Source organism: Pseudomonas sp. NDM (assembly GCF_003105095.1).
GTDB lineage: Bacteria > Pseudomonadota > Gammaproteobacteria > Pseudomonadales > Pseudomonadaceae > Aquipseudomonas > Aquipseudomonas moraviensis_A.
The window spans coordinates 1-49,576 of sequence record NZ_QETJ01000026.1 but is presented as its reverse complement, the minus strand read 5'-3'; the positions used below and the strand labels follow the sequence as shown (position 1 = coordinate 49,576).

Sequence of the window (49,576 nt, the reverse complement as noted above, 5' to 3'; positions counted from 1 at the left end):
CGCGATAGCGGTGTGTCAGTCGATGAATATGAACTTGATAGACCGCTATCGCGAGCAGGCTCACTCCTACAGGTTTCTCTTCGTTCAACCGGGCCTTTTTTTATGCGCATCAAAGTCCACTGCCAGAACCGCATCGGCATCCTGCGCGACATTCTCAATCTGCTGGTGGCGTACGGGATCAATGTTGCCCGCGGTGAGGTGGGTGGTGAGCATGGCAATGCGATCTATCTGCACTGTCCGAACCTGATCAACATCCAGTTCCAGGCGCTGCGGCCGAAGTTCGAGGCGATTGGTGGAGTGTTCGGGGTCAAGCGTGTCGGCCTGATGCCCAGCGAACGCCGGCATATGGAATTGAATGCGTTGCTCGGCGCGCTGGAGTTTCCGGTGTTGTCGATCGACATGGGCGGCTCGATCGTTGCGGCCAACCGCGCGGCAGCGCAATTGCTCGGGGTGCGCGTCGATGAAGTGCCGGGGATTCCGCTGTCGCGTTATGCCGAGGATTTCGACCTGCCGGAACTGGTGCGCGCCAACAAGTCGCGGATCAACGGCATGCGGGTCAAGGTCAAGGGCGACATCTTTCTCGCCGACATCGCGCCGCTGCAATCGGAGCACGACGACAGCGAGGCCATGGCCGGCGCGGTGCTGACCCTGCACCGCGCCGATCGCGTCGGCGAGCGTATCTACAATGTACGCAAACAGGAACTGCGGGGCTTCGACAGTATCTTCCAGAGCTCGAAAGTCATGGCCGCCGTGGTCCGCGAAGCGCGACGCATGGCGCCGCTGGATGCGCCGCTATTAATAGAAGGCGAAACCGGCACCGGCAAGGAACTGCTCGCGCGCGCCTGCCACCTCGCGAGTCCGCGTGGGCAGTCGCCTTTGATGGCGCTCAACTGCGCCGGGTTACCGGAGTCGATGGCCGAGACCGAACTGTTCGGCTACGGCCCAGGCGCCTTCGAAGGTGCGCGGGCCGAAGGCAAGCTCGGCCTGCTGGAGTTGACCGCTGGCGGCACGCTGTTTCTCGATGGCGTTGGCGAGATGAGCCCGCGTTTGCAGGTCAAGCTGTTGCGCTTTCTCCAGGACGGTTGCTTCCGCCGTGTCGGCAGCGATGAAGAGGTCTATCTCGACGTGCGGGTAATCTGCGCGACGCAGGTGGATTTGTCCGAACTGTGCGCGCGCGGCGAGTTTCGCCAGGATCTCTACCACCGCTTGAATGTGCTGTCGCTGCACATCCCGCCGCTGCGCGAGTGCCTCGACGGTTTGACACCGCTGGTCGAGCACTTCCTCGATCAGGCCAGTCGGCAGATCGGCTGCCCGCTGCCGAAACTCGCCCCGGCGGCGATGGAACGGCTCAGCCATTACCACTGGCCGGGCAACGTGCGGCAACTGGAGAACGTGCTGTTCCAGGCGGTTTCGTTGTGCGACGGCGGTAAGGTCAAGGCCGAACATATCCGCCTGCCGGATTACGGCGTGCGTCAGCCGCTTGGCGATTTTTCCCTCGACGGAAATCTCGACGAGATCGTCGGGCGCTTCGAGAGAGCGGTACTGGAGCGGTTGTATTCCGAGCACCCGAGCAGTCGACAACTGGGCAAGCGGCTGGGTGTTTCGCACACCACGATTGCCAACAAGCTGCGTGAATATGAGGTGGGCAAAGACGCGGCCGAATAACCTTGTGGCGAGGGAGCTTGCTCCCGCTGGGTTGCGCAGCAGCCCCAAATCCATTCAGCCGGGTGAGTCAGGCACACCGCACTCACCGGGTTTACGACTGCTTCGCAGCCGAGCGGGAGCAAGCTCACTCGCCACAGGGACTGATTTCACTCGTAATCAGGGATTGCCGCGAAGCGGCATGACACCGCCGGTTTTTCGTCTTCTGCACATTTCAAATTCCCCCTCCATCCCCCTCAAGTCCCTTGTTTACCGGGCCTTCGTCCGCCAATAAAAAGTTGGTCTGCAAATTGCTTATGGCTGAGCAGTACAGCGGTGGGCGGCAAACGTCCGGCATGCAGAGGAAACACAGTGGACAAGTACCTTTATGTGGCAATGACCGGCGCCAGCCAGAACGCACTGGCGCAGCGGGCGCATGCCAACAACCTGGCGAACATCTCCACCAACGGCTTTCAGCGCGACCTTGAGCAGGCGCGGTCGATGCCGGTGTTTGGTGACAGCTTTCCGGCGCGCGCGTTTGCCATGAGCGAGCGTCCCGCCACCGATTTCACCCCGGGCTCGCTGGTGCAGACCGGTCGTGAACTCGACGTCGCGGTATCCGGCAACGGTTTCATCGCCGTGCAGAACCCCGGTGGCGGTGAAAGCTACGTGCGCACCGGCAGCCTGAACATCGACGCCCTCGGCGTGCTGCGCGCCGGCAACGGCATGCCGGTAATCGGTAACGGCGGCCCGATCGCTGTGCCGCCCGAGCAGCAGGTCGAAGTCGGTGAAGACGGCACCATCAGCATCCGCGCCATGGGTGAAGGCCCGCGCGTGATGGCCGAAGTCGACCGCATCAAGCTGGTCAACCCGGACATCAAGAACATGAACAAAGGTCTCGACGGTTCGATTTACACCAAGGACGGCCAGCCGGCGCAAGCCGACGCCAACGTCAAACTGGTCTCGGGTTTCCTCGAGTCGAGCAACGTCAATGCCGTGGAGGAAATGACCTCGGTGCTGGCCCTGGCCAAGCAGTTCGAGTTGCACGTCAAGATGATGAACACCGCCAAAGACGACGACCAGGCCATGGCTCGGGTCTTGCAGATCAGCTAATTATCAGAACGTCGCGCCGTAAAACAGGCGCACGAGGAGAATCGAATGCTTCCGGCTCTATGGGTTGCCAAAACCGGTCTGTCCGCCCAGGACACCAACCTGACCACCATTTCCAACAACCTGGCGAACGTTTCGACCACGGGTTTCAAACGTGACCGTGCCGAGTTCCAGGACCTGCTGTACCAGATCAAGCGTCAGCCAGGTGCTCAGTCGACCCAGGACAGCGAACTGCCGTCGGGTCTGCAAGTGGGTACCGGTGTGCGCATTGTCGGCACCCAGAAGAACTTCACCGCCGGCAGCCTGCAAACCACCGAGCAGCCGCTGGACATGGCCATCGACGGTCGCGGTTTCTTCCAGATCCTGCAGCCGGATGGCACCACGTCCTACACCCGTGACGGTACGTTCCACCTCGACTCCAATGGCCAGATCGTCAACGCCAGCGGTTTCGCTCTGGAGCCGGCGATCATCATCCCGAACGATGCGCAGACCTTCACCGTCGGCCGTGACGGCACCGTGTCGATCACCATCGCCGGCAACCCGGCTTCGCAAGTGATCGGCAACCTGCAGACCGCCGACTTCATCAACCCGGCCGGCCTGCAAGCCGTGGGCAACAACCTGTTCCTCGAAACCGCTGCTTCCGGCGCACCGCAAATCGGCACTCCGGGCCTGAACGGTTTCGGTACCACGCTGCAGAACACCCTGGAAACCTCGAACGTCAGCACCGTTGAAGAGATGGTCAACATGATCACCACTCAGCGCGCCTACGAGATGAACTCCAAGGTGATCTCCACCGCCGACCAGATGCTCTCGTTCGTAACGCAGAATCTGTAATCCAGTCTATGGGGCGGCCTGAGGTCGCCAGCAACACCGTGAGGTAGGGTCATGAAGCGCTTTGTATCTGTTCTGGCATTGGGTGGGGTCGTCTCGCTCGCGGGCTGCGTCGCTCCGGCGCCCAAGCCCAATGACCCTTACTACGCCCCGGTGTTGCCGCGCACACCGTTGCCGGCGGCCGCCAATAACGGCTCGATCTATCAGGCCGGCTTCGAGCAGAACCTGTACAGCGACCGCAAGGCGTTCCGGGTCGGTGACATCATCACCATCACCCTCAACGAGCGTACCCAGGCGAGCAAGAACGCCAACTCGCAGATGGACAAGAACAGCGACAACAAGATCGGTCTGACCTCGTTGTTCGGCTCCAGCCTGACGACCAACAACCCGATCGGTGGCAACGACCTGAGCCTCAACGCCGGCTACAGCGCTGACCGTTCGACCAAGGGCGACGCCAAGTCCGGGCAGAGCAACAGCCTGACCGGCTCGATCACCGTGACCGTGGCCGACGTGCTGCCCAACGGCATCATCGCCGTGCGTGGCGAGAAGTGGCTGACGCTCAACACCGGTGACGAACTGGTGCGCATCGCCGGCATGGTCCGCGCCGATGACATCGCGACCGACAACACCGTGTCGTCGACCCGCGTCGCCGATGCACGCATCACCTACTCGGGTACCGGCGCGTTTGCCGATACGAGTCAGCCAGGCTGGTTCGACCGTTTCTTCCTCAGCCCGCTGTTCCCTTTCTAGGTGGCTACGTTGAATCTGAAAAGCCTTATGGTGGCCGCATTATTGATGTCTGCGGCTTTCACCGCACACGCCGAGCGGCTGAAAGACATCGCCAGCATTTCCGGCGTGCGCTCCAACCAGTTGATCGGTTACGGCCTGGTGGTCGGGCTTAACGGCACCGGTGACCAGACGACGCAGACTCCGTTCACCCTGCAGACCTTCAACAACATGCTCTCGCAGTTCGGCATCAAGGTACCGCCGGGATCGGGCAACGTGCAGTTGAAGAACGTCGCGGCGGTGTCGGTGAGTGCCGATCTGCCGGCGTTTGCCAAACCGGGTCAGCAGGTCGATATCACCGTGTCCTCGATCGGTAACTCCAAGAGCCTGCGTGGCGGCACCTTGTTGCTGACCCCGCTCAAGGGTATCGACGGCAACGTCTATGCGATTGCTCAGGGCAACCTCGTGGTCGGCGGTTTCGATGCCGAAGGTCGCGACGGTTCGAAGATCACCGTCAACGTTCCGTCGGCCGGTCGCATCCCTGGCGGTGCGTCGGTGGAACGTGCGGTGCCGAGCGGTTTCAACCAGGGCAACAGCCTGACGCTGAACCTCAACCGCTCCGACTTCACCACCGCCAAGCGCATCGTCGACAAGGTCAACGACATGCTCGGCCCTGGCGTCGCCCAAGCCATCGACGGCGGTTCGGTGCGCGTGACTGCGCCGCTGGATCCGAGCCAGCGTGTCGACTACCTGTCGATCCTGGAAAACCTCGAAATCGATCCGGGTCAGGCGGTGGCGAAAGTCATCATCAACTCGCGCACCGGCACCATCGTCATCGGCCAGAACGTGAAAGTGTCGCCAGCCGCCGTGACCCACGGCAGCCTGACGGTGACCATCACCGAAGACCCGATCGTCAGCCAGCCGGGCCCGCTGTCCAACGGCCAGACCGCCGTCGTGCCGCGCTCGCGGGTGAATGCTGAACAGGAAGCCAAACCGATGTTCAAGTTCGGCCCGGGCACCACCCTCGACGAGATCGTCCGTGCGGTGAACCAGGTCGGCGCGGCGCCGGGTGACTTGATGGCGATTCTTGAAGCTCTGAAACAGGCCGGCGCATTGCAAGCCGACCTGATCGTGATCTGAGGCCGACCACCATGGATATGCGCAAAAGCGGTCTGGTCAGCAGCAGCGATTCGGGTTCCTACTCGGACCTCAATCGTCTGAACCAGCTCAAGGTCGGCGACAAGAACAGCGACGAAAACATGCGCAAGGTGGCGCAGGAGTTCGAGTCGCTGTTCCTTGGCGAAATGCTCAAGTCGATGCGTTCGGCCACCGAAGCGCTCGGCCAGGACAACCCGCTCAACACGCCAGCGGCCAAGCAGTACCAGGAAATGTACGACCAGCAACTGGCGGTTTCCATGTCCCGCGAGGGCGGTGGTATCGGCCTGGCTGACGTGCTGATCCGGCAGATGTCGAAGAACAAACCGATGGCGCCGGGCGAGGCTGCGGCTGCGTCCGCCGCCAAGCAACAGGAAGCGCTGGCCAAGGCCGCCGCCGTGCCGACACCGATTGCCGCCGGCACCGTCGCCACCGGTCCACTGTCCCGCGTCAACGGCGAGCGTCCGTTGTGGGCATCGCGCTCGGTGCATGCGCCGAATACCGATATTTCCCATCGCAACGACATGGCGCTGATCAATCAGCGGCGTCTGGCGCTGCCGCCGAAACTGGCCGATCGCTTGCTCGCGGGCCTGGTACCGTCGGCGCCGAGCGCTGCCACTGCGACCACCACGACGGCCGCGACCAACGCCTTGCCGCAACGTGCTGCGACCACCGCCATCAGCGGTTCCGGCGCGTTGTACAACGGCGACTGGCTGGCCCGTGCCGAAGAACAGAAAGCCGCCGGCGGGCAGATGCAGGTCTACGGCCGCGCCATGGCGCAGATTCCGCTGGCACCGGCGAAGAAGGCCTTCAGTTCGGCCGACGAATTCGTCAACACCATGCTGCCGATGGCCAAGGAAGCCGCCGACCGCATCGGCGTCGATCCGCGTTATCTGGTGGCGCAAGCGGCACTGGAAACCGGCTGGGGCAAATCGGTCATGCGCGCCCAGGACGGCAGCAGCAGCCACAACCTGTTCGGCATCAAGGCGAGCAGCAACTGGAAGGGCGATTCGGCCCGCGCGATCACCAGCGAGTTCCGCAATGGCGCGATGGTCAAGGAGACCGCGGAGTTCCGTTCCTATGCCTCGTACAAGGACAGCTTCCACGATCTGGTGACGTTGCTGCAGAGCAACAATCGCTATCAAGAAGTGCTGAAGTCTGCCGATAACCCAGAACAGTTTGTACGCGAGTTGCAGAAGGCCGGTTACGCCACCGACCCGAACTACGCGACGAAGATTTCGCAAATTGCCAAGCAGATGAACAGTTTTGAAAACTACGCTGCGGCGGGTGTCTCCACCACGCCTTTATAAGGCACCAGGTAATAAGGTCTGAACCATGAGTTTGCTCAATATCGGGATGTCGGGACTGTCGGCCAGCCAGTCCTCTCTGGCTACGACAGGCAACAACATTGCCAACGTCGACACCGCCGGTTATTCACGTCAGCAAACCGTGCAGGGCACCAAGTCCTCGCAGCAGTACGGCAGCGTTTTCATCGGCACGGGCACGACCCTGGCCGACGTGCGTCGGGTGTACAACTCGTACCTGGAGTCGCAGCTGCACACCGCGACTTCCCTGGACAGCGAATCGGCCGCGTTCCTCAAGCAGGCGACGCCGCTGGATTCCATTCTGTCGGACACCAACACCGGCCTGACCGGTGTGCTGCAGAAATTCTTCACCTCGATGCAGGGCGTATCGACGTCGGCCACCGATGACACTTCGCGTCAGTCGGTGTTGACCGGTGCGCAGGCGCTGACCAGCCGCTTCAATACCCTGGCCAAACAGCTCAACGATCAGAACACCACGATCAACGGCAGCCTCGGCGACATGACCGCCCAGGTGAACAAACTCGCCACGGCGATCGCCAATCTCAACCAGAAGATCGGCGAAATCTCCACCAGTGGCGGGGCGCCGAACGACCTGCTCGACAGCCGTAACGAAGCGGTGCGTCAGCTGTCCGAGCTGACCGGTGCCCAGGTCGTCGAGCGCGGCACCAGCTTCGACATTTATGTCGGCAGCGGTCAGCCACTGGTCATCGGCAACACCACCAACAGCCTGAGCATGGTCGCGAGCAAGACCGACCCGTCGCGCATGGCGATCCAGATGGATCGCGGTTCGAGCACCATCGACATCACCTCGGTGATCAGCGGTGGCGAAATCGGTGGCTTGCTGACCTATCGCAAGGAAGTCCTCGACCCGTCGCTCAACGAGCTCGGTCGCGTGGCCCTGGTGATTGCCGATCAGATCAACAGCCAGCAAGCCCAGGGCATCGACAAGAACGGTGACTTCGGCGCGGCGATTTTCAACAACATCAACAGTGCCGCACTGATCAGTCAGCGCAGCATTGCGAAGGATGGCAACAGCGCCGGTTCGGGCAACCTCGATGTGACCATCAAGGACACCGGCAAGCTGACCACCAGCGATTATCAGGTGACCTTCACCAGCGCCACCGATTACACCGTCAAGCGTTCCGACGGCACCGATCTGGGCGCATTCAGCACCACGACCAATCCGCCGCCAGTGATCGACGGTTTTACCCTGGCCTTGAATGGCGGCGCGCTGAGCGCGGGTGACTCGTTCAAGATCACGCCGACCCGCAACGCGGCGGCGAGCATTCAGACCGTGCTCAGCGATCCGAAGAAAATCGCTGCGGCAGGTCCCTTGACCGGCGTCGCCAGCGCCAACGGCCTGGGCAATTACACCCAGCCGACGCTCAGCGACAAGATCGACATCTACAACCCGACCGCCCAGGCTGACATGCAGGCGGCGTTGAAGAACTCGACACCGGTCAAACTGGTGTTCGGCGCAGCCAGCGGTGGCAGCCAATCGTACAATTTGGTCGACGCCAAGGGCGCGACCATCGGCACCGGCACCATCGTGCCTGGCCAGTCGAACACGCTGAACCTGAAAGTCGGCATCGTCGATGCCAGCGGCAACCCGGTGATGGACACTACCGTCACGCCGAACGTACAGAAGACCTTCACCGTGCAGACCACCGTGGGCGGCACGCCGAAATCCGGCGAGACCTTCACCATGAACCTGACCGGCGCGGCGTCTTCGGACAACCGCAACGCCCAGGCACTGGTCGCGTTGCAAACCAAACAGACCGTGGACACCGGTTCGGCGAGCAAGGGCATCAGCCTGACCGACGCCTACAACACCCTGGTGACCAACGTCGGTACCAAGACCGCCCAAGGCAAATCCGACAGCGCCGCGACCACGGCGATTCTGGAGAACGCCAAGGGTGCCCGCGATTCGCTGTCCGGGGTCAACCTGGATGAAGAAACCGGCAACCTGGTCAAGTACCAGCAGTACTACACAGCGTCTTCGCAGATCATCAAAGCTGCGCAGGAAACTTTCGCCACGCTGATCAACAGCCTTTAAGGAGTCGTAATTCATGCGCATTTCCACCGCCCAGTATTACGGAACGCAAGCTTCGGATTATCAGCGTAACTTCAACAAGGCCGTCGCCACCGCGAGCGAGGCTAGCAGCCTGCAGCGCATCAACACCGCCGCCGATGACCCGATCGGCGCCGGACGTCTGCTGCAGCTGGGTCAGCAGGCAGCGATGCTGGATCAGTACAAGACCAACGTCGATACCACCAAAAGCGCGTTGAATGTGCAGGAGTCCACGCTGGACTCGATCACCACGGCGTTGGCCCGTGCCAAGGAACTCGCGCTGGCCGCGAACAACGGCACGATCACCGACAAGGATCGCCAGGCTTACGCCTCGGAGATGGGCGAGATCCAGCAACAAGTGCTGGGCCTGATGAACGCCAAGGACGCCAATGGTAATTACCTGTTCTCCGGTTCGAAAACCGATACCGCGCCTTACTCGAAGAATTCTGACGGCACATTCACCTACAACGGCGACCAGACCACCATCAATCTGGGCATCGGCGACGGCATGACCGTGGGCACCAATACCACCGGTTGGGACGCGTTCCAGCAGACCATCAACACCGGCCGCACCAACACCAAAATGACTGCGCCAGCCGTCGATGACGGCCGTGTCGTGCTGTCCAACGGCACCGTCGGCACTGTTGCCACCTACGATGCCAAGTTCACTGCCGGGCAGCCGTACACCGTCGATTTCGTCAGCAGCACCCAGCTGAAGATCACCGATGCCTTGGGCAACGACGTGACCGCCGAGGCCAGCCAGAATGGCCTGATCAGCAACAGCAGCGGCGCCAACCAGACTGTCAGCTTCCGTGGCGTAGACCTCAAGCTGAACGTCAACCTGAAGGCCGGCGATACCAATCCGGACGCGGTTATCGCAGGGCACAGCTTCCAGCTGTCGGCCTCGCCGGACTCGTTCACCACCACGCGCAATCCGGGTAACCCGTCGACCAGCGTGATCACTGGTTCGACCATCACCGATCAGGCGGCCTATAACGCAGCGTTCCCGCAGGGCGGCGCGGTGCTCAAGTTCACCAGTGCCACCGATTTCGATCTGTATGCCGCGCCGGTGACGGCCGACAGCAAGCCGGTTTCCTCGGGCACGGTAGTGGGCGGTAACGCGACGGCTGCCGGTGTGACTTTCGCCCTGGGCAACACGCCGGCAACGGGTGATCAGTTCTCGATCCAGCCAAACAATCACCAGACCCAGAACGTGCTCGACACCCTGGGCCAGATGATCTCCGCGCTGAACACGCCGGTCGATGGCGATCCGGTTGCCAAGCAGAAGTTGCAGGGCGCGATGGAGGCAGGCCTCGGCAACATCGACGCCGCCGCCAATCAGATCGGCACCGCAGTCACCACCATTGGTGCGCGCGGCCAGGCGCTGGACATGCAGGCCATCACCAACGACAGCCTGACCACGGCGAACAGCACGACCCAGGGTTCGATTCGTGATTCCGATCCGGCTGAAGTCATGACCCGTCTGACGCTGCAACAGACCATGCTGCAAGCCGCGCAACTGGCGTTCAGCAAGATCAGTCAGTTGGGTTTGTTCAATAAGATCTGATGGTTGGCGGGCGCGTGAGCGCCCGCTAACGTTGTCCCTCTGTTAATGATTTTTTGCGGTATCAAGGGCTCGTTTTTCCGAGCGGGCTCGTACCGCCTGTGAGCCCGCCGTGAATTCACTTCCTCTCGTCAGCATCGCTATTCCTGCCTTCAATCCGCGCTTCTTCGAGCGGACGCTGAGCAGCGCCGTCAGTCAGACTTACGGCCATCTGGATATCGTCGTGTGCGATGACAGCTGTGGCGACCAGATCGAGTCCATCGTCAACGCGGTCGTGGAGCAGACGGGCGTGATGGTGCGTTATGTGCGCAATCCTCAGACGCTCGGGCTGGTAGGCAATCTGAAGGTCTGCCTCGAGCAGGCGCGTGGCGAGTTCATCAAGTTTCTGTGTGACGATGACTTGCTTTATTCGGCCTGTATCGAACAGCAAGCCCATGAGCTGCAACGCGAAGAAGTCAGTCTGGTAATCGCGCAGCGGCTGTTGTGGGACGCCAACGACATCATTCTGCCGGGGCGTCTGGAAAACAGTTCGTTGTCGCCGGTCAGTGGGTTGCTCAAGGGGGACGATCTCCTGAGCATCTTCGAAAAATTTCCGGTCAACGTCCTCGGCGGCTTCAGCAGCGCGTTGTTCCGCCGTTCCGACGTTGCCGAGCTGTTGCCGGCCCTGACGGAAGAGGGCGCGTGCTTCGTCGCCACTCTGGATTTTGCCTTGTATGTCTGCCTGCTGCGGCGCGGCAACATGGTCACCTCCAACAATGTACTGAGCGCCGAGCGACTTTATCCTGAGCGTCTGAGTGCGCAGCAGGCGATGAAGGACGCGGCGGAAACCGAGCGCGAGTGGATTTCGCAAATGCTCAAGGTCCGCAGCGGTGAGTCGGCACCCGCACCAGGCTGGGTTCGCTTTGTGCGACTGACCAGGGCGGACGAGTCACCGCGCATTTGGGAAGAGTTGCCGCTGAGCCGTACCCTTGGCACCAAGCAGAGCCGTCAGGAGTTGGGCGTGGGTGTCGACAGCTTCAGTTTCGGCGAGCTCTATGCGCAGTGGCTGGCGTGTCGGGTGCTCACCGAGGCGCAGCGCAAATGGCTGCCAGAAACCCTCGCCGGCTGGCCGCATCAACCCCGAATCGTACCGATCATTATCGACGTGCAGGGCAGTCGCGATGCTCTGGAGCGCACCTTGGCCGCGCTCGCCGCCCAGGACTATCCGCCGGAACTGGTGCTGGTGTTGTCCGCGGCCTGTAGCGAAGCGCAGTTGCAGGAAAGGGTGTTCCATATGCCGTTGCAGGATGACGGTCTGGAACAGATCAACACGCTGCTGCCGCAACTCGAAGGCGCCGACTGGTTCTATCTGCTGCAACCGGGTGATTGCCCGGTGGCGCCGGCGTTGCTGGTGATGGCCGACCGCATTGCGCATTCGCGGTCGCTGACCTGCCTGTACAGCGACGAAGGCAGTCTGCGCGACGGCGAATCGGCGGAGCCGGCGTTCAAGCCGGATTTCAACCTCGACCTGATGCGCAGCTATCCGTACGTCGGCCGTGCACTGGCATTCCAGCGTGAACGCTTTCTGGCGCTCGGCGGTTTTGCTCCGGCGTTCGCCGAACTGGCACCCCACGATGTGCTCTGGCGGATGGTCGAAAGCGATGGCCTGCAAGTCGTCGGGCATATCGCCGAGGTGTTGCTGGAATCGAAATTCGACCTGTCGCAATGGCTCACTGAGCCGGGCGTCGTCGAACAGAGTCCGCGCATTCTCGAGGCGCATCTGCAGCGTCTGGGAATTGCTCACGACATCCGCCGCGGCAGCCGGGAACTGCTCAACCGTGTCGACTACCATCACCCACGGCGCCCCTTGGTTTCGGTGATCATCGTCACCCAGGATCAGACCGCAGCCTTGCAGCGTTGCGTCGAGACGTTGCTGGAAAAGACCGCTTACAGCGAGTACGAATTACTGCTGGTCGACAACGGCAGCGAAAGCGCCGAAGCGTTGGCCTGGCTGGATGGCATGGCGCAATTGGGTGGTGAGCGCATTCGCGTGCTGAGGTATCGGCAAAAGGGCAATGCTGCTGCCGTGCACAATTTTGCCGTGCAACTGGCGCGCGGTGAGTACGTGCTGATGCTCAATGCCTTCGCTGTGATCACCCAGGCTGACTGGCTCGATGAATTGCTCAATCATGGGCAACGACCGGAAGTCGGTGTGGTCGGTGCCAAGCTGTTCAACCCGGACGGCGGTATATTGCACGCCGGCCTGATTCTCGGATTGAACGGGCCGGTCGGGCTGCCGTTCTATGGCCAGCCGATGCAGTCGGAAGGTTACATGTACCGCTTACAGGCAGTGCATGACCTGAGTGCCGTGGGCGGTGATTGCCTGATGATTCGAAAGTCGGTGTTCGACGCCGCTGGTGGCCTGGATGAGCAGGATCTCAAACAAACGCTGAATGTCGCAGACTTGTGTCTGCGCGTCGGCCGCGACGGTTATCTGGTGGTGATGAATCCGCACGCCGTGCTGGCCGTTGGCGCACGGCCAAGTGCGGCGACCACCCCGCAAGAGGAAGCGCAGCACGCCGAGGAAAAAGACACGTTTTATCAGCGCTGGTTGCCACTGGTTGCCCGTGACCCGGCTTACAATGTCAACCTAACGTTGCAGGGTGTGGGCGCCACCAATTTCAGTCTGGAACCGGGTCTGCGCACCGGCTGGAACGCTTTCTCCACGGCCCTGCTGCCTAACGTGCTCGCGGTGCCGATCAACGCTTCTGCCATCGGCCACTACCGGATCAGCCAGCCGATGATCGAGCTGGAAGCAGCCAATCGGGTAGAAGGGCGCATCTGCTATGGCTTGCCGTCGATCATCGATATCGAACGGCAGTCACCCGATGTGATCGTTCTGCAGGGGCGTTACTCGGAGCACACCATCGATGAAATCCCGCCGCTGAAAAAGTTTTTCAACGCGCGACGGATCTTCGAACTCGACGATTATGTCATCGACGTTCCCCATCGCAACGCACACATCCGCAATATGCCGGGCAAGGTGGACATGGAGCGCATGGTGCGCCGGGCGATCGGCCTGTGTGATCGCGTGGTGGTCTCGACTGCGCCGCTGGCCAACGCATTGGCGGACATGCACCAGGACATTCGTGTGGTGCCGAACATGCTGGCCAAGGATTTGTGGGGGCACCTGCGCAGCCAGCGTCGCACCTCGAAAAAACCGCGCGTCGGCTGGGGCGGCGGCACCAGTCACCATGGTGACCTGGCGGTGATCGCCGACGTAGTGCGGGAATTGGCCAACGAGGTGGACTGGGTGTTCTTCGGTATGTGCCCGGATGATTTGCTGCCGTACATGCATGAGTTTCATGGCGTTATTGCGCTGGATGTCTATCCGGCAAAACTGGCCAGTCTGAATCTGGACCTGGCGTTGGCGCCGTTGGAGTTCCACATCTTCAACGACTGCAAAAGCAACCTGAGGCTGCTCGAGTACGGCGCCTGCGGGTTTCCGGTGGTCTGTACCGATACCGAGGCTTATCGCGGCTACCTGCCGTGTACGCGGGTCAAGACAAACACGACCGATGAATGGCTACAGGCTATCCGCATGCATTTGGCTGACCCGGATGCCAGTTATCGCATGGGCGATGAATTGCGTGAGGTGGTGCTGCGCGACTATGTCTTGCGGGGGGATAACTTGCGGCATTGGGAATATGGGTGGTTGGCGGATTGATTGGAATGCAGTCGTGACCATGCGAACAGGCGCCTTTGACAAAAGCCGCCTGTTTTTTCTAGCTTGTTATTTACGCTTCTCTCGAAAGAATTTCTGTTCACGGCTAAAGCTTTAATCATTTGCTGTCGGTATTTACCTAATCGTCTGTCTTCAACGTTCGCTGCAATGACCTGTGATCACCACACGAACCTGTACCGATTCACAACAAGGCAAGGAAGAAAAATTGGCGGTCATAAACGGAACAAACGGCGCGGATACGCTGGTGGGTACTGCCATGTCATTGCAAAGGACGAGGGTGGGCGATGACCTGATCCTTAATGACTCCGGCAGAACCGATCAGGGAGTCAAGCTGCAGGACTGGTTCGCAGGCCAAAACACTATCGAGTAATTCGAGGCGGCCAACGGCGATGTTCTGCCAATCAATGATGGGTTCAGTATGTTTGGCTAGTTTTCCGACTCGTCTGAGTAATTGAATGAAAGGGATGAATCCGCCAAAGGATTCATCCCTTTTTTTGCTCTACGGCCCATCCAATACGGAAGCCATCGAGCTGGCGCGTTTCCTGCAGGCTCCCCTCAAATCGCCATAAAACGAGCGCTCGCGGTCATTCCTCCTGCGCCCGGATCGGCAGAAGGTTTAGCGAGAAGGCCCGCAACGCTCAACAAAGCAGTGCGCAGCGCGGTGAACGTACGAGAGGGGAGACGATGAAGGCAGTTATTTTGGCGGGTGGCCTCGGCACGCGCATCAGTGAAGAGTCGCACCTCAAGCCCAAGCCGATGATCGAGATCGGCGGCAAGCCAATTCTCTGGCACATCATGAAGCAGTATTCCGCCCACGGGATCCACGACTTCGTCATCTGCCTGGGCTACAAGGGCTACGCAATCAAGGACTTCTTCGCCAATTATTTTCTGCACACCTCCGATGTCACTTTCAACATGCGTGAAAACCGCATGGACGTGCACCAGAACTACAGCGAGCCGTGGAGCGTGACCCTCATCGACACCGGCGAGGAGACCATGACCGGTGGACGCCTGTTGCGTGCCGGCCGTTACCTCAAGGATGAAGAGGCGTTCTGCTTCACCTACGGCGATGGCGTTTCCGATTTGAACATCCGTGAATTGGTCGATTACCACAAGGGCCATGGTCGTTTGGCTACCGTCACCGCCGTGCAGCCACCGGGGCGCTACGGTGCGCTTGAGCGTCAAGGCGATCAGGTCCTCGGCTTCACTGAAAAACCCCGTGGCGACGGCGGCTGGATCAATGGCGGCTTCTTCGTCCTGTCGCCGAAAGTCTTGCCCTACATCGCTGGCGATGAGACCACCTGGGAAGCCGAGCCATTGGCGCGTCTGGCCCGCGAGGAGCAATTGAAAGCGTTTGAACACGACGGCTTCTGGCAACCGATGGACACCCTGCGCGACAAGAACCATCTCGAAGCGCTGTGGCAAAGCGGGGAGGCCCCATGGAAGCAATGGGCCTGAATGCGGATTTCTGGCGTGGCAAACGCGTGCTGGTCACCGGACACACCGGTTTCAAGGGCAGTTGGCTGACCCTGTGGCTGCAAAGCCTCGGCGCGCAGGTCAGCGGTTTTTCGCTAGACCCATCGACCGAACCGAGCCTGTTCGAACTGGCGCGCGTACACGAAGGCATCAACGACCAGCGCGGCGATTTGCGTGACCTCGGTGCCTTGCTTGAGATCATCGCCGAGACCGAGCCGGAGATCGTTCTGCATCTGGCGGCGCAGCCCTTGGTGCGCGAGGGCTATCGCGATCCGCTCGGCACCTATTCCAGCAACGTCATGGGCACGCTGAATCTGCTCGAAGCGATCCGTCAGGTCGGCGGCGTGCGGGCATGCGTGCTGGTGACCACCGACAAGGTCTACGCCAACAAGGAATGGCTGTGGCCGTACCGCGAAGACGAAGCCCTCGGTGGCCACGATCCTTACAGCAGCAGCAAGGCCTGCTGCGAATTGCTCGCGCAGTCCTATGCCGCGTCGTTTTTCCCGGCGGACAAACATGCCGAACACGGTCTGGCCCTGGCTACCGCACGCGCCGGCAATGTGCTGGGCGGTGGTGATTTTGCACCGGAGCGACTGATCCCCGACGTACTGAAAGCCTGGACCGCCGACGAGCCGGTGACCCTGCGCTACCCGCAAGCCGTGCGCCCGTGGCAGCACGCGCTGGAGCCGCTGGCCGGATATCTGCAACTGGCTGCCGCGCTGTACGAATACGGCCCGGAATACGCCGGTGCGTGGAACTTCGGCCCCGGTGAGGCAGACATGTGCAGCGTCGGTGAAGTGGTTGAACTACTCGCCAATCGCTGGCCGCTGGCCCGTGGCTTGCGCATCGAACCGAGTGAACTGCACGAAGCCGGTCTGCTGCGTCTGGACAGCAGTCGCGCGCGGCAGGTGCTCGGCTGGCAGCCGCGCTGGTCGTTGCAGGCTTGCCTGGCGCAGACCCTCGATTGGCACTTGGCGTGGCAGAACGGCGATGACATGCGCGCCGTAACTCTGGGCCAATTGAATTTGTACCGAGGCGCGCTGTGAGCGAGTTTTCCCTGAAAGCGTTGCCGCTGGCCGGTCTGTTCTGCGTTCAGCACAAGCGCTTCGAAGATCAGCGCGGGCACTTTGCCCGGTTGTTCTGCGAGGGCAGCTTGAGTGCGTTTGGCAGCGCTTTCCACATCCGCCAGATCAACCATTCCTGCACTCGCGAGAAGGGCAGTGTGCGTGGCCTGCATTATCAGAATGCCGACGCCCCGGAAGCCAAACTGATCACGTGCCTGCGCGGTGAAGTCTGGGATGTCGCGGTGGATCTGCGTCCTGACTCGGAAACCTTTTTGCACTGGCACGCCGAGCACTTGAAGGCGGGCGATGGCCGCAGCCTGTTGATTCCGGCCGGTTTCGCTCATGGCTTTCAGACGCTCACCGACGACGCCGAATTGCTCTATCTGCACAGCGCCGATTACGCGCCGGAACACGAGGGCGGCTTGTCGGTAAACGATCCTCGACTGGCGATTGCCTGGCCGTTGCCTGTCAATAATTTGTCAGCGCGTGATTCCAGCCATCCCGCGCTCGATCAACACTTTGCTGGAGTGCGTCTATGAACTGCCGTGGGTGCGCCGCACCGCTGAGCCTGCCGCTGATCGACCTCGGAACTTCGCCGCCGTCCAACGCCTACGTGCATGCCGATCGCCTGGAGCAGGCCGAGCAATGGGTGCCGTTGAAGGTTGCCGTGTGCGAGCAATGCTGGCTGGTGCAGACCGAGGACTACACCAGTGCCGACAGCCTTTTCGACGCCGAATATGCCTATTTCAGCTCGTTCTCCAGCACTTGGCTGAATCACGCCGAGCGCTATGTCGCCGAGATGAGCGAGCGCTTCGGTCTCAGCGCCGACAGTCGCGTGGTCGAAGTCGCCGCCAACGATGGTTATCTGCTGCAATACGTCGCCGCGCGCGGCATCCCGTGCCTGGGTGTCGAGCCGACCCGCAGCACCGCGCAAGCGGCACGGGAAAAAGGCCTGGAAATTCGCGAGCTGTTCTTCGGCCGCGACACCGCCACGCAATTGCGCAGCGAAGGCTGGAGCGCTGACCTGATGGCGGCCAACAACGTGCTCGCCCATGTGCCGGACATCAACGATTTCCTCGCCGGCTTCGCGACGTTGCTCAAGCCGACCGGCGTCGCCACCTTCGAGTTTCCGCAACTGCTGACGCTGATGGCTGGCGCGCAGTTCGACACGTTGTATCACGAACACTATTCCTACCTGTCGCTGACCGCCGTGCAGACCTTGTGCGAGCGCAATGGCCTGGAAGTGTTCGACGTCAGCCAGTTGAGCACCCACGGCGGATCGCTTCGCGTATTCGTGCAACGCAAGGACGGCCAGCGTCGTGCTGTTCTTCCGGCAGTGCAGCAACAACTGCAGGCCGAACTTGCTGCCGGGGTGAAAACCGCCGAGTACTACGCGACCCTCGCGCCGGCTGCCGAACGCATCAAACATGACCTGCTGCGCTTCCTGTTGCAGGCCAAAGCCGACGGCAAACGTGTGGTCGGATACGGCGCGGCGGCCAAGGGCAATACCTTGCTCAATTACGCCGGCGTCAAAGCGGATCTGCTGGCCTGGGTGGCCGATGCCAATCCGCACAAGCAGGGCAAATTCTTGCCGGGCAGCCGCATTCCGATCGTGGCGCCGGCGCAGATCGAAATCGACAAACCGGACTACGTGCTGGTGCTGCCGTGGAACCTGCTGCAAGAAGTCAGTCAGCAACTGGCGCAGGTGCGTCAGTGGGACGGGCGCTTCGTCATCGCCGTGCCTGAGTTGAAAGTGCTGTGAAGGTTCTGGTTACCGGCGCTACCGGTTTTGTCGGTCGGCATCTGGTTGCTGCATTGCTTGAACGCGGCTGCGAAATTCGTGCGGTGGCGCGCAACGCAGAAACGGCGCGAAGCATGCCGTGGACCGATGACGTGGAGTTCGTCAGCGCGGATATTCACGCTGCTGATCTGAATGTCGTCGCGCTGACCGAAGGCATCGACGCACTCGTGCATCTGGCCTGGCCGGGGCTGCCGAACTATCGGGCGCTGTTTCATTTCGAGCACAACCTGATGGCCGATTACCGCTTTATCAAAAGTGCGGTCGAGGCGGGCGTGCAGCAGGTTCTGGTGACCGGTACCTGTTTCGAATACGGCATGCAAAGCGGCCCGCTCAGCGAGTCAACCGAGCCACGGCCGAGCAATCCTTACGGTCTGGCCAAGCACACGCTGCACCTGTTTTTGCAAAACCTGCAGCAGGAGCGGCCGTTCACTTTGCAGTGGGCGCGGTTGTTCTATCTGCATGGCGAAGGGCAGAACCCCAACAGCCTGTTGGCCGCGCTTGACCGGGCGATCGATAGCGGTGAGCCGACCTTCAACATGTCGGCCGGTGAGCAGTTGCGCGATTTTCTCGCAATTGAAACCGCTGCGAGTCATCTCGCCGCGATCCTCCATCAGCGCGACTTCGCTGGCGTAGTCAACTGCGCCAGCGGTCAACCGGTGTCGGTGCGTGCGTTGGTCGAACAGCGCTTGCGTGAGCGTGGCGCAGCGCTGGATTTGAACCTCGGCCATTACCCCTATCCGACCCATGAGCCCATGGCGTTCTGGGCTGTGGTGGAGCGGTTACAACAATTACTCGAGGCGCAGCGCAGCAACTGATGCGCCTGCCGCGAAGGCCTTTTGGCCATGTGCAAACCCAATGAATTTTCAGTGAGACCGGACAATGAGCGATAACCTGATCAAGACCTTCGAAGCAGAGTGCCAGGCTGAAGTGGTTGCCCAAGGCCAGAACCAGGAACTCAAGGCGTTGGCCCAGCAGTTTTATAACGAGTCGGCCAAGCACAAGTACACCTATCACTTCTCGTGGATGGGCCGACCGATCATTCAGTTGCCGCAAGACATGATGGCGATGCAGGAACTGATCTGGCGGATCAAACCGGACTTGGTCATCGAGTGCGGTATCGCCCACGGCGGTTCGATCATTTACTACGCTTCGTTGCTGGAGCTGCGGGGCCATGGCGAAGTGCTCGGCATTGATCGCGATATCCGCGCGCACAACCGTGAGGCCATCGAAAGCCATCCGATGATCAAGCGCATCAGCATGATCGAAGGTTCCAGCCTCGACCCGGCGGTGGTCGAGCAGGTTCGTCAGGCGGCTGCTGGCAAGAAAGTCATCGTGGTGCTCGACTCCAACCATACCCACGAACACGTCCTTGAAGAGTTGCGTCTCTACGCACCGTTGGTGTCGGTGGACAGCTATTGCGTGGTCATGGACACCGTCGTCGAGGACATGCCGGCCGATGCTTTCCCGGATCGTCCGTGGGGCCCTGGTGACAACCCGAAGACTGCGGTGTGGGCTTATCTCAAGGAAAACGCTGATTTCGAGATCGATCAGCAGATGCAGGACAAGTTGCTGATCACCGTTGCTTCGGACGGTTATCTGCGTCGGGTTCGTTGACAGTTTTTTCATTACAGCGTTTTCGCACGGTTTGATCGCGGCAGGAGAAGTTATGCAAGGCAAGTACGGTTCTGAAAACACGCTGCCATTGAGCGAGTTGCTGACAGTGGTACTGATCACCCACAACCGCCCGGCTTTTTTGCGCCGAGCGCTGCAGTACTACAGCAGCCTGCCTTGCAAGGTGCTGGTGCTGGACTCTTCCCCCGAGCGCCCGGAAGGTGATTTTTCGGCGGTCGATTATCAGCACTTGCCGCAATTTGCCTACTGGGGCATGCAGGCCAAACTGACTTACGGCGTTGCGCAGTTGACCACGCCGTACATGGTGTTTGCCGCCGACGACGACTTCATCCTGCATGAGTCGCTGGCCGAATCGGTCAGGTTCCTCGAAGCGAACCGTGACTACGGCCTGTGCCACGGTTACTGCCTGATGTACCTGGCGCTGGCGGGCAGCGTCAGCTACTACCGTCGCGACAAGAAGATCTGTGAAGACTACGCGTCCGAGCGCGCCGAGGATCGCGTCCTCGATTTCATGCATCAGTACGTACCGCCCTTTTACGGCGTGTGCCGTACTTCGATCATTCAGGACTGGTACGCCGCTTTGCCGGCGGGCACCAGTTTCCAGTGGCAGGAAATCGGCCATACCTATTATCTGCTGGCGAACGCCAAGGCGCGGATCCTGCCGATCCCGTACGTCGTACGCGAAATCAACGTCGGCTTCTCCGATCACAACACCGATGTCTACCACTCGCTGTCTTATACCGACGCCAAGTCGGTGGCCGAGCGGGAGGCCTTCGCCGAATTCCTCGCGTCCTTGCCGACCGCTATTACCGGCCTTGATCAGGCGCAGCGCAAGGCATTTGTCCTGAAAAGCTTCGAAGCCATGACCGACAGTCTGGTCTCCGGGCGGGCATTGACCAACGAGCTGATTTTCGAGTCGACCTGGAATCAGGTCACCAAAGAGCCAGAGCGAAAATTCGGCCCACGGCAATACGTCGAGATGCCGTTTTACAACCAGCACTTCTTCGACTTGCTCACCCAGTTCGAATTCCTCCTGCATGCGATGCCCGCCGGGCGTATTCAGCTTGAGAAGCTTGAAGGCGTCTGGGCCCGGCAGGAGTATCTGTTGCAGGCGCGAAATAACGACACTCCGGAAAGCGTCATCGACCGGCTGTGGCAAGCCCATGACAGCAACGCGTTCAACCGTCGCGTGGTCAAGCGTCTGGCCGAGCAACTGCAGTCGGCTGGCGAGGAAGCTCCAGCGCAGGAAATGCTTGAGTGGGGCGCGCGTCTTCAAGCCGTGTCGAACCTTGATCACTACCCGGTCTTTGGCAAGATGCGCTCGGGGCGTTTGCTCGATTGGCTGGCGGCGCGCAAGCCTGACGCCGAACAATCTGCTTCAATCGCTGCCCGTCTGGCCGCCAGCAACGGCGGACCGCAGTTCGGTATTTTCCTGCTTGACCTGGATGACAGCGTCGAGAAGCTGCAAATTACCCTCGACAGCCTCGTCGAAGGTGTCAGCAAAGCGTTCAAGATCGTGGTCTTCACCACTGGCGAACCGCAGACCGCGACCACCGCGCAAAACACCTTGCACTTTGTTCGGGTTACCCCGGGCAATCTCGTCGACAAGCTCAACCAGAGCGCTGCGCAGTCGCCTTGCGACTGGTTGCTGCTGGCGAACGTGGGCGACGAATTCCCACCGGCCGGCCTGGCGCGCGCCGGTCTGGAACTGATGGCGGCCAGCGGTGTGCGTGCAGTCGCCACCGATGAAATCCAGCGCAAGGAAAACGGAGCACTGGTCGACGTATTCCGCCCCGGTTTCAATCTTGATCTGCTGCACAGCGTGCCGTCGCTGATGGCGCGGCACTGGCTGATCCGCCGCGAAGTCCTGCTTGAAGCCGGCGGTTATCAGGCCGACTTCAGCAAGGCGCTGGAATTCGATCTGTTGCTGCGCATCATCGAACAGGGCGGCCTCGACGGCCTGGCGCATCTTGATGAGCCGCTGCTGATCACCGAGCAGGCGCCTCTGGAAGAAAACGCCCATGAGCGTCTGGCGCTGCTGCGTCACTTGGGCAATCGCGGTTACAAGGCCAAGGTCACCTCGGCGCTGCCGGGTACCTGGCAGATCGATTATCGCCATACCGAACAACCGCTGGTGTCGATCATTGTGCCGGTCATTGATGATCTGCCGGCACTGCGTCGCTGCCTCGAAGGCGTGCTGCTGCGCACCCGTTACAGCCGCTACGAAGTGCTGCTGGCCGCCAACGGCAATCAGTCGGCCGAGGTCAACGATTGGCTGGGCACGCTGCGCCACGCCAAGGTCAACGTACTGCGTGCCGATCAGCCGCTCGGCGAAATCGCGTTGTATAACGCCGCCAGCGAGCAGGCGCAGGGTGAATACCTGGTGCTGCTGGCCGCCGACAGCGAAGTGGTCAACCCGAACTGGATCGATTCGCTGCTCAACCATGCCCAGCGTCCGGAAGTCGGCGTCGTCGGCGCCAAACTCGTCGATCGTGATGGCAAGGTTGCCCAGGCCGGTCTGATTCTCGGCCTCAACGATGGCGTGGGTTCGCCCTTCATCGGCGAGAAACACAAGGCCGAGGGTTACATGCAGCGTCTGGCTGTCGAGCAGAATTACTCGGCGGTGTCCAAGGTGTGCCTGATGATTGGCAAGGACATGTTCAATGCCCTTGGCGGCCTGGACGAGGTGACCTTCGCTGCGGGCTATGCCGATGTCGATCTGTGCCTCAAGGCCGGTCAGGCCGGTTACCTCACCGTGTGGACGCCACTGGTGCAGGTGCTGCACACCGGCGAGCTGCCACAGGCGCCAGCGGCATTGGCGGCATTGCGTGAAAAATGGCCCGACGCCTTTGTCCAGGATCCGGCGTACAACGCCAACCTGGCCCTGAGTGGCAAAGGTTTCACTCTTGGCGAAAACGCCTCGATCAATTGGGCGCAGTTGCTCGCCTGAGCAGGCCGGACAGGAATCACCACATGTTCAACGGACAATCGATTTTCATCTCCGGCGGCACTGGCTCGTTCGGCCGTAACTTCATTCGCCGCTTGCTCGAGCAATACCAGCCCAAGCGCGTCGTGGTGTTCTCTCGCGACGAGCTGAAGCAGTACGAGATGCAGCAGACGTTCAACGCGCCATGCATGCGTTATTTCATCGGTGACGTGCGTGACGCCGAGCGCTTGCGTCAGGCCATGCGCGGCATCGATTACGTCGTCCATGCCGCTGCGTTGAAGCAGGTGCCGGCGGCGGAATACAACCCGACCGAATGCATCCGCACCAACGTCAATGGCGCGGAGAACATCATCGCCGCCGCCATCGACAATGGCGTGAAGAAGGTCGTCGCGCTGTCCACCGACAAGGCGGCCAGCCCGATCAATCTGTACGGTGCGACCAAGTTGCTCTCGGACAAATTGTTTGTCGCCGCCAACAACATTGCCGGCGAGCAGCAGACCCGTTTCGCTGTGGTGCGCTACGGCAACGTCGCTGGCTCGCGCGGTTCGGTGGTGCCGTTTTTCAGCAAGCTGATCGCTGACGGCGCGCAGGAGCTGCCGATCACCGACGAGCGCATGACGCGGTTCTGGATCACCCTCGATCACGGCGTGCAGTTCGTCCTCGACAGCTTCGCGCGCATGCACGGCGGTGAAGTGTTCGTACCGAAGATTCCGTCGATCCGCATCGTCGATCTGGCGCGGGGCATGGCCGAGCATTTGCCGCACAAGAACGTCGGCATCCGTCCCGGCGAGAAGCTGCATGAGCTGATGGTGCCGCTGGACGATGCGCGGATGACCCTTGAGTTTGACGACCACTACACGATTCAGCCGTCGATTCGTTTTACCAGCGTCGATGTCGATTTCGCCGTCGATAAACTTGGCGAACGTGGCCGTGCCGTGGGCGAGGATTTCGAGTATCGCTCGGATACCAACCCGCATTTTCTTTCGGTCGGGCAGATCGCCGATCTGCACGCGAAGCTGTCGGTATGATCCCTTACGGTCGGCAGAGCCTCGATCAGGCAGACATCGATGCGGTGGTCGAGGTGTTGCAATCGGACTGGCTGACTCAGGGGCCGACCATCGAACGCTTCGAGCAGGCCATGGCCGAGCGCTGTCAGGCGGATTTTGCCGTGGCGGTGTGCAATGCCACGGCGGCGCTGCACATTGCCTGTCTGGCGGCGGGTCTGGGGCCGGGCGATCGCTTGTGGACTTCGCCTAATACCTTTCTCGCCTCGGCGAATTGCGGGCGCTACTGCGGCGCCGAGGTGGATTTCGTCGACATCGATCCGCTGACCTGGAACCTCGATGCGTTCGCGCTTGAAGCAAAGCTCGAACAGGCCGAGCGCGACGGCACGCTGCCGAGAGTCCTCGTCGCCGTTGCCTTCTCCGGGCAGAGCTGTGACCTGCGCAAGATTGCCGATCTGGCGGTGCGCTACAACTTCACCGTGATCGAAGACGCCTCCCACGCAGTGGGCGCGAGCTACGCCGGGCGTCCGGTCGGTTGTGGTGAATTCGCGGCGATGACGGTGTTCAGTTTTCATCCGGTGAAAATCATCACCAGCGCCGAGGGCGGCATGGTCCTGACCAATCGCCCGGCGCTGGCCGAACGTCTGCGACGCCTGCGCAGCCATGGTATGACCCGGGATGCAGAACAGATGACCGAGCCCAGTCACGGGCCGTGGTATTACCAGCAGGTCGAGCTGGGTTTCAACTATCGGATTACCGATCTGCAAGCGGCGCTGGGTCTGTCACAACTGCGCAAGCTCCACGAATTTGTCGCACGGCGCCGCGAACTCGCAGCGCGTTACGATCAGTTGCTCGCCTACCTGCCGCTGACCTTGCCGAGTGCGCAGCCGGAGGCCGAATCGGCGTGGCACTTGTACGTGGTGCGTTTGCAGGCCGAGCGCTGCAACCTCAGTCATCGCCAGGTGTTCGAAGGTTTGCGCGCCGCCGGCATCGGCGTAAATCTGCACTATATTCCGGTGCATCTGCAGCCGTACTATCGCGAGCTGGGTTTTGCCGAGGGCGATTTCCCCGAGGCCGAGCGCTATTACGCCGAGGCGATCAGCTTGCCGCTGTTCCCTTTGCTCAGCGAAGAACAACAGGATCAGGTGGTCGAGCAACTGCGCCGGCTGCTGCTTGAGGAGTAAGGCACCGTGAGCTGCGTCGCGATCATCCCCGCCCGTGGTGGCAGCAAGCGCATCCCGCGCAAGAATCTCAAACCGTTCGACGGCGTACCGATGATCGTCCGCTCGATTCGCACGGCGCTGGAATCAGCGCTGTTCGACGCCGTGGTGGTCAGTACCGACGATGTGGAAATTGCCGACGTCGCACGGGCGCACGGCGCCGAAGTGCCGTTCATGCGACCGGCCGATCTGGCGGATGATTTCACCGGTACCGCTGCGGTGATCGTGCATGCCCTGCAGCAGCTGCCGGCATTCGATTACGCCTGTTGCCTGTATGCGACGGCACCGCTGTTGCAAGTGCGCTACCTGCGTCAGGGCCTCGAATTGCTCAAGCAGCATCCGCACAAGTCGTTCGCTTTCTCGGTGTGCGGCTTCGGGTTTCCCGTGCAGCGTGCGCTGACCCTCAACGAGGAGGGCGCCCTGATGTCGCTTTATCCGGAGTTTCGCACCACCCGTTCGCAGGATCTGCCCGAAGCGTTTCAGGATGCCGGGCAGTTTTACTGGGGGCGCAGCGAAGCGTGGTTGCGCGGCGAGACGCTGTTCTCGCCAGCCAGCCTGCCGGTTATCCTGCCGCGCCATCTGGTTCAGGACATCGACACCCCCGAAGACTGGCAACGCGCCGAATACCTGTACGCCGCGCTCAAGGCCGGCGGAGAACTGCCATGAGAGTGCTGATCCGTGCCGACGCTTCGCCGGCCATCGGCAGCGGCCATATCGCCCGCTGCCTGACGCTGGCGCGAGTGTTGCGCGGGCAGGGCAGTCATGTTGCGTTTGCCTGTCGGCGCTTGCCGGGACATCGACTCGAAGCCTTGAATGCCGAAGGCTTCGAGACCTTCGCGCTGCCCGAGCGCTATCGTGATGAAGACCCGCTGCAGGCCATCGAATCGATGTTGCCGTGGCAGTTCGACATTGATGCGCTGGGCCTGATGCTGGATGGGCAGGCGCCGTTCGACTGGATCATCGCCGACCACTACGGCCTAGACCATCACTGGCAAACCGCTGCCCGGCGCTGGGCGCATCGAATCGCCGCGGTGGATGATCTGGCGACGCGGCGCTACAGCGTCGATCTGCTGCTCAATCAGAACCTGTCCGGCTTAAGTGAAAACTACGCGCCGCTGCTGCCGCCGGGCTGTCGCACCTTGCTCGGTCCGCGCTACGCCATGCTCCGTGAAGAATTCAACTGCGAAGCCATCGAGATCAAACCGAAGGCGCGGCGGGTGCTGGTGAATTTCGGCGGTTTCGACGCGGCGATGCAGACTCATCACGCGATGTTGGCGCTGGCTGATTTCACTGAGTTGCAGGTTGATTTCGTCGCGGGCGCCGACAACCCGGCGTGGGCGCAGATGCAGGCCTTGGCCGAGACACGGCCGAACTGGCGCCTGCACAGTTTCGTCAGCGATTTCCATCAACGCATGACTGAAGCCGATCTGTTTATCGGCGCCGGCGGCGGCACCAGTTGGGAGCGTGCGGCGCTCGGCTTGCCGACCATCTGCATCGCTGTGGCGAACAATCAGCAGGCCAACGGTGAAGTCATGGCGGCGGCCGGCGCGCATGTGTTCATGGGTGCGCGCGAGCAGGTCAGCGTCGAGCAACTGCGCGATGCGGTCGGCTTTGTGATGGACAATCACTTTCTGCGCCAGAGCCTCGCCGCGCGCTCGCGGCAACTGGTCGACGGACGCGGTGCCGAACGCGTGGCGGCGGCGCTGGCCGGCGCGGTACTGAAACTGCGCCCGGCGACGCTGGACGATGCGCAGTTGCTGTTCGATGGGCGCAATGCCGAGCCGGTGCGGCGCTGGTCGCTGGAATCCGGCGTGATCGATTGGCCGCAGCACCTGAACTGGTTGATGGCAAGTTTGCGCAATCCGCAGCGGCTGCTGTTGATCGCCGAGGCGGATGACGGCCCGGTCGGGGTGCTGCGCTACGACTTGCGCGGATTCGAAGCGGAAGTGTCGATCTATCTGCTGGAAGGGCGTTTCGGCCTCGGTTGGGGCAGGGCAGTGCTCAGCCGTGGCGAAGCGTTCGTCGCTGCGCACTGGCCGCAATTGACGCGCATCAATGCCCGGGTCATGCCCGCCAATCAGTCTTCATTGAAAGTCTTCCGCGACGCCGGGTTCATCCAGGAAACCTGCGCGTTCAGCCGTGTTTTGAAGGATCACTCGCATGTCTAGTTTCAAGATTGGCCACCGCACGATTGGTGCCGACGCGCCGCCGTTCATCATTGCCGAGATGAGTGGCAATCATAACCAGTCTCTCGATGTCGCCCTGCAAATCGTCGAGGCTGCTGCGAAGGGTGGTGCGCATGCCTTGAAGCTGCAAACCTACACCGCCGAAACCATGACCCTGGATCTGGCTGAAGGCGAATTCTTCATCAAGGATCCCGGCAGTCTGTGGGCCGGCACTTCGCTCTACGATTTGTATGAAAAAGCCCACACACCGTGGGAATGGCACGCGCCGATTTTTGCTCGAGCCAAGGAGTTGGGGATGCTCGCGTTCTCGACGCCGTTCGACGACAGCGCGGTGGATTTTCTCGAAAGCCTCGAGGTGCCGGCGTACAAGATCGCCAGTTTTGAAAACACCGATCTGCCGTTGATCCGCCGTGTCGCCGCCACCGGTAAACCGCTGATCATCTCCACCGGCATGGCCAGCATCGCCGAACTGGATGAAACCGTGCGCGCCGCACGCGAGGCCGGCTGCAAGGATCTGGTCCTGCTCAAGTGCACCAGCACTTATCCGGCCACGCCACTCAACAGCAACGTGCGCACGATCCCGCATCTGCGTGAGCTGTTTGGCTGCGAGGTGGGGCTGTCGGATCACTCGATGGGCGTTGGCGTATCGGTGGCGGCGGTGGCGCTGGGCGCGACGGTGGTGGAAAAGCACTTCACCCTCGATCGTTCGGCCGGTGGCGTCGACGCGAGCTTTTCCCTGGAACCGGCGGAACTGGCCAGTCTGGTCGTCGAAACCGAACGTGCCTGGCAGGCCATGGGGCAGGTGCATTACGGCGTGACCGAGGCTGAGCGCAAGTCGCTGGTCTATCGCCGTTCGCTGTACGTCACCGCTGACATGGCCGCCGGTGAAGCCTTTACCGGGGACAATCTGCGCGCCATCCGTCCTGGCCTCGGTCTGCCGCCCAAGCACACCGATGCCGTTCTCGGACGCCGCGCGCGCACCGCGATCAAGCGTGGTACGCCACTGGATTGGTCGCTGATCGAATAAGCCAATCTGCCATCGATTCGGCAAAATAGCGTGACCTGCGAGTCATAACGCGCATCTTCACTGTATTGTATTGACCGGGGAGATGGCGCCTGGCCCGTTTTGCGGTTCCAGTGATAGCCCTTTGCGCTTCCCGTGGCTGCCCGTTGTGGCGGCCGTTTTCTGTTTGTCGGCGCCCCTCGAATCCTTGCGAGCGGTGGTTTTGGGCTGTTTTTTATTGGGAAGCCGTAATGATTGGCATAAAAAGCATTGCGAGCTACGTTCCTGTAGCCGGCGTGGACAATTACGCACAAGGTGCAAAATTCGAGAAGGATGAAGAATTCATCCTTGGCAAGATCGGTTCGGCGTTCCTGCCGCGCAAAGACGCTGAGCAGGAAACCTCCGATCTGTGCGTGGAAGCGGCCAATGCGCTGTTTGCCAGCAACCCTGAACTGAAACGTGAATCCATCGATGCTCTGATCGTCGTCACCCAGAACGGTGACGAAGAAGGTCTGCCGCACACCGCTGCCATCGTCCAGGACAAACTCGGCCTGCCGACCAATGTTGCAGCGTTCGACATTTCTCTGGGCTGCTCCGGTTATGTCTACGGCATTTACGCGATCAAGGGCTTCATGGAAGCCGCCGGCCTGAAGAACGGCCTGCTGATCACCGCGGACCCGTATTCGAAAATCGTTGACCCGGAAGACCGCAACACCACCATGCTGTTTGGCGATGCCGCCACCGCCACGTGGATGGGCGAAAACCCGACCTGGGCGCTCGGCAAGGCCAAGTTCGGCACCGACGGTTCCGGGGCACCGCACCTGAAAGTCAGCAACGGCGTGTTCTTCATGAACGGTCGTCAGGTCTTCAATTTCGCATTGCTGAAAGTCCCGGCGCACTTGCATGAACTGCTTGACGATTCGGGGCTGAAAGCCGATGACATCGATGCATTCTGCATTCACCAGGGCAGCGCGGCGATTGTCGACGCCGTGGCGCGACGCTTCGAAGGCGAGCCGGAGAAATTCATCAAGGACATGGTCGAGACCGGCAACACCGTGTCGTCGAGCATTCCGCTGCTTCTGGAAAAGCACGTGCTCGACTCCGACTGGCAGCGCGTTGCGCTGAGCGGTTTTGGTGTTGGCCTGTCGTGGGGCTCGGCGATCATCTATCGTCCGTAAACTGCAGCAAAAACCACTGATACAAAAATAGCGTTCAAGGTTAACCTTGAACGCTATTTTTTTGCCCGAGAAGGAGCGCGAGGCGCCATGAGCGAGTTTTTCCAAGCCAATGCCGAGGTGTTGCAACGGCGCTGGCCGGCGCTGTTCGAGCGATTGATGGCTGAAGACAGCGCGTCCGTGCAGGCCGAACTCGTGCAAGGGCTGGGCTCGACGCTGAGCGTCGACGGCATTCAGCTCACCAGCCGCCATGATCGCCTGCATGAGGCGAAGATTCAGGCAGCGAGCCTGCCGGAAAAACCGCAACTGCACGTCTATGGCACCGGCCTGGGCGACTTGCCCGGTGTGCTGCTCGAGCGCGCGGGGCTCGAGCGCCTGTACGTACACATCCTCAATGGCGCGCTGTTCGCGCTGGTGCTGCAACTGCTCGATCAGCGCCAGTGGCTACAGGACCCTCGGGTCGAACTGTTTTACGCCGGCGATCACCCGGACTTCTTCACGCCGTTTTTTGCCCTGCCGGCCGAGATGCTGCTGGCCGATGACTTCAATGCGAAGATTCGCGACCGGCTGATCAATGAAGTGCACCTGACATTCAATAACCGCGATTTCGATCCGCAGTCACCGGAAATCCGGCAGCGCTTGCAGGAATGTCTGCCGGTGTTGCTTGGCGATGCCGATGTGGCGCAATTGTTCGGCAGCTGCGCTGGCCGCGAAGTCTACGTAATCGCCACCGGGCCGACACTGGAGCAGCATTTCGAACGTCTGGCGGCGATTGGTCAGCTTGCCGAGCGGCCGTTGTTCATCTGTGTTGATACCGCTTATCGGCCGTTGCGCGAACACGGCATCGTGCCTGATCTGGTGGTAAGCATCGATCAACGCATCGGCTTTCGGCATTTGCCCTTCGAGAAGTCTGACGGCATTACGCTGGTGTACCTGCCGATGAGCGATCCGCAGATATTGAAGGCATGGAAGGGCAAGCGCTATGGCGGCTATTCGGCCAGCCCGATCTATGCCGAGCTGAAAGAACAGTATCCACGCGGCGAGCTGCACGTCGGCGGCAGCGTGATCCATCCGGCGGTGGACCTCGCGGTAAAAATGGGCGCGCCCCGAATCACTTTGTTTGGCGCCGACTTCGCCTTCCCGATGAACAAGACTCACGCCGGTTGGGGCGACGGCGATTTGGGCCCGCCGCTGGCCCAGGCGCGGCACTGGGTGCGCGATGGCCATGGTCAGCGCGTCAGTACCCAGCTGAATTTTCGCGGCTATCTGTGTGTGTTGGAGCGCTACATCGCCGCGCATCCACAGGTCGAATTTCTCAACAGCAGCCGCGCCGGCGCGCTGATCGCCGGCACCGCTTTCAATCCGGAGTTCGTGCAATGAGTGCGCTGAATCACAGTCAGGATCAGTGTCGCCAATGCGCTGCATTGTTTCGTCTGGGGCGTGACGTAGAAGCGGCGTTGACCATGGTCGATGTGTTCGAACAGGCCCAGCAATGTCTGTCGTCTGCCCCAATAGAGATCCAGCAGGCGTGGGCGCAGGTGCTCATGCAAATGCTCGATTGCCAGGAGCGCCAGGACTGGTTGGGACTGGCCGACTCTATGGAATACGAACTGGTTGAATTGCTGGAAAGTGCCAGGCGCTGAACTGCTGCGCAGCACTGGCCCGCGGCTTTGCGTGACAGGCAGTTTTATGACGTCATTTTTATGCGGTTGAAGTACAGCTAAGTCATTGTTTTCTCGGGGGTGGCGTGGTGATGGCAAAATTTTTTCAAAAAGCCCTCAAGCAACCTGCAAACCCGACGATAACTATTACGAAGGTTCTCTAGGCCATACCCGGCGGTTGCCAGGGCCGGAAGCCGCAGTACCCAACCAACGAGGAATTCGTCATGGCTTTAACAGTAAACACCAACACCACATCGTTGAACGTTCAGAAAAACCTGAACCGCGCTTCCGACGCTCTGTCCACCTCGATGCAGCGCCTGTCTTCCGGCCTGAAAATCAACAGCGCCAAAGACGACGCCGCTGGCCTGCAGATCTCCAACCGTATGTCTTCGCAGATCCGCGGTAACACCCAGGCCATCCAGAACGCCAACGACGGTATCTCCGTTGCCCAGACCGCTGAAGGCGCTCTGCAAGCCACTACCGACATCCTGCAGCGTATGCGTGAACTGGCTGTTAAAGCCCGTAACGGTACCAACGGCACCGCTGACCAGACCGCTACCAACTCTGAATTCGCTCAGATGTCGGACGAGATCACCCGTATCTCCGCTTCGACCAACCTGAACGGCAAGAACCTGCTGGACGGTTCGGCTGGTACTGTGACTCTGCAAGTGGGCGCAAACACTGGTTCGGCTAACCACATCGACCTGGTACTGAGCTCCAAGTTCGACGCCGTCAGCCTGTCGGTTGGTAGCGGTACTCTGGCCCTGACCGGCGCCAGCCCGTCTGACGCAGCCGTTGCCATCGACAGCGCGATCACTGCAATCGACGCCGCTATCGCTGCAATCGGTGCAACCCGTGCCAGCCTCGGTGCTTCGCAGAACCGTCTGACCAGCACCATCTCCAACCTGCAGAACATCACTGAAAACACCACCGCTGCTCAGGGTCGTGTACAGGACACCGACTTCGCCGCAGAAACTGCTAACCTGACCAAGCAGCAAACTCTGCAGCAAGCTTCCACTTCGGTTCTGGCCCAGGCCAACCAACTGCCTTCCGCTGTACTGAAACTGCTTCAGTAATTCGGAACAGGTTTGAGCGGGGGAGTGCGCTGGTCGTGCTCTCTCGCTTTTTTTCGTTAAGAGGTGATGGGCATGGACATGAGCGTGAAGCTTAACGTGTCTTATCCGGCTCCCAAGCCAGTGCCACCGGTTGCTGACAAAACGTCAGAGCTGCCTAAAGTCCAAAAGACTGAAGCGCCGGTCGCTGCCAAGGATCAGGATTCGGACGGCGCCAAGTTGAAACTGGCGGTGCAAGAGATCGAAAAATTCGTCCAGTCGATCAAGCGTAATCTGGAGTTCTCGATTGACGAGCATTCCGGCAAGGTCATCGTCAAGGTGATCGCGAGCGAGACGGGTGAAGTTGTTCGACAGATTCCTTCCGCTGAAGCCCTCAAACTGGCGGACAGCCTCGCCAACGCAAGCCACGTGTTGTTCGACGCCAAAGTCTGATAAATGGCATGAATAGTGTTTGCTCGTTCTCAAGACGCCTGTAACGGTCAAAAGAATGGCAACAATCTGAAGGGAGATGCACATGGCAAGTCCAATTCTACCGGGTTCCGGACTGGGTTCCGGCCTGGACATCGGCGCGATCGTGACCGCGCTGGTCAACGCCGACAAATCGCCGAAGCAGACGCAAATCGATTCTGCGACCAAAACCAACAGCCTGAAAATTTCTGGTGTCGGGTCGTTGAAGAGTGCGCTGACCGCATTCCAGACCGCGATGACCAATCTGAGCAGCAAAACCAATCCTGCGTTTGCCGGCTTCACGGCGACTTCGGGTAACGCGGATATCCTCAGCGCCACGTCCGACAGCACCGCAGTTTCGGGAAAATATAATGTTGTTGTGAGCAAACTGGCCACGGGTTCGAAAATAGCCAGTGCTTCTTTCGCCGGCGGTGCCGCCAGTGCCATTCCGAGTGGTACCCTGAAAATCAGTCAGAATGGCACTGATTACAACGTCGACATCCCGGCTGGCGCGACCTTGCAGAGCACGCGTGACGCGATCAACAAAGCTCAAGGCGCTAACGGAATCTCTGCGAACATTGTTACCGACAGCAGCGGGTCCTCGCGCCTGGTGATCAGCTCAAGCAAGACCGGCGCCGGTTCTGACCTTACCGTCAGCGGCATTGCCGGTCTGGAAATCGATGGCACTCAGCCGCTGGGAACCAGTCCGGCGGCAGGCGCTTCGGGTGCTGTCAACGGCGTAGCACAAGACGCCCAGCTGACCATCGACGGGCTGACAGTAACCAGCAAGAGTAATACGGTGAGCGGCGCAATCAGCGGGCTGACCCTGAATCTCACTTCGGTCACGCCAGCCAATGGCGCGCCTACTGTCGTCAGTGTTGATGCCAACACCAAAGGGTTGCAGACATCGATCCAGTCGTTTGTCGACGCTTACAACACGCTGAAGAAAACCATCGATACCCTGTCCAAGGCGACGCCGGATGAAGATGGCAAGCTGACCGTGCAGGCTGCATTCACGGGCGATTCGCTGCCGCGGACACTGATAGCCGATATTCGTGCTGAACTGACGGCTCCAGGTGCAGGCGGCCCCCTGTCTGTGCTGTCGCAATTGGGTGTAATGACCGACCGCACCAGCGGTAACCTGACCTTCGATACCGCCGCCTTCAACAAGACCATGGACCAGCCCGGAATGACGGGGCAGGTTCAGCAGTTGTTTACCGGGACCAACGATACCAACGGCCTGTTGGCACGTATGAGCAAGGCGGTTGATCCGTACCTCAAGGCGCCGGTGGGTGGCAAGGTCACAACCGGTTTGCTGGATCAGCGCCTCGCCATTCTGAATAACAACACACGCAATCTGACCAACCAGCAGTTGGCGCTGGATCTGCGTGTCGCCAACCTGACCAAGACATTGACCGCCAAGTACAATGCCATGGACTTGCTGGTCGGGCAGATGAAGGCAACGGCGAGCAACATCACCTCGTTCTTCAGCTCGCTGAACGCGCAGCAGTCGGCGAAGTAACAGTCAGTCACGACAAAAACCCGGCTACGCTTTATCGGCGTGCGCCGGGTTTTTGTCTTTTGATCTAAAGTTTTCGGACCGGTTGGCGATACACTGGTTATACGAGTCAACGTGGCAATGAGGTAGAACATGAACCCGATGTTAGCCCTTCGGCAATACCAGAAAGTCGGCGCGCACGCGCAGACGTCCGAAGCGAGCCCGCACCGCCTGGTGCAAATGTTGATGGAAGGTGGCCTGGCCCGTATTGCTCAGGCCAAAGGCGCCATCGAGCGTAAGGACATCCCCGGCAAATGCACGGCGATCAGCAAGGCTATCGGCATCGTCAGTGGCCTGCGCGAAGGTCTCGATCTCGAAAATAATGCAGAGGCGCTGGCCGATCTGGATGGCCTGTACATCTACATGATGAAGCGCCTTGCCGAAGCAAATATCAGCAGCGATCCACGTGTCCTCGACGAAGTGGCCGGCCTGCTGACAACGGTCAAAGAAGGCTGGGACGCCATCGCGCCTGTGCCGGCTCCGCAGTTCTGAAGGAGATCACCATGAGTCTTGTATTGCAGCGAATAGCCGATACCCGTGAAGCGTTGGTCGGTGCTCTGGCCGAGCGAAACTGGGAAGCCATTGGCGAGCTGGATCTGGCTTGCCGTTCCTGCATGGAAGACGTCATGGCGGAAGCTTCGATGGATGAAGTTGCGCTACGCGACAACCTTGAGGAGCTGCTGCATGTGTACAAAGAGCTTCTTGAGGTGGCAATGGGCGAGCGGCAGGCGATAGCCAACGAGATGTCGCAGATCACCCAAGCGCAAAAGGCTGCAAAGGTTTACCATCTGTTTGGTTGATTAACCGTCAGTTGAACCAGAGATGTGCGCCATAAATTTGACTGTGCACGGTTTTTTGACTTAACTAGTGGCTATTATCAGGTTTAGGGCGTCTACAGGCACATGGTGTCCTGCAAGCGTCTCGCTTGCCTTATTTTTCGGGCATTGAGTTGACTAGGGAAGTTGCTATTGCATGTGGCGTGAAACCAAAATTCTGCTGATCGATGACGATAGCGTCCGCCGCCGCGACCTGGCGGTGATTTTGAATTTTCTTGGCGAAGAAAATTTACCCTGCGGCAGCCATGACTGGCAGCAGGCAGTCGGCTCTTTGTCGTCTAGTCGTGAGGTCATTTGCGTACTGATCGGGACCGTCAATGCTCCTGGCGCGCTTTTGGGCTTGCTAAAGACACTCGCAACCTGGGATGAGTTCCTTCCGGTTTTGTTAATGGGCGATAATTCTTCCGTTGACCTGCCTGAAGACCAGCGTCGTCGCGTACTTTCGACCCTGGAAATGCCGCCCAGCTACAGCAAATTGCTCGATTCGCTGCACCGCGCTCAGGTCTATCGCGAGATGTACGACCAGGCCCGTGAACGCGGCCGTCATCGCGAACCCAATCTTTTCCGCAGCCTCGTCGGCACCAGTCGTGCGATCCAGCACGTCCGTCAGATGATGCAGCAGGTGGCCGACACCGACGCCAGCGTGCTGATCCTCGGCGAGTCCGGCACTGGCAAGGAAGTGGTCGCGCGCAACCTGCACTACCACTCCAAGCGCCGCGACGCGCCGTTCGTGCCGGTCAACTGCGGGGCGATCCCTGCTGAGCTGCTGGAAAGCGAACTGTTCGGCCACGAGAAGGGCGCCTTCACCGGTGCGATCACCAGCCGTGCCGGACGCTTTGAACTGGCCAACGGCGGCACGCTGTTCCTCGACGAAATCGGCGACATGCCGCTGCCTATGCAGGTCAAGCTGCTGCGCGTGCTGCAGGAACGCACCTTCGAGCGCGTGGGCAGCAACAAGACCCAGAGCGTCGACGTGCGCATCATTGCCGCGACCCACAAGAATCTCGAAAGCATGATCGAGATCGGCTCGTTCCGCGAAGACCTCTACTATCGCCTGAACGTGTTCCCGATCGAGATGGCGCCGCTGCGCGAGCGTGTCGAAGATATCCCGCTGTTGATGAACGAACTGATCTCGCGCATGGAGCACGAGAAGCGTGGTTCGATCCGTTTCAACTCCGCGGCGATCATGTCGCTGTGCCGTCACGGCTGGCCGGGCAACGTCCGCGAACTGGCCAACCTCGTTGAGCGTATGGCGATCATGCACCCGTACGGGGTAATCGGCGTGGTCGAGCTGCCGAAGAAATTCCGCTACGTCGACGACGAAGACGAGCAAATGGTCGACAGTCTGCGTAGCGATCTTGAAGAGCGCGTGGCGATCAATGGTCATACTCCGGACTTCAGCGCCAACGCACTGCTGCCGCCGGAAGGTCTGGACCTCAAGGACTACCTCGGTGGCCTGGAGCAGGGCCTGATTCAGCAGGCGCTGGACGATGCCAATGGCATTGTCGCCCGTGCTGCTGAGCGTCTGCGTATTCGTCGCACCACGCTGGTCGAGAAGATGCGCAAGTACGGCATGAGCCGCGCTGGAGGAGATGAACAGGCGGATGATTGACGCCTGTTTTTCAACCGCTTCATTTATAAGCGGTTTTTTTTAGGCACGGGTATTGCTATAGCCCTCGCAACGTTCCGTTTCACTGACGGTCAGCCAAGCGAGAGAGCCCAATGCCCCAAGCCGCCCAGATCTCTTCTGCCTCCAATATCGTGGGGCAACCCTCGTCCGTAGAGCAGGCAAGTCGTCAGGGACTTGAGCAGGCCTTTCAGCTGTTCAACCAGATGTCGAGCCAGCTGACTGACTCTTACAGTCTGCTCGAAGCGCGCGTCACCGAGCTCAAGGGTGAGCTGGCGGTGGTCAGCGCCCAGCGCATGCAGGAGCTGGCGGAAAAAGAACGCCTGGCCAATCGCCTGCAAAACCTCCTCGACCTGTTGCCCGGCGGCGTGATCGTTATCGACGGCCACGGTCTGGTGCGCGAAGCCAACCCGGCCGCCATCGACCTGCTTGGCTCGCCACTCGAAGGCGAGCTCTGGCGCCATGTGATCGCACGCTGCTTCGCTCCGCGTGAAGACGACGGTCATGAAATCTCTCTAAAAAACGGTCGACGCCTGTCGATCTCCACCCGCTCGCTGGACGCCGAGCCGGGGCAGTTGGTGCTGCTCAATGACTTGACGGAAACCCGTCATCTGCAAGATCAACTGGCACGGCACGAGCGGTTGTCTTCGCTGGGGCGCATGGTTGCGTCCCTGGCGCATCAGATTCGCACGCCGCTGTCCGCCGCTTTGCTTTACGCCAGTCATTTGACTGAGCAGCAATTGCCGGTGGAAACCCAGCAGCGCTTTGCCGGACGCCTGAAAGAGCGTCTGCACGAACTCGAGCATCAAGTGCGCGACATGCTGGTGTTCGCCCGTGGTGAATTGCCCCTGACCGATCGCCTGACCCCCGATGCATTGATGCAATCGCTGCAGGCCGCGGCGCTGACCCACGTGCAGGATCTGCCGATTCGCTGGCAGTGCGACAGCCATGCCGGTGAGCTGCTGTGCAACCGTGACACGCTGGTCGGCGCACTGCTGAATCTGATTGAAAACGCCATCCAGGCCAGCGCCGGCGAGGCGCGCTTGAAAGTGCATTGCTACACCAGAGGCAACACCCTGCGCGTGTGTGTCAGCGACAGCGGCAGCGGCATTGAGCCGACAGTTTTGGCGCGCCTCGGCGAGCCTTTTTTTACTACCAAAGTCACCGGGACCGGTCTTGGCCTGACCGTGGTCAAAGCGGTGGCGCGTGCCCATCAGGGAGAATTGACCCTGCGTTCGCGGGTCGGGCGCGGTACCTGCGCGCAGGTCAGCCTGCCGCTGTTTTCCGCTGCACAGGGAGTTGAATGATCGTCATGGGCATCAAGGTGTTGCTGGTCGAGGATGACCGTTCGTTGCGCGAAGCGCTGGCCGATACGCTGTTGCTCGCCGGCCACGACTATCACGCCGTCGGCAGCGCCGAAGAAGCACTGACGGCCGTCGCGCAGCAAGCCTTCAGTCTGGTGGTCAGCGACGTCAACATGCCGGGCATGGACGGCCATCAATTGCTTGCCCTGCTGCGCGCGCGCCAACCGCAATTGCCGGTGCTGCTGATGACCGCCCACGGCGCAGTCGAGCGTGCGGTCGATGCCATGCGCCAGGGCGCGGCGGATTATCTGGTCAAGCCGTTCGAACCCAAAGCGTTGCTTGATCTGGTGGCCCGGCACGCGTTGGGCAGCATTGATGCTGGCGAAGCGGAGGGCCCCGTTGCTGTCGAGCCGGCCAGTGCGCAGTTGCTTGAACTGGCCGCACGAGTCGCGCGCAGTGATTCGACTGTCCTGATCTCCGGCGAGTCCGGCACCGGTAAAGAAGTATTGGCGCGCTACATTCACCAGCAATCGCGGCGGGCCAGTCAGCCATTTATTGCGATCAACTGTGCGGCGATTCCCGACAACATGCTCGAAGCGACACTGTTCGGGCATGAAAAGGGTTCGTTCACCGGCGCTATCGCCTCGCAAGCCGGCAAGTTCGAGCAAGCGGACGGTGGCACCATTCTGCTCGATGAAATTTCCGAAATGCCGCTGGGTCTGCAAGCCAAACTGTTGCGGGTCCTGCAGGAGCGCGAAGTCGAGCGCGTGGGCGCACGCAAGCCGATCAGTCTGGATATCCGCGTGGTCGCCACGACCAACCGTGATCTGGCTGGCGAAGTGGCAGCGGGGCGCTTCCGTGAAGACCTGTTTTACCGCTTGTCGGTTTTTCCTCTGGCCTGGCGTCCACTTCGCGAGCGCACTGCCGATATCCTGCCGCTGGCGGAAAAGTTGTTGGCCAAACACGTCAATAAAATGAAGCACGCTGCGGCGAAGCTTTCCCCCGAAGCACAAGCCTGCCTGACCGAGTACCCGTGGCCGGGCAACGTGCGTGAGCTGGATAACGCCATTCAGCGCGCGCTGATTCTGCAGCAGGGCGGCTTGATCCAGCCGCAGGATTTCTGCCTGAGCGGTGCGGTGACATTTGCGCCGTTGCCGGTCGCGGCACCGGTGATGCGCGAGGTGGAAATCGAGGCGGATTCCACCGGAGCCCTGGGCGACGACCTGCGCCGCCGGGAGTTTCAGATGATCATCGACACCCTGCGCGCCGAGCGTGGCCGCCGCAAGGAAGCTGCCGAAAAGCTCGGCATCAGCCCCCGCACCCTGCGCTACAAACTGGCGCAAATGCGCGACGCCGGGATGGACGTCGAAGGCTATCTGTTCGCCACCTGACGGAAGCTGCAAAACATTCCAGATGCTTTTCTCAGAAGGGTGCCCATGAGCTGGCACCCTTGTTGCTAATACCTGTGTACCCGCCGAGTGAGTGTCAAAAAATTGCGGGCCGCCCAAGAGAGTAGACCATGAGCCAAGGTATTGAATTTAATCGGTTGATGATGGACATGCAGGCCATGAAAGTGGATGCCATGTCTGCGCGTAAATCGACTGCCGCTGTCCCTGAAATTGCCGGCAGCAGCTTTTCCGACATGCTCGGTCAGGCGATCAATAAAGTCAGCGATACCCAGCAGGCGTCGACTCAACTGGCCAATGCGTTCGAGATCGGCAAGAGCGGTGTCGACCTGACCGACGTGATGATCGCATCGCAAAAAGCCAGCGTGTCGTTCCAGGCTCTGACCCAGGTGCGCAACAAGCTGGTCCAGGCTTACCAAGACATCATGCAGATGCCGGTTTAAGGGCGAAATAAGTCATGGCAGAAGCAGTCGCTGATAACGTTCCGGCCAAGGCCACCCCGATCGACGGCAAACCGCCGCTGTTCGGCCTGTCCTTTCTGGAAAACCTTTCCCAGATGACCGTGCTGCGTCAGGTCGGCCTGTTGGTCGGCCTGGCTGCGAGCGTGGCGATTGGCTTTGCCGTGGTGCTGTGGTCGCAGCAGCCGGATTACCGTCCACTGTACGGCAGCCTTGCCGGCCTGGACGCCAAGCAGGTCATGGAAACCCTGGCCGCCGCTGACATTCCCTACAACGTAGAACCCAATTCCGGCGCCTTGCTGGTCAAGGCCGACGACCTGTCCCGTGCGCGGATGAAACTCGCCGCCGCTGGTGTCACTCCCAGCGACGGCAATATCGGTTTCGAAATCCTCGACAAGGAACAGGGTCTGGGCACTAGTCAGTTCATGGAAGCGACCCGTTATCGTCGCGGCCTCGAAGGCGAACTGGCGCGCACCATCTCCAGCCTCAACAACGTCAAGGGTGCCCGCGTGCACCTGGCAATTCCGAAGAGCTCGGTGTTCGTCCGTGACGAGCGCAAGCCGAGCGCTTCGGTACTGGTCGAGCTGTATAGCGGGCGTTCGCTGGAGCCGGGTCAGGTGGTAGCGATCATCAACCTGGTCGCGACGTCTGTGCCGGAGTTGAGCAAATCGCAGATCACCGTCGTCGATCAGAAGGGCAATCTGCTCTCCGATCAGGCGGAGAACTCGGAAATGACCATGGCCGGCAAGCAGTTCGATTACAGCCGCCGCATGGAAAGCATGCTCACCCAACGCGTGCACAACATTCTGCAGCCGGTATTGGGCAATGATCGATACAAAGCGGAAGTTTCCGCCGACATCGATTTCAATGCCGTCGAATCGACTGCCGAGCAGTTCAACCCGGACCAACCGGCGTTGCGCAGCGAGCAGTCGGTCAACGAACAACGCACCGCCAGCAATGGCCCGCAAGGTGTGCCGGGTGCCCTGAGCAACCAGCCACCGTCGCCAGCGTCGGCGCCGCAGACCACCGGTGGCACCGCCGCACCGGCCGGCATGATCCAGCCGGGTCAGCCACTGGTTGACGCCAACGGTCAGCAGATCATGGACCCGGCCACCGGCCAGCCGATGCTCGCGCCGTATCCGGCCGACAAGCGTCAACAATCGACGAAGAACTTCGAACTCGACCGTTCGATCAGCCACACCAAACAGCAGCAGGGCCGTCTCAATCGCCTGTCGGTGTCGGTGGTGGTCGATGATCAGGTCAAGATCAACCCGGCCAACGGTGAAACCAGCCGTGCGCCGTGGAGCGCCGACGAATTGGCGCGCTTCACGCGTCTGGTGCAGGACGCCGTCGGTTTCGACGCCAGCCGTGGTGACAGCGTCAGCGTGATCAACATGCCGTTCTCCGCCGAGCGCGGTGAAGTGATTGCCGATATTCCGTTCTACTCCCAGCCATGGTTCTGGGACATCGTCAAACAAGTGCTGGGTGTGCTGTTCATCCTCGTACTGGTGTTTGGTGTGCTGCGTCCGGTGCTCAACAACATCACCGGCGGCGGCAAAGGCAAGGAGCTGGCCGGTCTGGGCAGCGACGTGGAACTCGGTGGCATGGGCGGCCTGGACGGCGACCTGGCCAACGACCGCGTGAGCCTCGGTGGTCCGCAGAGCATTCTGTTGCCGAGCCCGAGCGAGGGTTATGACGCGCAGCTGAATGCAATCAAGAGTCTGGTAGCTGAAGACCCGGGTCGCGTGGCTCAGGTCGTAAAAGAGTGGATTAACGCAGATGAGTGATAACCGAGCCGCCGCCGTCAAACTGACCAAGGTCGACAAAGCCGCGATTCTGCTGCTGTCCCTGGGTTCGACCGATGCCGCGCAAGTGCTGCGCCACATGGGCCCCAAAGAGGTTCAGCGCGTTGGCGTGGCCATGGCGCAGATGGGCAACGTGCACCGCGAGCAGGTCGAGCAGGTGATGAGCGAGTTCGTCGACATCGTCGGCGATCAGACCAGCCTCGGCGTCGGTTCCGACGACTACGTGCGCAAGATGCTCACCCAGGCCCTGGGCGAAGACAAGGCCAACGGCCTGATCGACCGCATCCTGCTCGGTGGCAACACCAGCGGCCTCGACAGTCTGAAATGGATGGAGCCGCGCGCCGTCGCCGACGTCATTCGTTACGAACACCCGCAGATCCAGGCAATCGTGGTCGCGTACCTCGACCCGGATCAGGCCGGTGAAGTGCTCGGCAACTTCGACCATAAGGTGCGTCTGGACATCATCCTGCGCGTTTCGTCGTTGAACACCGTGCAGCCGGCAGCCTTGAAAGAACTCAACCAGATTCTCGAGAAACAGTTCTCCGGCAACTCGAATGCCTCGCGCACCACCTTGGGTGGCATCAAGCGTGCGGCCGACATCATGAACTTCCTCGACAGCTCGATCGAAGGCCAGCTCATGGACTCGATCCGCGAAGTCGACGAAGACCTGTCCGGTCAGATCGAAGACCTCATGTTCGTCTTCAACAACCTTGCCGACGTCGATGACCGTGGCATTCAGGCGCTGTTGCGCGAAGTCTCTTCCGATGTGCTGGTACTGGCCCTCAAGGGCTCGGACGAAGGCGTCAAGGAAAAGATCTTCAAGAACATGTCCAAGCGTGCCGCCGAACTGTTGCGCGACGACCTCGAGGCCAAAGGCCCGGTGCGCGTCAGCGATGTCGAAACCGCGCAGAAGGAAATCCTCACCATCGCCCGTCGTATGGCCGAAGCCGGCGAGATCGTGCTCGGTGGCAAGGGCGGCGAGGAAATGATCTAAGCCCATGGATAAGCCTGACGAGTCTGTGACGGATCTGATCCGCGCCCGCGATGTTCGCGGCTTCGAATCCTGGGCGATGCCCAGCTTCGATCCGCCAAAACCGGAACCCGAGCCTGAGCCGGAACCCGAACCGCCGGAAATGGAAGAAGTGCCGCTGGAAGAAGTCCAGCCACTGACTCTGGAAGAACTCGAAAGCATCCGTCAGGAGGCTTACAACGAGGGTTTCGCCATTGGCGAAAAGGAAGGTTTTCACAGCACCACGCTGAAGGTGCGTCAGGAAGCCGAAACAGCGCTGGCGGCGAAAATCGCCAGCCTTGAGCTTTTGATGGGCAACCTGTTCGAGCCGATCGCCGAGCAAGACACACAGATTGAAAAGTCGCTGGTCGACCTCGTGCAGCACATCACCAGACAGGTGATCAAGCGCGAACTGGCCATCGATTCGACGCAGATCGAACACGTCATGCGCGATGCCCTCAAGCTGTTGCCGCTGGGCGTGGAAAACGTGCGCCTGTACGTCAATCCGCAGGACTTCGCCCAGGTCAAAGCCCTGCGCGAACGCCACGAAGAAACCTGGCGCATCGTCGAAGACGAGTCGCTGTTGCCGGGCGGCTGCCGGGTTGAAACCGAGCACAGTCGCATCGATGCCAGCGTCGAATCGCGGGTGACTCAGGTCATGGCCAAACTGTTCGACCAGTTGCACGAACAAGCGTTGCACCCGGCAACGCCTGACCTGAGCCTGGAAATTCCTCAAGACACCCCAGCGCCTGTCGACTCCGACGAGCCGCGCGCGGACGCCAGCGATGCGCCTTGAACGCACCAGCTTCGCCAAGCGCCTGAGCACCTACGCCGAGGCCACCGAGATTGCGGGCGCGCCGATCCTTGAAGGTCGGCTGCTGCGCATGGTCGGTCTGACCCTGGAAGCCGAAGGGCTGCGCGCCGCCATGGGCACCCGCTGCATGGTGATCAATGACGACAGCTATCACCCGTCCCAGGTGGAAGCGGAAGTCATGGGTTTTTCCGGCAGCAAAGTATTTTTGATGCCGGTGGGCAGCGTCGCCGGCATCGCCCCGGGCGCCCGCGTGGTGCCGCTGGCCGACACCGGTCGGCTGCCGATGGGCATGAGCATGCTCGGCCGAGTGCTCGACGGCGCCGGCCGCGCGCTGGACGGCAAGGGCGGCATGAAAGCCGAAGACTGGGTGCCGATGGACGGCCCGACAATCAACCCGCTCAACCGTGACCCGATCAGCGTGCCGCTGGACGTCGGCATCCGTTGCATCAACGGTTTGCTGACCGTCGGCCGTGGCCAGCGTCTGGGTCTGTTCGCCGGTACCGGTGTCGGTAAATCGGTGCTGTTGGGCATGATGACCCGCTTCACCGAGGCCGACATCATCGTCGTCGGCCTGATCGGTGAACGTGGACGCGAAGTTAAAGAATTCATCGAGCACATCCTCGGTGAAGAAGGCCTCAAGCGTTCGGTGGTAGTCGCCTCACCAGCGGACGATGCACCGCTGATGCGTATGCGTGCGGCGATGTATTGCACGCGCATCGCCGAATATTTCCGCGACAAGGGCAAGAACGTTCTGCTGCTGATGGACTCGCTGACCCGTTTCGCCCAGGCCCAGCGGGAAATCGCTTTGGCCATCGGCGAACCGCCGGCGACCAAAGGCTATCCGCCCTCGGTGTTCGCCAAACTGCCGAAACTGGTGGAGCGCGCCGGTAACGCGGAGAAGGGCGGCGGTTCGATCACGGCGTTCTACACCGTTCTGTCCGAAGGCGATGACCAGCAGGATCCGATTGCCGACTCGGCGCGGGGCGTGCTCGACGGCCACATCGTGCTGTCGCGGCGCCTGGCTGAGGAAGGTCACTATCCGGCGATCGACATCGAAGCCTCGATCAGCCGGGTCATGCCGGCGGTGGTTTCGCCGGATCACATGCAGCGTGCGCAGTACTTCAAGCAGTTGTGGTCGCGCTATCAGCAGAGCCGCGATCTGATCAGCGTCGGCGCTTACGTCGCCGGCGGTGATCGCGAGACCGATCTGGCGATTTCCCTGCAACCGCAACTGGTCAGGTATCAGCGCCAGGGCCTCAACGACAAAATCACCATGGGTGAAAGCCAGGCCTACCTGGAAACCCTGTTCGCCCCAGCGGCGGGCGGGTAACCGGCCATGGCCGTCAGCCGAGCAGCGCGCCTGGCGCCGGTGGTGGAAATGGCCGAGAAGGCCGAAAAAGCCGCCGTGCAACGACTGGGCTATTTCCAGGGTCAGGTCAAAGTTGCGGAAAGCAAACTGGCCGACCTCAATGCCTTTCGTCTGGATTACTCGCAGCAATGGATCGTGCGCGGCAGCACCGGCGTGACCGGGCAGTGGCTGCTGGGTTTTCAGGGCTTTCTGGCGCAACTCGACACCGCCGTCGATCAGCAACGGCAGAGCCTGGTCTGGCACCAGAACAAGCTCGACAAAGCGCGTGAGGAATGGCAACAGGCGTTCGCCCGCGTCGAAGGTTTGCGCAAACTGGTGCAGCGCTATCGCGAAGAAGCGCAACGCCTCGAAGACAAACGCGAGCAGAAGCTGCTGGATGAACTGTCGCAGCGTTTGCCGCGGCGTGATGCCTTCTAAACCTCACCGCCAAACCCCTGTGGGAGTGAGCCTGCTCGCGAAAGCGCCGTGTCAGTCAACCCTGTAGTCAATAGACAGAATGCATTCGCGAGCAGGCTCGCTCCCACACCTGTTCCAGCGTTGCGCCTTGCCCCAACCCTATCCAGCTGCTAAACCTTGTACAGGTTCGTCAATGACAAGGAAGCCAGTCAATGTCAGTCGTTACAGAAGTCTCTCAAGATGGGAAAAAACTCACGATTTCGATCGAGGGTCGGTTCGATTTCGGTCGGCATCAGGAATTTCGCGAGTCCTATGAGCGACTCAACGAGAAGCCTGAATCCATAGTGGTGGATCTGAAGAAGGCCACTTACCTCGACAGCTCCGCGCTGGGCATGCTGCTTCTGCTGCGTGATCACGCGGGGGGCGACGAGTCGGATATCCGCGTCGTCAACAGCAGCACCGATGTGAAGAAAATCCTCGCGATTTCCAACTTCGACAAACTCTTCGACATCAGTTGACGCCCATGCAGGCGCAAGAGCCGCTGACCATTCTCATCGCCGAAGACAGCGCCGCCGACCGGTTGCTGCTGTCGACCATCGTCCGTCGTCAGGGCCATCAGGTACTGACGGCCGCCAACGGTGCTGAAGCGGTCGATACGTTCCAAAAGCAGCAACCCGATCTGGTGCTGATGGATGCGCTGATGCCGGTGATGGACGGCTTTGAAGCGGCGCGGCAGATCAAGGCGCTGGCGGGCGAGGCGCTGGTGCCAATCATTTTTCTTACCTCGCTGACCGAGAGCGAAGCGCTGGCCCGTTGTCTTGAGGCCGGCGGCGACGATTTTCTGGCGAAGCCGTACAACCAGGTGATCCTCGCCGCCAAAATCAAGGCGATGGATCGCTTGCGCCGGCTGCAGGCGACGGTTCTGCAGCAGCGCGACTTGATCGCCAGACATCACGACTATTTGCTCAACGAACAGCGCGTGGCCAAAGCGGTGTTCGACAAGGTTGCGCATTCTGGCTGCCTGAGTGCGCCGAACATCCGTTACCTGCAATCGCCGTACGCACTGTTCAACGGCGATTTGTTGCTGGCGGCCTACACGCCGGCCGGTGACATGCACGTCATGCTCGGCGATTTCACCGGGCATGGCTTGCCGGCGGCAGTCGGCGCGATGCCTCTGGCCGAAGTGTTCTACGGCATGACCGCCAAGGGCTACGGTCTGGCCGAAACCCTGCGCGAGATGAACGCCAAGCTCAAGCGCATCCTGCCGGTGGACATGTTCTGCTGCGCCACGTTGCTCTGTCTGAGCTTCCAGAGCCGCTCGGTGGAGGTGTGGAACGGCGGCATGCCCGACGGTTACTTGCACCGCATGGCGAGTGGCGAGCGCGTGCCGCTGCCAGCGCGGCATTTACCGTTGGGAATTCTCAGTGCGCAGGCCTTCGATGACCGCACGGATGTGTATCCGATGGCCGTTGATGATCGGGTGTTTCTGTTATCGGACGGGGTGATCGATACCTGCGATGCCAATGACCAGTTGTTCGGTGTCGAGCGTTTGCAGCAGGTCTTTGCCGCCAATAGCGAGCCGGATCGGCTGTTCGAGGACATCGAGCAGGCGTTGCGCGATTTTCGCGGACAGGCCCGTGATGACGTGAGCATGGTCGAGGTCAGCCCGCTCGAGTCGACGCAGGCCCACGGCGCGGCACCGGTGTATTCGGACAGCGGCCAGTCGTGCCCGCTGGACTGGTCGGCCAGTTTCGAGTTTCGCGGTGCCACGCTCAGGCGCTTCAATCCGCTGCCATTTCTCTTGCAGTTGTTGCTTGAGGTGCACTGCCTGCGCTCGCAAAGCGGAGCCATGTACAGCGTACTCGCCGAGTTGTATTCCAATGCGCTGGAGCATGGCGTGCTCGGGCTCGATTCCAGCCTCAAGCGCGATGCGGCCGGGTTTGCCCGCTACTACGAAATGCGTGCGGCACGCCTGGAGGCGCTGCAGGAGGGTTTCGTGCGGGTGCATCTGCAGGTGCAACCGCGAGGCGAGGGCGGGCGTCTGGTCATCCGGGTCGAGGACAGTGGCAAGGGTTTCGATGTGGCGCGGGTCATGCAGCGGCCCCTGGACAATGTCCGCCTGTCGGGACGCGGCATCAGCCTGGTCCGGCAACTGGGGCACAACGCCAGTTGGTCGGACCAAGGTCGTAGTGCCAGCGTGGAGTTTTTCTGGGAGATTGAGGCATAATCCGCCCATTCTTGATCAAGGAGTGAGCAAGTGACTGACCTACATGTAGATCGCGATGTTCTCGATACCTTGCGCGAGGTAATGGAGGGCGATTATCCAGAGCTTCTGGATACTTTTCTGAATGACTCTGAGGAGCGCTTGAGCAACTTGCGCGCAACCAAAGACGCCGATCAGCTAATGAGTTGTGCCCACAGTTTCAAAGGCAGCGCCTGCAACATGGGCGCGGTTCGACTCGCTGAGTTGTGCCAGGACCTGGAGTCGAATGCCAAGGACAAAAGCCCGGAAGCACTCGCTCAGCTGGTTGCCGACATCCATTCCGAGTTCGCCGACGTACGCCCCGTGTACGAAGACGAAAAACACCACGCCCATACCCACTGAAGCCGCCTTCCGGCGTTTTTCGCAAGTGCCTGGCCAAACTGGCCCGGCACTTGCAGTCATCTTGCTCAACTGTACCTACGATCCCAGTGCAGCGGAGACCGTGTCATGCCTGCGACCCCCAACATTCTTCTTCAGACCGCCGCCCAGGCCAAGGCGCAAGCCGCCTCTGCCAAATCATCGGCAATGGCCGCAGACGCCGGGGACAAGGCTTCGAGCTTCGCCAAAGTGTTCGCCAATCAAGCGCCGGCCAAGCCTGCCGCCAGCGCCGATAATTCAGTCAAACCGGCACGCGACAAGGTCGCTGACAACAGCGGCAAAAAGGATATCGGCAAAGATCAGTCTGCCGCGCCCGAGCCAGCAGTTGCCGATAGCGGCAAAGCGTTGCCTGCGGACAAAGCGGCGGCGAGTGACGACGCAGCTGCCACTGCCGATGACACCGCTGAAACCGTACAAACCCCAGTGGTCGATATCGCGCCTGTAGACCCGGCGCTGGATCCAGCCGTGGCTCAAGTCGTCCAGCCATTGGTCGCAGCGCCTGTCGTGCAAACCCCGGTAGTCGCGGCGCCAGCCCAGCCGGAGACTGAGACACCTGCATTGACTGCTGTGCCGGGCATGGTCAAAGATCCGGCGGCTACCGACAGCGATTTCGATCCCTCGGCCGACCCGCTCGACTCGATGCCGGCCGTGCGCATGGCGATGGAGCAGGGCGGGCATATTTCTGCCGCCAGTCAGGCACAACCGAAAGCCTCTCCCGCTCAGGCTCAGGCCGACGGCGAACTGACCGCTGCGCAGAACTTTGCCGCCGGCATGGCCAGCATGCTCGACGTCCAGGCGGACAAGGACAGCACCAGCCAAGGTGGCGAAAAAGCCTTTAGCGGGCTGATCGATGATGGTCTGAAGGATCTGAAATCAGCCACCAGCGATACCCGCGTCGACGACTTCGCCAACCGTCTGGCGGCATTGACTCAGGCCGCGACGCCAAAAACCGCGAATGCGCTGCCGGTGAATCAGCCGATCGCCATGCACCAGAGCGGCTGGACCGAAGAAGTGGTCAACCGCGTCATGTATCTGTCCAGCGTCAACCTCAAGGCCGCCGATATTCAGTTGCAACCGGCTGAACTGGGGCGTCTGGATATCCGCGTGAACATGGTTCCCGATCAGCAGACCCAGGTGACCTTCATGAGCGCGCATCCGAGCGTGCGTGAAGCGCTCGACAGCCAGATGCATCGCCTGCGCGACATGTTCAACCAGCAGGGCATGGGCCAGGTCGACGTCAACGTCGCCGACCAGAACCGTGGCTGGCAGGGCCAGCAAGGCCAGGAACAGGCGCAGCAGGGCCACACCGGACGCACCAGCGCCGCCGGCGGGCGTCTGGATTCGGCGGATGAAGAATTGGCACCGGCCACTGTGGCTGAAGTGGCGGCGCAGACCACCAGCGTCATCGGTACCAGCGCGGTCGACTATTACGCCTGATAAAGCACAGTCCCCCCTGTAGGAGTGAGCCTGCTCGCGATTGCGGTGTGTCAGTTAGCGGACTCGTTGACTGACACACC

At 60.7% G+C, this 49,576-nt stretch carries 42 protein-coding genes; all 42 read left to right on the top strand.

The window, feature by feature from the left end:
* Window positions 1–102 precede the first annotated feature (102 nt).
* The 42 genes from DCO47_RS08900 to DCO47_RS08695 all read left to right on the top strand — a co-directional run bounded on the left by DCO47_RS08900 (window position 103) and on the right by DCO47_RS08695 (window position 49,496).
* Window positions 103–1,665 carry a sigma-54-dependent transcriptional regulator gene (locus DCO47_RS08900; protein ID WP_116657935.1) on the top strand — a complete coding sequence of 521 codons (1,563 nt, stop codon included), beginning with the start codon at window positions 103–105 and terminating at the stop codon, window positions 1,663–1,665.
* Between the two features lie 348 nt (window positions 1,666–2,013).
* Window positions 2,014–2,754, top strand: coding sequence for a flagellar basal body rod protein FlgF (locus DCO47_RS08895; RefSeq protein ID WP_042607504.1), 741 nt, complete (start codon window positions 2,014–2,016; stop codon window positions 2,752–2,754).
* Between the two features lie 45 nt (window positions 2,755–2,799).
* Window positions 2,800–3,585, top strand: coding sequence for a flagellar basal-body rod protein FlgG (gene flgG / locus DCO47_RS08890; protein ID WP_016771111.1), 786 nt, complete (start codon window positions 2,800–2,802; stop codon window positions 3,583–3,585).
* Window positions 3,586–3,636: 51 nt separating this feature from the next.
* On the top strand, window positions 3,637–4,332 hold the full coding sequence (flgH, locus tag DCO47_RS08885) for a flagellar basal body L-ring protein FlgH (RefSeq protein WP_042607505.1): 696 nt from the start codon (window positions 3,637–3,639) through the stop codon (window positions 4,330–4,332).
* 27 nt (window positions 4,333–4,359) lie between these two features.
* Window positions 4,360–5,448: a flagellar basal body P-ring protein FlgI gene (locus DCO47_RS08880; protein ID WP_024012083.1), complete on the top strand. Its 1,089-nt coding sequence runs from the start codon at window positions 4,360–4,362 to the stop codon at window positions 5,446–5,448.
* Between the two features lie 11 nt (window positions 5,449–5,459).
* Entirely contained in the window at window positions 5,460–6,773 is a 1,314-nt protein-coding gene (flgJ, locus tag DCO47_RS08875; protein WP_042607506.1) for a flagellar assembly peptidoglycan hydrolase FlgJ, read from the top strand.
* A 25-nt stretch (window positions 6,774–6,798) separates the two neighbouring features.
* Window positions 6,799–8,844: a flagellar hook-associated protein FlgK gene (gene flgK, locus DCO47_RS08870; RefSeq protein WP_042607507.1), complete on the top strand. Its 2,046-nt coding sequence runs from the start codon at window positions 6,799–6,801 to the stop codon at window positions 8,842–8,844.
* 13 nt (window positions 8,845–8,857) lie between these two features.
* On the top strand, window positions 8,858–10,426 hold the full coding sequence (locus DCO47_RS08865; RefSeq protein WP_042607508.1) for a flagellar hook-associated protein 3: 1,569 nt from the start codon (window positions 8,858–8,860) through the stop codon (window positions 10,424–10,426).
* A gap of 109 nt (window positions 10,427–10,535) precedes the next feature.
* The gene (locus tag DCO47_RS08860; protein WP_116657934.1) at window positions 10,536–14,129 is read left to right on the top strand and encodes a glycosyltransferase; all 3,594 of its coding nucleotides are present in this window, start codon (window positions 10,536–10,538) and stop codon (window positions 14,127–14,129) included.
* A gap of 702 nt (window positions 14,130–14,831) precedes the next feature.
* Window positions 14,832–15,605 (top strand): glucose-1-phosphate cytidylyltransferase, encoded by a 774-nt coding sequence (rfbF, locus tag DCO47_RS08855; protein ID WP_064362095.1) that lies wholly within the window; start codon window positions 14,832–14,834, stop codon window positions 15,603–15,605.
* Complete coding sequence (gene rfbG, locus DCO47_RS08850) at window positions 15,587–16,669, top strand: CDP-glucose 4,6-dehydratase (protein ID WP_042607511.1); 1,083 nt, start codon at window positions 15,587–15,589, stop codon at window positions 16,667–16,669. Before rfbF ends, rfbG begins: the two co-directional genes overlap by 19 nt.
* Entirely contained in the window at window positions 16,666–17,226 is a 561-nt protein-coding gene (locus DCO47_RS08845) for a dTDP-4-dehydrorhamnose 3,5-epimerase family protein (protein ID WP_116657933.1), read from the top strand. Before rfbG ends, DCO47_RS08845 begins: the two co-directional genes overlap by 4 nt.
* Complete coding sequence (locus DCO47_RS08840) at window positions 17,223–18,449, top strand: class I SAM-dependent methyltransferase (protein ID WP_116657932.1); 1,227 nt, start codon at window positions 17,223–17,225, stop codon at window positions 18,447–18,449. The genes DCO47_RS08845 and DCO47_RS08840 overlap by 4 nt, the downstream gene beginning before the upstream one ends.
* Complete coding sequence (locus tag DCO47_RS08835) at window positions 18,446–19,303, top strand: NAD(P)-dependent oxidoreductase (RefSeq protein ID WP_116657931.1); 858 nt, start codon at window positions 18,446–18,448, stop codon at window positions 19,301–19,303. Before DCO47_RS08840 ends, DCO47_RS08835 begins: the two co-directional genes overlap by 4 nt.
* Before the next feature lie 64 nt (window positions 19,304–19,367).
* Window positions 19,368–20,102 carry a cephalosporin hydroxylase family protein gene (locus DCO47_RS08830; RefSeq protein ID WP_116657930.1) on the top strand — a complete coding sequence of 245 codons (735 nt, stop codon included), beginning with the start codon at window positions 19,368–19,370 and terminating at the stop codon, window positions 20,100–20,102.
* A 52-nt stretch (window positions 20,103–20,154) separates the two neighbouring features.
* Window positions 20,155–23,070 carry a TIGR00180 family glycosyltransferase gene (locus tag DCO47_RS08825; protein ID WP_116657929.1) on the top strand — a complete coding sequence of 972 codons (2,916 nt, stop codon included), beginning with the start codon at window positions 20,155–20,157 and terminating at the stop codon, window positions 23,068–23,070.
* Between the two features lie 23 nt (window positions 23,071–23,093).
* Complete coding sequence (pseB, locus tag DCO47_RS08820) at window positions 23,094–24,095, top strand: UDP-N-acetylglucosamine 4,6-dehydratase (inverting) (RefSeq protein WP_064362069.1); 1,002 nt, start codon at window positions 23,094–23,096, stop codon at window positions 24,093–24,095.
* Window positions 24,092–25,255 carry a UDP-4-amino-4,6-dideoxy-N-acetyl-beta-L-altrosamine transaminase gene (gene pseC, locus DCO47_RS08815; RefSeq protein ID WP_116657928.1) on the top strand — a complete coding sequence of 388 codons (1,164 nt, stop codon included), beginning with the start codon at window positions 24,092–24,094 and terminating at the stop codon, window positions 25,253–25,255. Before pseB ends, pseC begins: the two co-directional genes overlap by 4 nt.
* A 6-nt stretch (window positions 25,256–25,261) precedes the next feature.
* Entirely contained in the window at window positions 25,262–25,957 is a 696-nt protein-coding gene (gene pseF / locus DCO47_RS08810; RefSeq protein WP_116657927.1) for a pseudaminic acid cytidylyltransferase, read from the top strand.
* Window positions 25,954–27,459, top strand: coding sequence for a UDP-2,4-diacetamido-2,4,6-trideoxy-beta-L-altropyranose hydrolase (pseG, locus tag DCO47_RS08805; protein ID WP_116657926.1), 1,506 nt, complete (start codon window positions 25,954–25,956; stop codon window positions 27,457–27,459). Before pseF ends, pseG begins: the two co-directional genes overlap by 4 nt.
* Window positions 27,452–28,504 carry a pseudaminic acid synthase gene (gene pseI, locus DCO47_RS08800; protein ID WP_116657925.1) on the top strand — a complete coding sequence of 351 codons (1,053 nt, stop codon included), beginning with the start codon at window positions 27,452–27,454 and terminating at the stop codon, window positions 28,502–28,504. The genes pseG and pseI overlap by 8 nt, the downstream gene beginning before the upstream one ends.
* Window positions 28,505–28,731: 227 nt before the next feature.
* Complete coding sequence (locus tag DCO47_RS08795) at window positions 28,732–29,658, top strand: ketoacyl-ACP synthase III (RefSeq protein ID WP_042607522.1); 927 nt, start codon at window positions 28,732–28,734, stop codon at window positions 29,656–29,658.
* An 87-nt stretch (window positions 29,659–29,745) separates the two neighbouring features.
* Window positions 29,746–31,035, top strand: coding sequence for a motility associated factor glycosyltransferase family protein (locus DCO47_RS08790; RefSeq protein ID WP_116657924.1), 1,290 nt, complete (start codon window positions 29,746–29,748; stop codon window positions 31,033–31,035).
* Window positions 31,032–31,298 (top strand): hypothetical protein, encoded by a 267-nt coding sequence (locus DCO47_RS08785; protein ID WP_042607524.1) that lies wholly within the window; start codon window positions 31,032–31,034, stop codon window positions 31,296–31,298. Before DCO47_RS08790 ends, DCO47_RS08785 begins: the two co-directional genes overlap by 4 nt.
* Window positions 31,299–31,540: 242 nt before the next feature.
* Window positions 31,541–32,392 carry a flagellin domain-containing protein gene (locus DCO47_RS08780; protein ID WP_042607525.1) on the top strand — a complete coding sequence of 284 codons (852 nt, stop codon included), beginning with the start codon at window positions 31,541–31,543 and terminating at the stop codon, window positions 32,390–32,392.
* A 72-nt stretch (window positions 32,393–32,464) separates the two neighbouring features.
* Window positions 32,465–32,821: a flagellar protein FlaG gene (locus DCO47_RS08775; RefSeq protein ID WP_042607526.1), complete on the top strand. Its 357-nt coding sequence runs from the start codon at window positions 32,465–32,467 to the stop codon at window positions 32,819–32,821.
* A gap of 82 nt (window positions 32,822–32,903) precedes the next feature.
* Window positions 32,904–34,358 carry a flagellar filament capping protein FliD gene (gene fliD, locus DCO47_RS08770; protein WP_042607527.1) on the top strand — a complete coding sequence of 485 codons (1,455 nt, stop codon included), beginning with the start codon at window positions 32,904–32,906 and terminating at the stop codon, window positions 34,356–34,358.
* A gap of 129 nt (window positions 34,359–34,487) precedes the next feature.
* The gene (gene fliS / locus DCO47_RS08765; RefSeq protein WP_041479013.1) at window positions 34,488–34,886 is read left to right on the top strand and encodes a flagellar export chaperone FliS; all 399 of its coding nucleotides are present in this window, start codon (window positions 34,488–34,490) and stop codon (window positions 34,884–34,886) included.
* A gap of 11 nt (window positions 34,887–34,897) precedes the next feature.
* Window positions 34,898–35,194 (top strand): hypothetical protein, encoded by a 297-nt coding sequence (locus DCO47_RS08760; RefSeq protein ID WP_042607528.1) that lies wholly within the window; start codon window positions 34,898–34,900, stop codon window positions 35,192–35,194.
* A gap of 172 nt (window positions 35,195–35,366) precedes the next feature.
* Entirely contained in the window at window positions 35,367–36,842 is a 1,476-nt protein-coding gene (locus DCO47_RS08755; RefSeq protein WP_041479014.1) for a sigma-54 dependent transcriptional regulator, read from the top strand.
* A 110-nt stretch (window positions 36,843–36,952) separates the two neighbouring features.
* A complete protein-coding gene (locus DCO47_RS08750; protein ID WP_042607529.1) occupies window positions 36,953–38,164 on the top strand; it encodes a PAS domain-containing sensor histidine kinase in 1,212 nt (403 codons plus the stop codon).
* Between the two features lie 5 nt (window positions 38,165–38,169).
* Complete coding sequence (locus DCO47_RS08745) at window positions 38,170–39,552, top strand: sigma-54 dependent transcriptional regulator (RefSeq protein WP_064362094.1); 1,383 nt, start codon at window positions 38,170–38,172, stop codon at window positions 39,550–39,552.
* Between the two features lie 128 nt (window positions 39,553–39,680).
* Window positions 39,681–40,010, top strand: a complete 330-nt coding sequence (gene fliE / locus DCO47_RS08740) for a flagellar hook-basal body complex protein FliE (protein ID WP_016771081.1) — start codon at window positions 39,681–39,683, stop codon at window positions 40,008–40,010.
* Window positions 40,011–40,024: 14 nt separating this feature from the next.
* Window positions 40,025–41,812 (top strand): flagellar basal-body MS-ring/collar protein FliF, encoded by a 1,788-nt coding sequence (gene fliF, locus DCO47_RS08735; RefSeq protein WP_042607530.1) that lies wholly within the window; start codon window positions 40,025–40,027, stop codon window positions 41,810–41,812.
* Entirely contained in the window at window positions 41,805–42,824 is a 1,020-nt protein-coding gene (gene fliG / locus DCO47_RS08730; protein WP_039761172.1) for a flagellar motor switch protein FliG, read from the top strand. The genes fliF and fliG overlap by 8 nt, the downstream gene beginning before the upstream one ends.
* A gap of 4 nt (window positions 42,825–42,828) precedes the next feature.
* Window positions 42,829–43,635 (top strand): flagellar assembly protein FliH, encoded by an 807-nt coding sequence (gene fliH / locus DCO47_RS08725; RefSeq protein ID WP_064362065.1) that lies wholly within the window; start codon window positions 42,829–42,831, stop codon window positions 43,633–43,635.
* Entirely contained in the window at window positions 43,625–44,983 is a 1,359-nt protein-coding gene (gene fliI, locus DCO47_RS08720; RefSeq protein ID WP_039761176.1) for a flagellar protein export ATPase FliI, read from the top strand. The genes fliH and fliI overlap by 11 nt, the downstream gene beginning before the upstream one ends.
* Window positions 44,984–44,989: 6 nt before the next feature.
* On the top strand, window positions 44,990–45,439 hold the full coding sequence (fliJ, locus tag DCO47_RS08715; protein WP_064362064.1) for a flagellar export protein FliJ: 450 nt from the start codon (window positions 44,990–44,992) through the stop codon (window positions 45,437–45,439).
* Window positions 45,440–45,630: 191 nt separating this feature from the next.
* The gene (locus DCO47_RS08710) at window positions 45,631–45,936 is read left to right on the top strand and encodes an STAS domain-containing protein (protein ID WP_064362063.1); all 306 of its coding nucleotides are present in this window, start codon (window positions 45,631–45,633) and stop codon (window positions 45,934–45,936) included.
* A gap of 5 nt (window positions 45,937–45,941) precedes the next feature.
* Entirely contained in the window at window positions 45,942–47,645 is a 1,704-nt protein-coding gene (locus tag DCO47_RS08705) for a fused response regulator/phosphatase (protein ID WP_116657923.1), read from the top strand.
* A 30-nt stretch (window positions 47,646–47,675) separates the two neighbouring features.
* Window positions 47,676–48,023: an Hpt domain-containing protein gene (locus DCO47_RS08700; RefSeq protein WP_083353307.1), complete on the top strand. Its 348-nt coding sequence runs from the start codon at window positions 47,676–47,678 to the stop codon at window positions 48,021–48,023.
* Window positions 48,024–48,128: 105 nt separating this feature from the next.
* On the top strand, window positions 48,129–49,496 hold the full coding sequence (locus DCO47_RS08695; RefSeq protein WP_116657922.1) for a flagellar hook-length control protein FliK: 1,368 nt from the start codon (window positions 48,129–48,131) through the stop codon (window positions 49,494–49,496).
* Window positions 49,497–49,576: the final 80 nt, after the last annotated feature.

Bases quoted from the DNA above. Each gene is read 5' to 3' on its own strand.
- DCO47_RS08750 (WP_042607529.1), top strand. From the start codon at position 36,953: ATGCCCCAAGCCGCCCAGATCTCTTCTGCCTCCAATATCGTGGGGCAA.
- DCO47_RS08840 (WP_116657932.1), top strand. From the start codon at position 17,223: ATGAACTGCCGTGGGTGCGCCGCACCGCTGAGCCTGCCGCTGATCGAC.
- DCO47_RS08705 (WP_116657923.1), top strand. From the start codon at position 45,942: ATGCAGGCGCAAGAGCCGCTGACCATTCTCATCGCCGAAGACAGCGCC.
- DCO47_RS08825 (WP_116657929.1), top strand. From the start codon at position 20,155: ATGCAAGGCAAGTACGGTTCTGAAAACACGCTGCCATTGAGCGAGTTG.
- DCO47_RS08695 (WP_116657922.1), top strand. From the start codon at position 48,129: ATGCCTGCGACCCCCAACATTCTTCTTCAGACCGCCGCCCAGGCCAAG.
- fliD (WP_042607527.1), top strand. From the start codon at position 32,904: ATGGCAAGTCCAATTCTACCGGGTTCCGGACTGGGTTCCGGCCTGGAC.
- rfbG (WP_042607511.1), top strand. From the start codon at position 15,587: ATGGAAGCAATGGGCCTGAATGCGGATTTCTGGCGTGGCAAACGCGTG.
- fliS (WP_041479013.1), top strand. From the start codon at position 34,488: ATGAACCCGATGTTAGCCCTTCGGCAATACCAGAAAGTCGGCGCGCAC.
- DCO47_RS08710 (WP_064362063.1), top strand. From the start codon at position 45,631: ATGTCAGTCGTTACAGAAGTCTCTCAAGATGGGAAAAAACTCACGATT.
- DCO47_RS08865 (WP_042607508.1), top strand. From the start codon at position 8,858: ATGCGCATTTCCACCGCCCAGTATTACGGAACGCAAGCTTCGGATTAT.
- fliH (WP_064362065.1), top strand. From the start codon at position 42,829: ATGGATAAGCCTGACGAGTCTGTGACGGATCTGATCCGCGCCCGCGAT.
- rfbF (WP_064362095.1), top strand. From the start codon at position 14,832: ATGAAGGCAGTTATTTTGGCGGGTGGCCTCGGCACGCGCATCAGTGAA.
- DCO47_RS08755 (WP_041479014.1), top strand. From the start codon at position 35,367: ATGTGGCGTGAAACCAAAATTCTGCTGATCGATGACGATAGCGTCCGC.
- DCO47_RS08880 (WP_024012083.1), top strand. From the start codon at position 4,360: ATGGTGGCCGCATTATTGATGTCTGCGGCTTTCACCGCACACGCCGAG.
- DCO47_RS08795 (WP_042607522.1), top strand. From the start codon at position 28,732: ATGATTGGCATAAAAAGCATTGCGAGCTACGTTCCTGTAGCCGGCGTG.
- flgJ (WP_042607506.1), top strand. From the start codon at position 5,460: ATGGATATGCGCAAAAGCGGTCTGGTCAGCAGCAGCGATTCGGGTTCC.
- fliI (WP_039761176.1), top strand. From the start codon at position 43,625: ATGCGCCTTGAACGCACCAGCTTCGCCAAGCGCCTGAGCACCTACGCC.
- fliF (WP_042607530.1), top strand. From the start codon at position 40,025: ATGGCAGAAGCAGTCGCTGATAACGTTCCGGCCAAGGCCACCCCGATC.
- fliG (WP_039761172.1), top strand. From the start codon at position 41,805: ATGAGTGATAACCGAGCCGCCGCCGTCAAACTGACCAAGGTCGACAAA.
- fliJ (WP_064362064.1), top strand. From the start codon at position 44,990: ATGGCCGTCAGCCGAGCAGCGCGCCTGGCGCCGGTGGTGGAAATGGCC.
- flgK (WP_042607507.1), top strand. From the start codon at position 6,799: ATGAGTTTGCTCAATATCGGGATGTCGGGACTGTCGGCCAGCCAGTCC.
- DCO47_RS08760 (WP_042607528.1), top strand. From the start codon at position 34,898: ATGAGTCTTGTATTGCAGCGAATAGCCGATACCCGTGAAGCGTTGGTC.
- fliE (WP_016771081.1), top strand. From the start codon at position 39,681: ATGAGCCAAGGTATTGAATTTAATCGGTTGATGATGGACATGCAGGCC.
- pseB (WP_064362069.1), top strand. From the start codon at position 23,094: ATGTTCAACGGACAATCGATTTTCATCTCCGGCGGCACTGGCTCGTTC.
- DCO47_RS08790 (WP_116657924.1), top strand. From the start codon at position 29,746: ATGAGCGAGTTTTTCCAAGCCAATGCCGAGGTGTTGCAACGGCGCTGG.
- DCO47_RS08745 (WP_064362094.1), top strand. From the start codon at position 38,170: ATGGGCATCAAGGTGTTGCTGGTCGAGGATGACCGTTCGTTGCGCGAA.
- DCO47_RS08780 (WP_042607525.1), top strand. From the start codon at position 31,541: ATGGCTTTAACAGTAAACACCAACACCACATCGTTGAACGTTCAGAAA.
- DCO47_RS08900 (WP_116657935.1), top strand. From the start codon at position 103: ATGCGCATCAAAGTCCACTGCCAGAACCGCATCGGCATCCTGCGCGAC.
- pseI (WP_116657925.1), top strand. From the start codon at position 27,452: ATGTCTAGTTTCAAGATTGGCCACCGCACGATTGGTGCCGACGCGCCG.
- pseC (WP_116657928.1), top strand. From the start codon at position 24,092: ATGATCCCTTACGGTCGGCAGAGCCTCGATCAGGCAGACATCGATGCG.
- DCO47_RS08775 (WP_042607526.1), top strand. From the start codon at position 32,465: ATGGACATGAGCGTGAAGCTTAACGTGTCTTATCCGGCTCCCAAGCCA.
- DCO47_RS08785 (WP_042607524.1), top strand. From the start codon at position 31,032: ATGAGTGCGCTGAATCACAGTCAGGATCAGTGTCGCCAATGCGCTGCA.
- pseG (WP_116657926.1), top strand. From the start codon at position 25,954: ATGAGAGTGCTGATCCGTGCCGACGCTTCGCCGGCCATCGGCAGCGGC.
- DCO47_RS08830 (WP_116657930.1), top strand. From the start codon at position 19,368: ATGAGCGATAACCTGATCAAGACCTTCGAAGCAGAGTGCCAGGCTGAA.
- flgH (WP_042607505.1), top strand. From the start codon at position 3,637: ATGAAGCGCTTTGTATCTGTTCTGGCATTGGGTGGGGTCGTCTCGCTC.
- flgG (WP_016771111.1), top strand. From the start codon at position 2,800: ATGCTTCCGGCTCTATGGGTTGCCAAAACCGGTCTGTCCGCCCAGGAC.